Source organism: Pseudoalteromonas prydzensis, from assembly GCF_001661495.1.
Classification (GTDB): Bacteria; Pseudomonadota; Gammaproteobacteria; order Enterobacterales; family Alteromonadaceae; genus Pseudoalteromonas; species Pseudoalteromonas prydzensis.
In genome coordinates this window covers 57,672-115,342 of the sequence record NZ_BDDT01000007.1, presented here as the reverse complement: position 1 = coordinate 115,342, position 57,671 = coordinate 57,672, and the positions used below count along the sequence as shown (strand labels likewise).

The window sequence follows — 57,671 nt, the reverse complement described above, 5'->3', positions numbered from 1 at the left end:
CACTGCAACGCACTTTTTACCACAGTATAATGAAGCTCTGTTGGTAATTGCGCACGCAATAAATAGGCGACTTTTACTTGTTCATCAAAACCTTGCCACTGCTGCTGAAAATAGTAAAACTGGCTTTTTAGCCATGCAAACAAAGCTTGCTCTGCGGTATTTTTAGTATGATCAGTAAAAAGCTGTGCGAGTTCAAGTTCAGCCTCTTTAAAATTTTTCTCTTTAATTAAAGTGTTAACGTCATCATAGCCACTGATAAAGCCTCGGCTCGCTTTATCATTAGCATAACCAGTAAAATATTTACCCGCTTGGTAAGTAAATAAATAACCACTCTCAACAGCTTGTTCACCCTTGATTGCTGGGCTAAAAACTAAGTTATTTAAATAGCGCTGCGCTTCAGCTTGAGTATCTACAACAGCCGAGTGACTGATCACTTCAATATCATTAACTGAACCGTCTTTAGCAACCACGTAAGAGAGTAAAGCCCAACCTTCTAGCCGTGACCCACTATAACTTTTTGGAAAGCTTTCATTTTTATTCTCAATAACTTGCGCTGGTGTATACGTTTTTTCAACAACACCTTTTTCAAAAGCGCTATTCGCAGAGACTGTACTAACTGAGGCAAGAAAAGCGAAACTAATAAACGTTTTAATATAAGTGTACATAACAACTAATTATTCTATTTATAATTCCTTTAAAGGGAACTCTAGCACTTTAAAATAACGATTAAAAGCACAAGCTAACAATGCCGTTAACATGTGCTTTTATAAAGTAGCTTTAATTGTAGCGACTTAAAATTGACAAAATTTCGCGAGTATCATGCACCATATGGATAATAGTATCGTCTACTTCAATGGTAATACGACCATCACGGTCTATCGGTTTGATAACTCGACCATGACGATAGATATCGTCGTCTAATCGATCACCTTTGTGGTATTTTTTTTGCCAACCAGGAGGCAATTGACCACCATTATCAACTTTCTTTTGCAACCCTGGTGGTAAGCTTCCTTTGCCTTTATTTTTGTCTTTGTCATGGTTATCATTTTTTGCAACAGCAGCGCCGCTGCAAAGTACTAAACCAAGCAAAGCCATCGATATCAGTGCTTTCATAATTTTACTCCCTATTTAATTCATTTAAAGAATAGCAATAGTGACTGAACATGTTATGAAAAAAAGAAAATAATCCAGCACTTAATTACGATTTTGTAAAAATTTAGTGACGAGTAATAATCGACAGGATCTCTCGGGTGTCATGCACTAAATGGATTAGCTGATCATCAACTTCCAATAAAATTAGACCCTTACGGTCATGGCGCTCAATCACTCGGCCACGGCGATAAATATCTCTATCAAGGCGATCGCCACGATGATATTTTTTATACCAACCCGGCGGCAAACCATGCCCATACCCTATTTTTTTGTATAAGCCCGGCGGCAACTGTTTATAGTATGCAGACTTACGGTGTTTTTTATAATATTTTTTATGATGCTTTTTACTGTGTTTTTTATGCTCATGATGGTGTTCATGGTAATGTTCATAACGGTCATGTTCGCGCTCGTGCTTAGCGCTTGCTGCAAACGGTAATAGGCCCAAACCAAGTACAGCCAAAGACAAGGGGATTAATTTATTCATAACGACTTCCTAGCATAATCTGTGTGAATAGCTAAAGCCTAACAAGTCTGCCTGAATGAAAGATGAAAGAAATTGTAAACTTTGTAAAGATAGTGAGCACTTACAGTTTCGTGTTTTAACAAACAATTAGTTAGCTATAGCCAATAGAAAAAATAACATGCTGTAAAACAAAAAATAATAAAAACTGGCTGACAACCCACAGCATATTCGTATATTATTAACTCACTTTCCTAATTGGAGTTTGCGCATTAATGAATAACTAACACCTGTTGAAATTCGTTTTTATTTTTTGAATTTACAGGGTTAGTGGGCGCAAAATTCGTCATATCTCTCGTTATCGATTTATCGATTCCTAGTTAATTTAATAGCTTTGCGCGCCATGCCCTGCTGACTCCAGAGGCATTATGCATACATTACACATTCACAATTTAAGCTATCAACACCCTGATGGTTATGTACAATTTAACCAGCTAAACTTTTCAATCCCCGAAAAACTCACCGCGATTATCGGTGCTAATGGCAGCGGAAAATCAATATTGGTGAGTATATTGGCAAACCAACAGCAAGCCAGTTCCGGACATGTTGAGTTTAGCGGCACTCGGTTAGTCGTATCGCAACAGCAATTAAGTGATCACTATTTACAAGACTCCTCAAACACTATTGCCCAATTATTGGGGATAGATAAAAAGCTGGCAGCGCTTGCACGTATTACTCACGGGAGCATTGCTGAGGCAGATTTTGCGCTAATCGGCGACGATTGGTTATGTGAGCAAAACTATCAACAACAGTTGTTGAGCCTAGCTATTGAAGCACCACTAACTACCCCAATAAGCCACTTGAGCCCTGGGCAACAGCGGTGTTTAACACTTTATTGTGCCCTGCAAGCACAGCCTGATTTACTGATTTTAGATGAACCAAGTAATCATTTAGACCAAGCAGCAAAGCTGTGGTTAATTACACAATTGCATGCGTTTAAAGGGCAAGTCGTTATTGTGAGTCATGATCGTCAATTACTTGATCACTGCGACGCTATCATTGAGTTAAACAGTCTCGGTAGCCATTACGAAACCGGTAACTACCAGCATTTTTGCAAACAAAAAGCACTGCAACAAACAGCGTTAACTAAACAAATTGCTCATCTCGCAAAAGAGCAAAAAAAACACCAACAACAAACCCAACTAAACCATGAAAAAGCGCAGCAAAGAGCGGCGCAAGGCAATAAACATCGCAGCAGCGCCAGCCAACCTAAAGTGATGTTAGATTTTAAGAAAAACAGTGCCCAAGCAAGTAAAGGTGCTAGCGAGCGTTTAGCATCAGCTAAGCTAAACACCTTAGCCGAAAAACGGCAAACACTGCAACAGCAACTACCAGACAGTATTGAACGAAAGTTAAAGTTCAAGCAACCCACCAGCAATAAACGCTTACTGTTTATTGATAAACTTTGCCTGCCTTATGGTTGTAGTAAAAACCCTGTAACCTTACAAATTAACAGTGGCGATAAATTACATATAGCAGGGTCTAATGGCTCAGGAAAATCAACGCTACTGAGAATGATCAGCGAATCGACAAAATCATCCACGGCAACGGCAATTCAACTAAACAGCAAGGTACTTTATATTGACCAACACTGCTCATTTTTAACCGCCACTGACAGCTTAGTTAAAGCACTAGAGGTACATTGCGAACTTGAGCTACAAACAATCCGCCACCTACTGGCAAATATTGGCTTCAAAGGCGATGATGTATACAGGCCAATAAACCAACTTAGCGGCGGCGAGAAAATGCAATTAGCCATGTTAATTGCAGCGCAAAATGCTGCGGATTCTTTATTGCTACTCGATGAACCCGATAACCATTTGGACCTTGATAACAAACAACATCTTGCACAAAATCTGGCTGATTTTACTGGCAGCTTTATATTAGTAAGTCACGATGAGGTGTTTGTTCAGCAAGCTAGTTTAACAACCAAAATTACCTTAAAGTAACAGCGGAAGAACTTTTTCACTGTTTTAGGTTCAAACTCATCGGATCACTTAATTATAAAAAGGAATAATATGAAAACTCTACAATTGGTTTTGGTGATTGTCATTACCGCATTAGCTGGCTGTAGCACTATGCTCAGCCAAAATGCGAATCAAAAAACGCGCTCAAGTAGTCTCGTGGATTTCCTATACCCTGATGAACAAAGTCGTCAAGCCCATCAACCAAGCACGCCAACACTCAACTTACCTGCCACTGTCGGTATTGCATTTATTCCAAACCAATATGACCTTGGCATTCGCAGTAATGAAGAAATAGCCTTGCTTGAAAAAGTAAAAAAACAGTTTATGCAATACGACTATATTGACCGTATCGAGATAATCCCAAGTAGTTATTTAAAAGGAGGTCAAGGATTTACCACCCTTGAGCAAGTATCAAGATTATACGATGTTGATATCATGGCACTGGTATCTTATGACCAAGTGTCGCAAACGCTCGAAAATAATGCGGCATTTTTGTACTTAACAATTGTTGGTTTATACGTTATTCCTGGCAACGAAAATACAGTTCAGACTTTTGTTGATACCGCTGTTTTTGATGTAAAAAGTAAAAAAATGCTGTTTCGAGCTCCGGGGATTAACAAAGTAGAGCAACGCAGTACAGCTATCGGTATTGATGATACCTTAAACGAACAGTCACAAGGCAGCTTTAACTTAGCTGTTGATGACATGATCACAAACTTAGATGCTGAGCTTGGTTCATTTAAAACCCGCGTAAAAGAAGACAAAATAGCCAATGTTAATCATAAAGACGGCAGCAGTGGTGGCAGTTTATCTTTCTTATTAATGTTACTCACTGGTATGTTAATTTTAAAACAACACAAGCAAATAACTAAACAGCTCGGCATTGAACTAACAAGCGTTTATCGCTAAAGCTTTAGAATTCATAAAAAAGGTTATATCCTGCCCTTTTGAAATATCTTAGATAAAGGGCTTTCATGCTTTCTCGATTACTCTGTCTGGCGCTGCTCACACCGACAGCCTTTAACTCTTTCGCCGCGCAAAATGACATTGAACGTATTACTACTACCGCCTCTCGCGTTGACGTCAGCGCCGATCCGCTACCTTTAGTGATCAGCAGTATCACTAAAGCACAGTTAGATTTAATCGCCCCGACTCATATAGAGCAAGTATTAAAGCAAGTCGCAGGTGCCAATGTACAACATGGTAACGGTCAAGAATATTTACCCGCACTGCGCTCTCCGGTTCTTTCTGGGGCGGGTGCCTGTGGTGGATTACTCACCGCTGAAGACGGTATTCCCCTGCGCGCAGCAGGCTTTTGTAATATAAACGAGTTATTTGAAGCGCACACTGAAATGGCCGAGCGGGTTGAAGTATTAAAAGGCCCAGGCTCTGCCCTTTACGGCTCCAACGCCGTACATGGGGTTATTAATGTGATCACCCCAGATACCACTTATGATGAACATTTGCTCGGCGTTGATTTAGGCTCGTACGGTTACAGCCGTTTAAAACTGAGAAGCGGTAAAGATTTAGGCAATCAAGGGGTTGGCATCAATGCCAGTATTACTCGCGATAGCGGTTACCGTGATGATGAAAGCGTCGATCAAGAAAAATTCAACCTACGTCATCGTTATACCGGCGACGAACTCTCAATTACAACAGGGCTAAGCTATACTAATCTTGATCAAAAAACCGCAGGCTTTATTGAAGGCTTTGAAAGCTATAAAGACGATGAAATAGCCCAGCAAAACTTTGATCCGGATGCGTTTAGAACAGCCCGTTCGTTTCGGCTTTGGTCAAAGGCACAATGGCAAACCGCACAAGATACGCTCACCATTACCCCCTATGTGCGCAATCAAAGTATGACCTTTTTTAAGCACTTTTTACCGGGCACACCACTTGAAGAAAACAGCCAAAATGGCTTTGGTATTCAATCACTTTGGCAACACGATTACTCAGCTTCATTAACGCTGAATTTAGGATTCGATAGCGAGTACACTCGTGCTGACTTTCTCCAATATCAAGACGAGCCAACCCAAGGTTCGGCGTTTTTAGTCGCCACAGTGCCGCAAGGTAAGCATTACGATTACGATGTAAACAGCACCCTACTCGCCCCTTTTATCAGCCTTGATTGGCAGTGGCAGCAACTCGCCATTAGCTTAGGCGCGCGCTTTGAGCAGCTCAATTACGATTACAGCAATAATATGCTCGCTGGGCGCACAAAAGAAGATGGCAGCGAATGCGCAATGGGCGGTTGTCGTTACTCTCGCCCACCAAGTGGCGAAAATAAATTTACCAATACATCCCCTAAACTTGGCCTGAGTTATCAATTAAGTGCTGATAATTATTTATATGCAAACCTATCGCGCGGTTACCGTGCGCCGCAAGCGGCTGAGCTTTATCAGTTACAACGCGAGCAACAGGTTGCCGAGCTAGAGTCTGAAACAGCAGATAACCTTGAAATAGGCCTAAAAGGGCAATATCAACAATTGCACTACGTGTTCTCAGCGTATGCGATGAACAAACAAAACGTAATTTTTCGCGACAGCGACTTTTTTACCATTAATGACGGGCAAACTCAGCATCACGGTATTGAGCTGGAGCTTGATTATCAACTTACTCAGTCAATAAAGCTTGCCCTTGCTGCAAGCCATGCGGTGCACACCTACGACTATGACCAAGTGTTATCTGGGGTAAATATTAACGGCAACGACATAGACACAGCACCGCGCAATATCGCCAACTTCCAAGCTAACTGGAAAATCAGCAATAACACCCTAGTTGCTATTGAATGGCACCATGTCAGTGACTATTTTACCGACCCTGAAAACCTACACAGTTACGCAGGTCATGATTTAATTAATTTACGTGGGGCTTGGCAGCTCACTGAACAGTTAAAACTAACCGCCCGAATTAACAACCTAACCGACACCGCTTATGCCGAGCGAGCCGATTATACTAGCTTTACCGGCGACCGTTATTTTCCAGGGAGACCACGTAATATTATGTTCTCAGCAAGTTACGCTTGGTAGCTACCTAGCTTGAGTTCGCCATATAGCGAACCTAAGTGGATTATCTTTTATTGTAATAGCTGTTTATATTGCTCATTTAAGTGCACCTTGAGTTCTGGGTGCGCTGCTAATAATTCAGTCAGCTGTGCTTTAGCAGCCGTGGTATTACCATCTGCAATAAATGTATCTATACGCTTAAATTTATTTGCTACCTCTGCGGTGGTAATTTCAAGCTCTAATAACAAGGCACTTTTCGCTGTCATGCTTGGTGCGGCAAATTGCCTGCTTGCCATTTTTTCACTTTGTTGGCGCTGCTGGGTTTGTTTTAATTGCATCATTTGAGCTTGTTCTTGCGCTTGCTCTTGTGTTGCGTTTTGCATCATTTCAAGCGAGGCTGCGGGTGATTTAGCTGGTTGTTCATCAGCTAAAATTTGCAGCTCATTTATTGTCTCTGACGGCTTAAGATACTGTGCGCTATTTTGCACATATAAAACAGCGACTAACACCAGTGATGCCGCAGTCGATAATTGCCCATACCAAGTTTGATAAAAGCGCTTAGGTTTATGAATTGGGGTGACTTTATTATCTGCAACCTCATCTGCTGCGTGTTTTAGTATTTGCTCATCAAGTTGTGAGCTTGGCTGCTCCGTAGCACCGCGTTTATAAAGTGAAGCAATATCATGACTGGTTAACTTATCGCTCATTGCTAGTCTCCATTTTATATCTGATACATTGCTTTAACTTGGCTTGCGCGTAACGAATGCGGCTTTTTATATTTTCAGTAGTCTCTGCCACTAATTCGGCAATTTCTTTAAGGGTAAAACCAGCTTCGTGTTTAAGTAAAAATGCTTCTTTTTGCTCTCGGGGCAATTGCGCTAAACACACTTTTAGCTGCGCGGCTTGCTGGTCTTGCTCAAGTTTTTCAGCAGCTGATTGACTGTTATGATCGGCAAAATCGGCAGTTTCAAGATCTTGATTATCCTCGTCTAACCACTTACTTTGCGTACCAGTTCGGCGGTAATGATCAATTAATTCATTATGGGCAATACGATACAACCAAGTAGTAAATTTGGCGCTCGCTTGATACTGCGAACGCGCCTTTATTAGCTTGTTCCATACTTCTTGATAAAGCTCTTCAGCCACTTGCGGATTTGCGCACTGGCGTAAAAAATAACGATATAAGCTATTTTTATGGCGGGTGTACAACTGCGAAAAAGCCTGTACATCCCCTTGCCCATAACTCAACATTAATTGCTCATCAGCGAGTTCCGTCATAACGTCCTTTACTTAAATCACAGTGCCGCAGCATTATTTACCAGTTGCACAAACTCACTACGATAGCCAAATGTGTCACTGCCTTTGTTAGCGGTTGCCAATTTAGCGCAATCTTCATACTGCCAATCTCCGGTATATTTTGCACCTTTTAATAACTGGGCAAACCCAGCAACTGCCGCGGCAAATTTAAAATCGGAACTTGCCTGCGATAACGGCTGTATTTTATCACTACTGATAGCTTGCGTAAGCAATTCGCTTTGCTCGCCGTCAGGCTGTTTGAAACGCACTTTTACAAAAGCGAGTTCATTGCTGGCAACCGGTTTCTCATTAGTTTTAGACTGATAACGCAGCTCATCAATTTGTTTATGCTCGGAGTTGGCTAAGGTTATTTCATATAACGCCGTTACTGTATGCCCTGCCCCTAACTCTGCGGCATCGACCTTATCGTTATTAAAATCTTCATTAGCGAGTACGCGATTTTGATAACCAATTAAACGATATTCAGCCACCTGCTGTGGATTGAATTCCACTTGAATTTTTACGTCTTTGGCAATAATTTGCATGGTACTGCTGAGTTCATCAACCAGTACTTTGCGTGCTTCGTTAATGTTATCAATATACGCATGTTGGCCGTTGCCAATATTAGCTAATTGCTCCATTAAGCCATCGTTATAATTACCTTGGCCAAAACCAAGCGTGGTTAGTGCAACGCCCGTTTTGCGCTTTGCTGCCACCAGCTCTTTGAGCTTATCAACCGATTGCATGCCTACATTAAAGTCGCCATCGGTGGCCAAAATCACCCGATTAATACCGTCTTTTTTAAAGTTCTGCTGTGCTATTTGATACGCAAGCTCAATGCCTTGCTCGCCATTTGTTGAACCGCCTGCGGCCAGCTTATCTAACGCTGCGCTGATAGCTTGTTGATCATTGCCTTTAGTTGCTGGCAATACCACGCCTGCGGCTCCGGCATACACCACAATGGCAACAGAATCATTTTCATCCAATTGCTTAGTTAGCATGGTTAAACTGGTTTTTAATAAGGGTAATTTGTTGGGTGCATTCATAGAGCCAGATACATCCAGTAAAAACACTAAATTCGCCGCTTTTAAATCAGCTTTTTCAATTTCAAAACCCTTAATGCCAATTTTAAGTAATTGCCGATGCTCATTCCAAGGCGCCGTTGCAACCTCAGTATGCACCTTAAACGGTGTGCTGATAGTTTCAGGCGCACTGTAGTCATAATCAAAATAGTTAATAAAAGCTTCTTCGCGTACCGCATCACTTGGCGGCAGCTGCCCCATATTTAACATTCTACGAGTATTACTGTAACTGCCCGTGTCTACATCAATTGAGAAAGTAGATACCGGCTCAGTGACTGTTTGTTTAACTGGATTCTGCTGGGATTTTAAATAGTTTTCACGATCTTGCTCTGACACCAATACCACGTCATCAACTGGATCTGGCGGCAATATCGGGCGCTGCATAGCAACACTTGCATGCATCATCCCTTGCGGCATGGCTTCATAACTTACAGCATGTTGTCTCTGCCTTGTTTGCACTTGTAGCTCTAATTGCTGTTCATCGTTTTGTTTGCTCTTCGCCGCATTGTTTGTTTGGTTTTGTTGTTCATCAACCTCACTTTGTGAACTTTGCTCACAACCGGTTAAGCCAACTATAACCGCAAGGCTCAACACCGTTAAACGTAAATTAATTGCTTGGATGTTACTCATCTTGTTATTCATAAAATCACCTTAGCTTTTATTAAATATGAATTACTAAACCTATAAACGGATGACTTTAAAAAGTGGGGTTAATTATTTTTGAAATGAGCATCTATTCATCCCATTTAATATCAACGCAGTGTCTCCTTAGACTATAATTGCGCTCCCTCTTTCTTATTGATGATTTTAGTTTTGAACTCGACTGCCATTAAAAGAACTGCTTTTTCTTCTGCTATTTTAATTTTAGGCATTATCTTTATTGCCGCTAACTTACGCGCACCGGTTACAGGGCTTGCTCCTGTGCTTGAGCAAATTATCTTAAGCTTTGCTTTAACCCCTTCTCAAGCCGGTATGCTCACTACTTTACCATTAATTGCCTTTGCACTGGCAAGCCCAATGGCGGCAAGCCTAGCTAAAAAACAAGGCTTGGAAATATCGTTATTTATCGCACTAATCCTAATTGGCCTAGGGCTAGCGTCACGATTAATAAACTCTGCCGCTATGTTGTATTTAGGCACCGCTATCATAGGTATTGGCATCGCAATAGGTAACGTGCTGTTGCCGAGTTTAATTAAACGCGACTTCCCACATAAAGTGGCGGTAATGACCTCTACTTACGTACTAGCGATGGGTATTTTTGGTGGCAGTTATGCCGCGCTTATTATTCCGCTGGCTGAATATAAAAGTATGGGTTGGCAATTAGCCCTTGCTTGTTATGGCTTACTTACCCTAGTGAGTATTGTTATTTGGCTACCGCAGTTAAAATTGCATACTAAGCCCACCAAAGATCTGCTGGCGAGTGTTAACAGCAACAAAGTATGGCACGAAGCACTTGCGTGGCAGATTACCTTACTGCTGGGGTTAAATTCATTTTTTACCTATATTATGATTAGTTGATTGCCGAGTATTTTAATTGAAGGTGGCCATACAGCTCAGCATGCGGGTGCGCTACAAGGTGCCTTTCAAGTAGCGTCTGCAGTGCCTGGCATTATCTTAATACCATTGTTGGCAAAGCTTAAAGATCAACGAATTTTAACCAGCTTGTTAGCACTAATAGCCGCAACAGGCTCACTTGGGCTGCTTTATTTACCTGAGTTTGCCTCACTGTGGGCGGTCACCTTAGGGTTTTGCTCAGGCGCTTGCTTTATTTTAGGTTTGTCGTTTATTAGCTTACGTACTCATGATACCCAACAAGCCACCTCGCTGTCAGGTATGGCGCAATGCTTGGGTTACTTACTTGCCGCCTCTGGGCCGATTATCGCAGGAGCATTACATAGTTACTCTGGTAATTGGACAACCACCTTGTGGTTATGCGCCTTTGCGAGTGCATTGTGCGCCGTATTTGGCTATTTAGGGGGCCGCAATATCACCATGACAAATAACGCCAATAGCTAACCTACACACCTAAATAAATGCATTGCTTAAACGCAGTGCATTTATATCTTTGAGCGGTGGACGGCCAAAAAATCGCGTGTACTCGCGGCTAAATTGTGAAGCGCTTTCATAGCCCACTTGCAAAGCAGCCGTATTCGCATCAAGGCGCTGATTCAGCATTAACTGCCTCGCCTCTTGTAAGCGTAAATTTTTAATATATTGCAACGGGCTGAGCTTAGTCACTTCTCGAAAATGTTGACGAAACGTTGATTCACTCATGTGCGCCTCAGCAGCTAAATCCACTATCGAAAAATCATCTTTATAATTTTGTTTAAGCCAATATAAAATTTTAGCTATTTTTTGACTTGCTGATCCAGCAGTAACTACTTGCCTTAAAAGGTAACTATGCGGGCTTTGTAATAACCGAAAAACAATTTCTTCTTGAATTAAAGGTGCAACTAAAGGGATCAACTGGGGTTCTGTTAGTAACTTAATAAGCCTGTTGATAGCATCTAAAATACCGTCATCGGCATCCACCACCGACATAGCGCTTTGACGAGTGCCGTTGTATTGCTCATTAAAATCCATATTGGCAACCGCTTGGCCTAATACTTTACTGTCTAAACTTAAGTGCAACCCTAAAAAAGGTCGCTGCACAGAGGCGGATGTAATATGGCTAACAACTGGCACATCCACAGAGGCCACTAATGTTTGCCCATCAGCATAATCATAAATATCTTCGCCTAAGGTAACGCGCTTGCCACCTTGCACAGTAACCCCTAAGCCAAGCCCGTACACACACGGCATAGGCTCAGATACATTGCTGCGCCTAACTAAAGTCAGTGCCGCTATTTGGGTATTAAAAATACCATCCTGTGTTGCAACTGCTAACACAGATTCAGTCAGGGTTTGTTTGTTACTCATTACGTCTTAAATTAATGTCATCATTTTATAGCCCAAGCTTAGCACTAAGCATAACAATAAATATTAATAACAATCATGATCTGTTGTTTTAGGCAAAAAACACATTGGTTTTAACAAACACATTTAGCAATTATCAGTAATAATAAATATTCGCTCAGACATATCAATGTGCTGACACATGATCACCATAAACACTGGTAAATAATCTAAATAACTCAACCCTACTCATATCGTTAAAAAACAAAGACACCGAGCTGAGGTAACTCCTCCTTAACTAGGTTATTGATGCTCTTTTTAATGAAGGGTAACAGTTAATGCTGTCATTGAATTACGCGACTTAATTTTTAAAGAGACATTATGCTTAAAGTAAATAACCACACAAAGTATTCACTTGTTGCAGCTATTGCAGCCCTTGCGGCAATGGGAGAGTTATACCGGCTAAAAAGTTTACTGAACGAAGGGCTAGATCAAGGGCTAACGATTGATGAACTTAATAGCGCATTCTCTTATATGGTCAGGTTTATTGGCCTACCTAGAGCATTAAATAGCCTCAATGTGCTTAAACAAATATGCTTACAAAGGCAGCCAAATAGCACCGCTTTAGTAGAACAAGAAATTGAGCAAACCTCTACAGCTAGTGTGAATGCAGCTAATAACAGGCTTTCTCAGCAGTGTCTTTTAGCAATAAAGCTGGGGACATTGGCGGTGGATGATAATTTTGAACCATTACTGCAGACTCATTTGGCCGCATGCCTTGATTCGCAATTTGAGGTGACTCACATAAATACCGTTATTAATTCATTAGCCATAAAAGCAGATATCAATGTGGCAATGCGCGCTAACGTATCTTTTGCAAAACTGTTAGCGCATGCATAGCTATTAGCCGTTTGGCACAGTATCAAAGCCAGTTATGGTGTTCAGCTCTTTTAACCAAGCTGGACTGGAGCGACACCAAATTTGCGTTTTAGGAATAAGTTGTTCACGCTGCTCAATAGCACCTATTCGTAAGCCATAAATTTTATCACCCTCACCAACTGAGGTCGCATACAGTGAAGTACCACAATTGCCGCAAAAACCTTGCGCACGTTTATTACCGCTGTCAGCAACTTTTATATACTCTTTCGGTTGTGAGGCCGTAAAGGTAATCGCATTCGCTTTAGAGAGTACAACTGTACGAAACGGCCCACTCGAAATTACTTGGCAATCAGTACAATGGCAGTTTAATACTTTCGTTTCATCAACCTCTGCATGGTAAGTAACTTCCCCACAATGACAACGTCCGGTAATTTGCATAATAACCCCTAAATTAAATTTTAGCCGTATAGTGGTTAGCAACTTTACGCCAAATAACGCGGTATATTCAACACTCTTTTTTATGCCATTAACGATTTTTATACTGGGTTTTACAGTGGCTGCGCATAATAGCGGGATCACGTAATTTTAAATGTATAGCAAGAATACGATCAATCTATAATTTCAACTCGCCAGGGTGGATCCAGCCGATTACTCCCCGCCCAATAAAGTTTGATTTTATTGTCTGATGGATCTTTTAACAGCGCTTCGCGCCACAAGTAACGCTGCTCGGTGATGTCTGATTCAAACGTAAAGCCCTTAGCTTTTAAGCAAGCAACCCACTTGTCTAGTTCTTCGCTTTCAAAGTATATAACCGCGCCATTACTAAATGCATCATCGGTTAGTAATAAAGAAAATGTGGCTTTATTAGCGCACTCAAAGCGTGAGTAATGATCCGTTTTTACAATTTGTGTAAAGCCCATAGCCAAGTAAAATTGATTTGCTTTTTCGATGTTAGTGACAGGTAATGTGATTTGATTAAGGTTCATAGTCGTTACCTAAATATTGAGTTAGATAACGACGTTAAAACCTTAACTTAGCTTGAGGTCAATTAGTAATTTGTACCTTGATATTAAGAAGCTTGATAGCGATTTGCTTGTTTAATACTCGCAAAATCATTAAAGCGCACACCGTGTTTTTTCATCACGGCAAGGATCTTTTTACTGATCATTTGCCGTAAATAAAATGGCTGATTTGGCACAAAGTGGTGAATAGTGTGAGTTCGACCAAAATCAAAGCAAAACAAATGAAACGGCATAAATAAACGGCTAGTTAATACGTGAGTTTGCTCCAGCATATTGTTAACGCCGCCGTAGTAATGCATTGATGAAGTAACAAAATTTAATGAACTTGACCGCACAATATTAGGCACAATCAACACCACCATTAAAAACTCAAACAGCGCCATAATGTCCAGCAGCAACGCCGGCGAATTAGCCGCAAGTGGGGTAAATAAATTAACTAAATGAAACACAATTACGCTGTATAAAATCGCAAAGTACGCGGTGGTAACCGGAAACCCGGCGTTAAATACCTTAAAAAAGCTAAACCCTTTGATTTCTTTACTAAAACGTTTAGCGTTAATCAACAAGCCCAATAAGCCATCAACAATTACCAGCGCCCGTAACCATGGTTTTTTAATGCCATTACCCACTAAGCGCTCTTCTAAGTCTTGCTCAGTGCCCGACACTTTATGATGGTGCAAGTGCATTTTACGGCGGTACCACGGACTAATCGTGTTGGGTCGCATCAACCACACGGTGAGCATCATAAAATTATGCAGAAAAGGTTGATTACTAAAGTATTGTTTATGAATAAGATCGTGTTCAAGCTCGTGGGAAATTGACGCTGCAATGGCCGCTAAAATAATACATAGCCACGCGGGGATAATAGCAAAGTAATAAAGCGCACCAACACCAATTAACGCACTGAGTGATAATAATAAAATAGCCATCCCGAGTGTATTTTGATGAGCTAATAACGGGTGCTTTTGACGAAGCTTAGCTTCTTCAGCTTTAATCGCCTTAACAATGGCTTGAATATTTTCCTTAGCACTTAACGTGGTCATAAATAGCAACTGATAATCAAAGTTGCGCAGATGATACCCGAATAAATAAAAAGCTGCCATAGCGAGAGCAACGAGTAGCGGGCAGCGGGCAGCGGGCAGCGGGCAGCGGGCAGCGGGCAGCAAAAATATAAAAGTGCCGTTTATTTTAGTCAAGCAGGCTTTTATGTAGCTACAGTTGGTTAAGTTAGCCGTAGCTAAATCGACTTGTTAGAGTTTTTTTGCCAATTTATTATAAATTGCATTGTATGACGTCTCTAGTCTTTTTAAATGCTTACTGACATTTTTCCATTCCCAAACTAAAAAAGACCCAAACTCTGGATAAGTATCCTGCCACTCTTTTGCTTCCTTTTTGTCTCTTGCATGAAGCGAAAACAACACGAAGTAATCTCCTTCAATAAAAATATTGAAATTGATTGTGCCCCAGCCATCTGCTGTATATCTATAGGTAGCACCATCACACTTATCTGGAACCAAATCATGTTTCTCAATGTAAACCTCCCCACCAGTGTCAGAGTAGTGGAGAGTCAAGTTGATATCTTTACACCTAAAGTCATTCTCAGATAGTTTGAAATTAGCATATTCATTCAAGTCCTTCCGATTAGAAAAAATTTGCATTTCTTTATCGAAATCTGAATAAGCTTCGTAAATAAGAACATCATCTTCAAAGATAAGATTAAGAACCTTTGGTAGTTCTGAAATTGGAATTCCGTTTACAATAGACATACAGAAAACTCTAACGAGCCTGTAGAATAACTCGTTTTTAATTTATTTTTATTGATGCATTAACCATAGCCGAGTTCCTATTTTGATTCAATCGACAACTGACTTTCACGTAAAATATAAAAAGAGGATTTGCTGTTGCTTTAATTGGCGTTTTGGCAGGTATTACTAGTGTTTAAGTGGCTTATTTGAGCAGATGTAATCCCCTGTCACCGAACACAATGGCAGGATTATCTGTGTGTTATTTATTGTGGTAAAGCATCGTTACTAAACCGCGATAGACGTCAGCAAGAAGCCACAGGAATCCCCATACTTATAAAGTAAGAACAACCATCATCAGATCACTGACATTTAAATGGATACGAATACTCTTTAGATGCTGGAAAACACATACGTCCTACGATGAGTCAACTTACCTAACGGCATTGAAAAGTAAGGGATCAAGGCTGTTAAAATTTGCGGTGGAAAGAGAGCTTTAGTGCTTGCTGTCCACCTCAGAGCGTGTTGTTACAAGCCCCAAACTCTTGATGCTGCAATATGGATTTCATTGAGCAGCAAAACTAAAGAAATACAGCCTAATACCACCCATTTTTTTGACTTGTCATTTACCTTTAAGTGCCGATAAATTGCGAACGCAATAGAGGTTACCATAATAACAGCTAATAATAATGATGATTGATTTGCCGAATCCCATTTTAAATTCCCCTCACTAATATGGTGAGAAAAAAACGAAATTGCCCACAAAAGAAATAACACAGCAAAAGCGATTAAATAGTTTTTGATATTAAATGTATTTATTGAAGTTCCACAAACTGGACAAATATAGTTCCGATCCCTAGCATTTGGAGTTTTATCCTTTGCAACAATCGTCGAATAACATTTTTTACATACTAAAAAAGACATAAACTCAATTCTATTGGGGGCTTATAACGAGGCTGTAGAATAACTCCAACAGCCAAATTCAATTAAAAAACGAGCTCCTGTAATTAACTCTAAGCGTGTTTAAAGTATTAGGTAATGTATTTTGGAACCCATAAAACAAGCTGTTTTTATTAAAAAAGAGTAATTCTACAGACTCAACGTCCGCCATAAGCGGCTAAATAATAGTTGGCTAAAATAGCGAGGCCCGAGCACAGCCAACTTTTATGTGTCCGATACTTCATGGCCTTGTTATATATACTATTGCATCAACAGATCAGATAAAAATTTTATACTATTTATTTCAACTTTACCGTCAGATGACTGCAAACCTAATTGAACATAAGCTAGTCCGGTATCAAAGGTTATAGGTACCTGATAAACAGCATATGTAACACTTGAACTACCAACTGGAGATAATGTTTTCCAATTTTGCAACTCTGCTTTACCGACTGATTGAAATACACCTAATTTAGCAATCTTTTTCATGTACAACTCCCATTGCTCTGAAGTTGCACTAGTGTAACCCTGATCCGACATTAGCTCTTTAAAAGGAGTTACTTCCCACGTTGTTAACTTGGGGATTGCCTGTACAATAAAAGGCTCAAAGACAGCCTCTTTATCAACAGTATTTATGGATGTCAAAACTCCAATACCAATGAAAAATATAACAACACTTAAAATTCCGAAACCTAGATATTTGAAGAATTTCTTCACCATAACTCCTTGTACATATAACGAGCCTGTAGAATAACTCGTTTTTAATTTATTTTTATTGATGCATTAACCATAACCGAGTTCCTATTTTGATTCAATCGACAACTGACTTACGCGTAAAATATAAAAAGAGGATTCGCTGTTATTTTAGTTGGCATTTTTGCAGGTATTTGAGTGGCTTTTTTGAGGAGCTAAAAGTACCTTTACTAGTGTATCGTATTTTCACATACCAATTTTAGCCTTCGAGTTCATCCTCATTTACTTCTCATTTCCTTCTCTTTGTGCAAAAAATTTAGTGAATTATTCACAAAGAGGTTAAGAGACGCTGCGCTTAAGAGTAATACAGATTCTAGACCCAAAAGTATTTGCGCGGCGAAGGACATTACTACCGAATAGCCAACGCTTATCAGCTAACAGTGAATTTAGATCACTGGATCCGCCGTAGAATAAGAATGTGTTACTGGCGGCAATGTCGTTATTAATAAGAAATAGCACGCACTAAAATACGCGGTTTATGAAACTGGGTGTTAGCGAACGACTCGCCATAGCATGCGGTATCACTAGTACCAAAAGTAGGCGCTTGGAAGCGAAGGCCCTTGTAGAAGCTCAAAAACAAAAGGAATTAACATTGCGCTAGGCAATAACTACTTAGTTTCACAAGGTTTAGTGTCATTGAGAGATATTTGGATCAACATTCATTACGGGAGATGAACCGCCCATTGCGGACCCGCATGATGGGTGGTGTGGGGGCTGGAGGTTAGAGACCTCCGGCTACCCGATTAACTCTACGCTAGGTTAGGTGTCTAACATATCCCATTCGTCGCCAAGAACCCAACGTAAGGCTGATAATTTGCCATTGATCATACCCCATTCAAAGTCTGACCACGGACCGGTGTCTTCATACTTACTTTCAACTTTTTGCGCAGATTTAATTGCACCCTCTAGGATATTTTCATGTATGACAGCACTTCCGTACCGTTCGGTACCCTCCGGCACAACTTCAATTTCACCATGTTCGATCTGCCACATCCTATTCTGGTGTCTGTTGTACCAAACTTTATCCACCAACTCGTCCATTACATCAAGAATTTCTCGTAAGCCACGAGTTTCTTCAGTGTAATCGTACTCAAACTCGATATCAGCCAACACATCCTCATCAATGATGTTCAAAGCTGATGCAAGATTATTGAAATAATAGACATTTTCACGATTAAAAATATCGTCGAAGTCTTCATGTGGTTTTCGATGATCTTTGGCAGAAAAGTCATTGTGATTGTGAGTGATAAAGAAGCAGCTATTAGTAGCATCAACATCAAGCGAAAACTCATAAAATTGCTCGATAATAACAGCGTCTGCAACCGAGTTTTTACTGATATGAAATGGAGCTTTTTTATCTAAGCCACGTTGAACCGCTGCAACTTTTGAACGCTCACTAATATTAATTAGCTCCGCAGACTGGATAAGTTTTTCGACTCTGTTGATTGTGCTGTAATTGGCATCTGTTAATAAAGGCAATCGTGCATTTATGTCATTTAGCACTTCGAGCGTTTGCTCTTGGTTTGCGCTAGCAAACTCACTTACGACAGCTTTTACTTGTTTAAACTCTTGAGACAATCGTCTTGCCGTCTTGTTTGCAACATCTTCTTTATTTCTCTCGTATTCTTCTGCAACCAAGTCTGTAACAACCAGTTTCACCACATCGGTTTCGACTAGCTCTTCCAAAGCTGAAACCAAAGCAAGATCTTGCTTTTTCGTTGAAATATCAAGAAATACGCAAGTATCAAGAAATATATAATTCATATAACCTCAAATGATGAACTTTTTAGTAGAGTTAACGCCCGCAACAGCGGAAATTTAGGAGCGCTAGCGAGTAAATTTTCCGACTGCTTGCGCTTGTTAACACTTTAAAGCGTATGGTTAGCAATACTGCTCAACTTATGCTCTTTTATCATCCAGCGAGCCATTTCGCCAAAATCATTTTCAAGTTCAGAAAATATATGGGCCGTTCTTGGGCTAATCAAAGGATTCATATCAGAAACAGGAAGATTATACTTAATCGGTTCTTTTCTAAATTCGTAACCCCAGTTTGCGATAGCTGCAAGATTCAACGAGATCGTCGTATTCTTGATTTTATTCCAGATATCTCTTTGAATTGCTACAGGCATCCTTTCGCCAAGCGTAACGGACTTTATCGCTTCTAAGGGGATATCCATGACATAAACAGGGAAACCATTATATTCACCAACCGGTTTACAATCGGAAAGATTTCTAACAATTCTATATTCTTTCTCGTATTCCCAGTCCTTGGGTTTTACACAAAGCTCGGCAATAGGAATTGGTAATTCACTACTCAAATAAGAACTGATGTCTTTTTTAGGCCTATGCTCTCGATACTCTATATTAAATAGGCCCGTGAAAAATTCATGCTCTTCATCAAACTCAATAACGGCCCCTGAGTATTCACCAGCATAGTGAGACCACATTAGCAGCGATAACTCATTTTTAGACAAGCATAGAATGCCAATGGATTTATTCAGTGAGCTTAAAATATTTCTAGAATTGATGTCATTGCAATGGTCTGATTCAAAGTCAACGGCTAAATCACCAACACTCGGTTGCCTTCTAGGTGCGAGGACGTCAAAGCTGATAGATATGTCTTTAGTTTCAAAATCTTCCGGAACATGTAGCTCCGGCACCATTTCAAACGGATCATTGAAAGCCCCCGGCTGAGTAAGCCTTACACTCCCGTCTAAAACCCTCAAGGTATTTTCAGGTGTCAAATACTTGTATAGAGGCACAGCTTCTCCTTGAGTGTTAACAATTTTATAGTGCGCGAAGGACGGATCTTTCTGCTCCGACCACACTCATATGTATACATTACATAGTTTTAACAAATTAGCTAAGGTATTACTATCACTAAGTTTTCTATTATCTTTAAGTAGATCTAAATGGAACAATATACGCGCATCGCTCATATCCTTGAATATGTGCGCAAACAATAGTTTGAGCACATAATTAGCTTTACTTTTTAGGCAAGCGCATTCGTTTGAGCGTATTGTCAGATAAAAAATAGTGGTGGAATAAAGCGGCGGCTGCATGTAATCCAATCAAGTAATAGCCAACTTCCCCTGCGATTTCATGCAGCTCTTTGATGGTTTTTGCAAAGTCTAAATCTTTACTAGCCAATGGCGGCAGCTCTAGACCAAAAAACGGAATTGGTTTGCCCGCCATGCTCAAAATTAACCATCCCGCAATAGGCATAGCAAACATAAATCCATACAAAATAACATGCACTAGTTTGGCGAGGTTATTTTGCCACTTAGCTGGCTCTGGTTTTATATCTGGGGCTGAGCCACCCATTATACGAGCAATTAGCCTAATGCTTACTAAAGCTAAAACCGATAAACCAAGCATAAAATGCCACATTTTAAAGGCATCTCGGGTTGTAGTCCCTTTGTCGAATAATTCGCGCAGTTCAATGCTTGCGTACACAGCGACAATCAATATGAACATAAGCCAATGCAAAGCAATGGAGAGTGTATTGTAATGAGTTGTTGTATTTTTTAAATTCATAGTGCCCCTCGAAAAAATTAAACCTTATATTAATCGTATAAAGTTACTGACCATTTAGCTGTTTTAGAGCTTAAAAAAGTAGCCTACCCCACTACAAAGTAACCTATCATTACTAAGCATTTAGTGATCTAAAACATAAAATTTATATTTTAAAAAACATGAGTAAATATACTTGGTTAAGCGTAAACAATTAAACTTAAAATAGACTTAAGTGATTGCCCCAGCAATTAGCCACCGCGATTCACCTTTTGAAAAGTATTTTCAAGTTAAACTTATAATTAGAAAGGCATTAAATGGGCGAGATTCTTTCACTGTGATAGTTTAATTAAACAATACCAGTTCGAATCATGGCCAGCTTTTCAATACCGTGATCGGGCGTCCATCTTTTAAACTCAACAAAGTCATGCTTTTTATATAACTTAATAGCGGGCTCGTTAACTACTGCGGTTTCAACTATCGCTGTTGATGCTGTTTCAATAAAGTTAATTAACGCATAGCGGATTAACTTATCGGCGATGCCTTTTCTAAAATGCTCTGGGTCAACCGTTAAGCTATTAATTTCTAATCGATCATTGATGATTAGCAGTTCAATAACCCCCGCAAGCTGCGTATCGTCATAAAGTCCATAAAAAAGTGTTTGTGAATTTTGTATATCAGCCACAGTGCGCGATAAAGGCGGAAAATTAAGCGCACCGATTAACTCGGCCTCTATTTGATAAGAGCGTTGAAAGGTGGTGTAAATTTGCTTTGTCACTGCCTCATTTGCATTATCTAACTTTGCAATCATTGTTTGAAATTCCTTGTTTGTAATACGCTGTAATATGTATTTTTTGGCATTCGCCCTACACTTTCCTCGATTAATGAATGCCAGCACAATGGTGTGCAGCACTTTATAAAAGGAAGAAGAAAATGTCTGATGAAAGCTTATACCTAGTTAAATTAAAGTTTCAATCTGGTGTTGTTGGTGGTGGCTCAATGGAAATTCAGTTTGCCGTAGATCCAAAAACAGATGCACTAAATGGCCGTGCTAATGGTCACATTCAAGAAGGCACACAACATTCACCACAATTTACATCTAGCGCTTCGGGGCACATGCATGCTACTGGTTATAATGATATTACTAAAGTTGGTGCGCTTACAGGCCAAGCCGTGGTGTCTTTTCCGCCTCCTGCAATTGGTAGTTACCTGTCACCTTTTACCGCAAGCTTTGCTGTAGATAACCAATGGAATGGTAAAGGCAGCTTTTCAGTGGGTGATAATACCTACCAATGTAAAGTGAGCTTAATTGACTAAGTAGAACATAGTTAGCTTTATATTAAGCGGCGAGCAAGCGTCGCTTAATTCTCTCAAAAATACGCTATTGTTTGTTACCCAAACTTCACCAAACTCGAAGCTATCGCGATTCAAGTAATTGCTTAACTTCTTATCACATAATTAAACGGTCAGAGTCTTCAATCAGCTACCCTGTACTGAAAGACGACCTATCTGCAAGAAATATAAAGTCCACCTAACCTCCCTTATAATCTGCGTATTAAATTTAATCAGATTGACAATTTCCTACCATTACTTTCCCTTTATTTGGTCCAATCAAATTAACCATCTGATATAATCGCATAAAATATTAAGGAAAATTAGTGATGAAACTAAAAACAACAGCTGTCTGCCTTTTAACCTTACTACTTTCTGCCTGTGGTGGGGGAAGTAGCTCTGAAGAACAACAAAAAGCAGCAAATAACAAACCTACTATAGCGGGTGAGTTCAGTTTTGAACTCGCTGCGGGATCTAGTTTAGAACATGCACTTACTGTAAGCGATAAAGACAACGACACAGTAACTGTCTCTGTAATAAACAAACCTGATTGGCTAAGCTATGAACTAAGTGAAAATACACTAACGCTCAGTGCTTCGCCTACTCTTTTTGACATAGCTGAACATCAAATCGACCTATCAATTAGTGATGGTAAAGAGTCGAACCAGTTTAACCTAAGTATTGACGTTCACTATGATGCCGTTAACTTTCCTGGCGAAGCAATTACACTTGCAGATAAAGAATTAATCGGCACGTGGACTACCGCTGACTCTAGCTCACTATTTCATTTTTCAGCTGACCAAACAGGTTTTGCAAAAATTGAGAGTGACAACTTTCTGTTTAACTGGAATAACCCAGATGATGTTGAACTGCATACTCAAGAGTTTGAATGCATTGCAAATTGCATGCGTTCAAAGTTTATACCTCTCGAGATTTTAGCTAAGAAAGCTAATTCTATCCTAGCTAAAAAGTACACAAGTGAAACCGAATTCACTTGGCTTACCCTGATTAAGGGCGAGAAAAAAGCGCTTAGTTTTGATACTTATAGCGATCAACGCCAAGAGCAAACACTTAGACTAAGCCAACTAGGTAATGAAGAAGGCGTCAGATATACTTTCTTTGCCAATGTAGCGATTGAAGCAGAAGGTTACACTCAGTTGGCTGGATTTCACGAGAATGCAATTCTAACTGACGGTATATATCAATTTATTGAGCCTGAAGAGAAAGGTAATAGTATATTTGGGCAAGACTATACAAAAACGTTTCAAAATACTGATGGCTCATATCAACAAATCAGTTTTTCTGTTCAATTAAAACAAGCCGAACTCATTGCAAGCTTAGATGATTTTGCTGTTTTTGAAGTCACCTATCATTTTATCCCTCAAACATCTCAAGATACGGCTAATTGGCCTGAGCTTGAAAAAGAGCTTGTTGATCGCAAAACCTATAAAGTATTTAGAGGTGTTACAGCGGCGCCAGTTCCTGAATTTTCAGCGGGTGATGTGTTATTCGGCTTATCTCCATTGTATTCAAGTGTGCAATTAGCTGATGGAAGTTCCTTTAAAATAATCAATGCACCTATCACGGTTGATTCAGAAACTTCAGGACATTACTCAGTGAAAAACGCACTTACTGGTGAAGAGTCTACTTATGATATTACGTTCAGCAACTTGGGCGATACTTTAGAATTCACCATAGGTATTGAAACCAGAAATGTACGCTATGTAAAACTCTACAATAATCGCATTGCTACTGTAGACGATTTTTACTCCAGCAAAAAACAATCAAGCTACTCTTACGCTAATCTAGCCCAAGCAGATACTACCTATAATGCGACTCAAGAAGATTATTTGAAAACCTTCTATGTTAACGATTTAAACGTGTTAAATAACAACAAGCATGCCGTTATAGAGCCTCACAATAACGGTACAGCCATTGTTTATAGCGGTGGTATTTTTGGCCCTAATGGCCGTTGGCAGTTTGAACAAGACAATAGCATGAGCTTTGTACTACCTTGCTCTCAAAATCAAACGATAAGTAGTTGTATCAATAATTCTGAAAAAATTGATGTGATCAACTACAAGCTTTTCAAAAAAGAAAAAGCCGGCTATTGGTTTTTAAGATCTCATACCAGTCAAGGCAAGCAAGCTGATGGCGAAATAAGCCAATCAGTAACGCAAAGTATTCAATTCTTAAAACTATGCGATAGCGTCTGTATGTACAGTAGTAATTAACTAAAAATCGAACGATTAATGCAGATTATACTGTATTAATCGTTTGCCACATCATATGGCTATAAACTAACCACTAACGACTTTATTTCAGGCATAAAAAAACCCCGACCAATGTGGTCAGGGCTATTAAAAGTGGTACCAGCGGCCGGACTTGAACCGGCACGCCTTGCGGCAGGGGATTTTGAATCCCCCATGTATACCAATTTCATCACGCTGGCATCATTTTTCTTTAACCTTCTAACATGAGAAGATAAAGAAAAACCACTTTAGAGCTAAGACTTATCAAACCGTCCTCGTCTCTATGCCAAGCATTATACAAAGAATGGCTAAGGCGGCAAGCGTTTTATTTGTTTTAGCTGTCAACCGCACACTTATTAAACAATTGTTAAATTTAAACTTGATCTGGCTTGGGTTTAAAGCGCTCCACAATATATGCCATATCGATTTCGCTATCTAAGCAGCCATACTGATGAAAGTTTGCTGTTGCTAATCGTGCTTTAACAAACGCTTCTGCTATCTTTTTCTTGCCGTATACTAGCAAAGTTGCAGCTTGCCAAAGCAGTGCTAAAGTTTCCATTGCTCGCCTTGCATTAACTTCTAAGTTTTGCTTATCGGCTAGCAATTCGTACAGGCTATCAAGCTTGTTTGCATACGTAGAGTTTAGCTCTCGTGCTTGTTCAAGTTCAGCTAATAGTACTTTTAATGTCTCTGGTTCTTTGTTTAATACCCGCAATAAATCAAGGCATTGTACATTGCCTGAGCCTTCCCAAATCGAGTTTACCGGGGCTTCTTTATAAAGACGGCTCAACACATTATCTTCTACGTAACCAACACCACCTATGCACTCCATCGCCTCATAAGTGTGCTGAATTGCACGTTTACAAATCCAATACTTACCAATCGCAGTTGCACTTCGTATTAATGCAGCCTGATGTTCGTCGTGTATGTTATCTAATGCTGATGCTATACGCATTGAAATTGCCAGTGCAGCCTCAGCCTCTAAAGCGAGATCAGCGAGTACATTGAGCATTAAAGGCTGTTGATGTAAGTTTTTACCAAACACACTGCGACCTGAGGTATGCCAAATAGCCTCTTTCGCGGCTTGCATCATTAACGATGACGACCCTAACATACAGTCATAGCGGGTCAGCGCCACCATTTGGATTATTGTATTAATGCCTCGTCCTGGCTCTGCGAGTAACCAACCTTCGGCACCGCGAAATTCAATCTCTGAGCTTGCATTCGATTTATTCCCCAGCTTATTTTTAAGCCGCTGAATATACATTGCATTCTTACTGCCATCTAACCGCCAGCGAGGCACTAAAAAACAAGACAACTCGCGCTCTGCGGTGTTCGCTAATACCAAAAATGCATCGCTCATTGGCGCTGAACAAAACCACTTATGACCCACTAAAGAATATAACTCTCCCGCGCCTGTATCTTGGATGGCTGTAGCTGTCGTTGTATTAGCGCGTACGTCTGAGCCCCCCTGCTTTTCAGTCATTGCCATGCCAATGGTTACACCTTGCTTTTCAAACCAAGGTTTATTACTGCCGTCGTAGTGATTTGCGAGTATTTTTGGCAGCCAAAGTTTTGCCACATTTGCTTGGCTTGATATCGCTGGCACACTTGCAAAAGTCATGGTTAGTGGACAACCTGAGCCCGGATCGCCATGGTTATGTAACACAGCCATTGCGGCACGAACAACGTGGCTACCTTTACGTTTATCTTGCCATGGCAAGGCGCAGTGGCCCTGCGTAATTGCATGCTCCATTAACGCATGATAGCTAGGATGATAATCAACCTGATCAATTCGCTCACCAAAACGGCTATGAGTATGTAACTCAGGTAAATGTTTATTTGCCGAAAACCCAGCTGCAAGTAAATCACCACCTATTCGCTCACCAAATTTGCTTAATAATGCTTCGCCCCACTGGCCTGAAAAACGATTTAGCCAATACTGTAAAATACCATCGGCGCTGTATGCATTATAGTTTTCAAGGGGTTGAGGTTGGTTAAATACCTGATGAGTTTCTGAGTTATTTACTGCCATAACGATGCTCGCTAATTATTATTTTTTCTTACTATAGCAGGTCAGACCTGTTTGTCGAATACAGGGAAGATTTCTTGTTTAGCAAGGACTTTGCTAAACTAGCGCGCATATTAACTTTGTGAGTTTGTTTATGTCTGGTGAATTTCCCCGTGCGGGCTTTTGGCGTCGCTTTGCTTCATTAATTTACGATTCTTTAGTCGTGATTTCATTATCAATGCTGACTGCGATTTTGTATTTTGCGGTGATCCAAGTTTTAATTACACTGGGTGTTATTGTACAAACCGAAGGCCTAGATCCTGCAGGTTTTATAGATGAAACCCCATTGTTATCTGGTATTCGCAGCGCTTTGTTTGTTGGTGTAAATATTGTATTTTTTGCTTATTTTTGGACTAAAAGCGGGCAAACCATTGGTATGCGTGCATGGCGTTTAAAAGTGCAAACGCGTGATGGCGAGCTGATCAGCTGGTCTCAGGCAGTTGTTCGCAGCGTTACTGCATTACTTGGTTTGGGTAATTTAGTGGTGTTAGTTGATTTTAAAAACAAGCGAGCACTGCAAGATTACCTCTCTAAAACCGAGGTTGTTGCGCTAACTAAAGAAGAAAACAAACGAATTTACCGCTCGTTAGATTAAAACTCAGTATATAAGGAGCTAGCAAGCTAGCTCCACATTATCAGTTGCGTTTATTAAGTAAGTAAGTAGCAAAACCAATAAAAAGTATACTCGGTAGAGTTGCACCAACAATGGCTGGAATTTGGTATACCATCACCACTGGGCCAAATATTTCATTGGTTAAGTGAAATACGATCCCCGTAACAACTCCCATCACTATTCTGGCACCCATAGTTACGGTGCGCAGTGGGCCAAATATAAACGACAACGCCACCAGCAACATCACTGCAATCGACACTGGCTGCATTATTTTGCGCCACAGCGCTAACTCATAGGTACTGGTGTCTTGCTCATTTTGCTTTAAATAACCTAAGTATGACCACAACCCTGAAAATGATAGGGACTCTGGTTTAACCGATACTACACCGAGTTTTTCTGCGGTCAGTTGTGAATCATAAAACTCTTCATCTTGCTGTTGAGTACTAATTTGCTCTTCACTTAATTGCACTTTGTTAACATCGCGCAGTAGCCAACCATCTTTGCGACTGAGTGCTTCTCGCGCTTTGGTGATTTGCGTCAGTTGTAATGACTTATCAAAGTGATACATATTCAGGCCGTGCAAAACGCCATTTTGGTCAACATCTTCGATACTGATAAAGTTATTACCGTCTTTGGCCCATACGCCTTGCTGTGCGTTAAACACATCTCCACCATGAATTGCTTGGTTACGCATTTCTTTGGCTTTCAGCTGGGCAGCTGGTGCCCCCCACTCGCCTAGTGCCATCATGCACAGCGCCATGAATATAGCGGTTTTCATCACCGAGATAATTATTTGTAAACGTGACATACCCGCGGCTTGCATCACTACCAGCTCACTGTTTGAGGCAAGTGCCCCCAAGCCAGTTAAACCGCCGATAAGTGCCGCCATTGGAAAAAACACCACCAAGTCACCGGGCATACTATACAAGGTATAAAGTAATGCTGTTGCGATGTCGTAACTACCACGGCCAACTGATTTAAGCTGTTCAATAAATTTAATTAAGGTGCTGATCCCCACCAATACCATCAGCGCAAAACCTGTGGTTTGTAAAATACTACGGCCTAAGTACCAATCAAGCATTTTCATCATGCGCCTAACTCCCGCTTGGTAATAACGGCTTTAAGCCAAGCACCGAGTGGCCGTCCTTTGATAATCAAAAAACCTCCTATAAATAGCGCGGTAACGTGGATCCACCATAAGCCAATTGACGGCGGGATCTTGCCATCTTCAACAGCAAATTTTGCAGCATTAAGTAAAATGAAATAGCCTAAATATAAGCTGATTGCAGGAACTAATTTGGCAAATTTACCTTGGCGTGGATTAACCACACTCAAAGGTACGGCCAATAAAGTTAGCAAAGGAATAGACAGTGGGATTGCAATGCGCCATTGCCACTGCGCTACAGCTTCAGACCCCTTCATAGCGAGTAAGTCGATAGTGGGGACGGCTTCAAGTTTACGGCGTTGGTGTTCAATCTCTTGTTCACGTATTTGTACGCTGTAGCCGTCAAACTCGGTTAAATTGAGTGCAGGTGTTTCACCGTCGGTTTCGTAACGTTTACCGTCACTAAGTACTAATTGCTGCTCACCATTTTCCTGCTCAACCACCACACCACGCTCGGCATACACCAACCGAGCTAAATTATCTTTTTCACTGTCTGGTAGTTGTGCAACAAATACTTTATGCAGCTCTTTACCGCCATTTTCAATGTTATGAATAAATACCACGGCTTTTTCATTGCCTGTTTGCTGGAATCGCCCCGCCCGTAATGCCGATAACCCAGCATCCGCTTTGGCTTGTTCTTTTAATTGATATTCTTGTTCACTCGCCCATGGTGCAACATATAACGTGAGTATGGCGGCTAATAATGCTAGTACCACACTTGAAATTAAAGTAACACGCACGACATACCACTCACTCACCCCGCAGGCTTTTAACACGGTCATTTCACTGTCGGCATAAATTCGACTATAGGCGAGAATGATCCCTAAAAAGATACTAAGCGGTAATATAAGTGACGCCAGTTGTGGTAACTTGAGTGCAATCATCGATAGCACTAGCTTAGCAGGAATGCCGCCTTCAGAGGCATCGCTTAAAATAACAACAAACTTTTGTGACAAAAAAATTGTCATCAAAGTTAAAAATACGGCGACCTGAGACTTTAAAACTTCAGTGGTCAAATAACGGAAAATTAGCAATGATCGCCCCTGTTAAACATCGTGTTTCACTTCAAGAGTAAGAAAATTTGAGTAAACTTAAGGTTTTATTATATGTCATCAACATTAAATATCCTACCTAGCAACTCGATATTATTGTTGCTTTAGTGGTATTGATGGCTACAAAAGTATAAAGTTCAAATACACATAATGAGTCAGCGTTTATAAGCTAATATTAATGTAAGTAACTGGATTTTTATTATATTGCCCTTATTTAAGGGTTAAATGACTCAAAATTAGGAGTGACAATGGAATTTAGCGTAAAAAGTGGTAGTCCTGAAAAGCAACGTAGCGCATGTATAGTAGTTGGCGTTTATGAGCCACGTCGTTTATCCCCCATTGGTGAACAACTCGATAAAATCAGCGATGGTTATATCTCTAATTTATTACGCCGTGGTGATCTTGAAGGTAAACCAGGGCAAGTATTGTTATTGCATCATGTACCAAACGTACTAAGTGAGCGCATACTACTGGTTGGTTGTGGTAAAGAGCGTGAGCTTGATGATAAACAGTACAAACAAATTATTTCAAAAACCATTAATACCCTTAACGAAACTGGGTCAATGGAAGCGGTATGCTTTTTAACCGAGCAACATGTAAAAAGCCGCGATACCTACTGGAAAGTCCGCCAAGCGGTCGAAACAACTCAAGACTGTTTATATACATTTAATCAATTAAAAAGCAAAAAAAGCGACCCACGTCGTCCACTGCGTAAAATTGTATTTAATGTACCCACTCGTCGCGAACTGACGATTGGCGAAAGCGCTATTGAGCACGGCTTAGCGATTGCTGCTGGTAGCAAGTTATGTAAAGACGTAGCAAACATGCCGCCAAATATCTGTAACCCAGCGTATTTAGGTGAGCAAGCACAAGAGCTTGCCAGCAATTTCGATAACATCACTGTTGATATTATTGGTGAAGATAAAATGGCCGAACTGGGTATGAATTCATACTTAGCGGTGGGCCGTGGTAGTGATAACGAATCGGTTATGTCGGTTATCAACTATCAAGGTGGCGCGAAAGATCAAGCCCCTATTGTACTGGTTGGTAAAGGCTTAACATTTGACTCGGGCGGTATTTCACTCAAACCTGGCGAAGCCATGGACGAAATGAAATACGATATGGGCGGTGCAGCAGGGGTTATTGGTGCAATGCGTGCCTTAGCACAAATGCAATTACCGATTAACGTGATTGGCGTGCTGGCTGGCTGTGAAAACATGCCAAGCTCAAATGCTTACCGCCCAGGTGATATTTTAACAACTATGTCGGGGCAAACGGTTGAAGTACTCAATACTGACGCCGAAGGCCGTTTAGTGTTATGTGATGCATTGACCTATGTTGAACGTTTTGAACCTGAAACCGTGATTGACGTAGCCACATTGACCGGCGCTTGTATTGTGGCACTGGGCGCTCATGCAACCGGTTTGTTATCAAACCATAACCCGCTTGCTCATGATTTATTAAAAGCATCAGAGCAAAGTGGCGACCGCGCATGGCAATTGCCACTTTGGGATGATTACCAAGATCAACTGGAAAGTCCATTTGCTGATTTTACTAACTTAGGCGGCCGTGCTGCGGGCACTATCACCGCTGCGTGTTTCTTATCTAAGTTCACTAAAAAGTATAACTGGGCGCACCTAGATATCGCAGGTACGGCATGGCGTAGCGGTAAAAATAAAGGTGCAACGGGTCGTCCTGTGCCTATGCTTACGCAATATTTACTAAACCGTGCTGGGGTAAGTGAAACCAGCCAGGATTAAACCTTACGTTTAACAATCTATGCAACTCATTATAAGGCGCCCTCTGGCGCCTTATTTATTCTTCATTTATCGGTGTATTAATTGAAGCAAAACGCGTTATATGGCAAAATCCCTGCTTTGATTTAAGTATTATTTTCAATACTGTGGGAAGCCCCGATACAATGAGCATGAACGCCCAATTTTTCGTTCTAAAGCAACAAGATGAATCAACTGCTAAGGCAGATGATCACTTTAGCTTAGCTGCCGATATCGCAGGCCAACAATATCGCCTTGGTCATCGCATCTTTATTTACGTTGATGATATTGAAATTGCCCATGCCATTGATGAAACTATTTGGTCATTCGACCCCGACAGTTTTGTGCCTCATAACCTGCAAGGTGAAGGCCCAAAAGGCGGAGCGCCTGTAGAGATTGGCACTACCCCACCGGTTGGTAATCGTAAAGTTTTAATAAATTTGGCTACACACCTACCGGATTTTATTCGTCGGTTCAACCAAGTTTTTGATTTTGTGCCCGTTGAAACAGTCGCTAAACAAGCTGCTCGTGAGCGTTTTAAAAAACTACGCCAACTCGGTGCTAATATCACCACCCAAGATATTAATAGCTAGCCACCCTTAGGAAACTAGCTAACTAACTCATTTAAGTACTTATTTAAGGTTCTGTGTAATGGATAAAACCTACAATCCGCAAGATATTGAACAGTCGCTCTATCAAGACTGGGAAGAAAAAGGCTACTTTAAACCATCAGGTAAAGGCGATGCATATTCAATTATGATCCCACCACCCAATGTCACTGGTAGCTTACACATGGGCCATGCATTCCAAGATACTATTATGGATACCTTAACGCGCTTTAAACGCATGCAAGGTAATAACACTTTATGGCAAGTGGGTACTGACCACGCGGGTATCGCCACACAAATGTTGGTTGAGCGTAAACTTGCTGCTGAAGAAGGCAAAACGCGTCATGATTTAGGTCGTGAAGCCTTCATTGATAAAATCTGGGAATGGAAAAACCAATCTGGCGGTACTATTACCAAACAGCTTCGTCGCCTCGGCGCTTCTGTAGATTGGGACCGTGAACGTTTCACTATGGATGACGGCTTATCAGAAGCGGTTAAAGAAGTATTTGTACGCCTGCACAAAGAAGACTTAATCTATCGTGGTAAGCGTTTAGTAAACTGGGATCCAAAATTACACACCGCTATCTCTGATCTTGAAGTTGAAAACAAAGATAAGCAAGGCCACATGTGGAACTTACGTTACCCATTGGCTGACGGTGTGAAAACCCAAGACGGTAAAGATTACATTGTCGTGGCAACCACCCGTCCAGAGACTATGCTTGGCGATTCAGGGGTTGCTGTCAACCCAGATGATGAGCGTTATCAAGACTTGATCGGTAAAGACATTTTATTACCGATTGTTAATCGTCGCATTAAAATCGTTGCTGATGAACATGCCGATAAAGACAAAGGCACAGGTTGTGTAAAAATCACTCCTGCCCATGACTTTAACGATAACGAAGTCGGTAAGCGTCATCAAATGCCGATGATCAACATCTTCGATAAAGATGCGGCCATTCTAAGCCAAGGCGAAACCTACACCTTTGACGGTAAAGAGCTTGAGTTTGATGCACCAATTCCAGAGCGTTTGCATGGCCTTGACCGTTTCGCTGCACGTAAAGCAATTGTGGCTGAATTTGAACAGTTAGGCTTACTTGAAAAGATTGAAGATCACGCTTTAACCGTACCTTACGGCGACCGCTCAGGTGTGGTTATTGAACCACTACTTACCGATCAATGGTATGTACGTGTTGCACCACTGGCAGAGCCCGCAAAAGACGCCGTTAAAAATGGCGACATCCAATTTGTACCAAAACAGTACGAGAACATGTATTTCTCGTGGATGAACGATGTGCAAGATTGGTGTATTTCACGCCAACTTTGGTGGGGTCACCGTATTCCAGCTTGGTACGACAGCGAAGGTAATGTGTTTGTTGGCCGTGATGAAGCCGAAGTACGCAGCGAAAACAACATCGCCGCTGATGTAGTGCTCACTCAAGACGAAGACGTACTTGATACCTGGTTCTCATCTGCACTGTGGACCTTCTCTACGCAAGGTTGGCCTGAGAATACTGATGATTTAAAAACCTTCCACCCGTCTGACGTGTTGGTAACCGGTTTTGATATTATCTTCTTCTGGGTGGCGCGTATGATCATGATGACTATGCACTTCATCAAAGATGACAACGGCAAGCCACAAGTGCCATTTAAAACTGTTTACGTTACGGGTCTTATTCGCGATGAAAATGGCGATAAAATGTCAAAATCAAAAGGTAACGTACTTGATCCAATCGACATGATTGACGGTATCGACCTTGAGAGCTTAGTAACCAAACGCACTAGTAATCTGATGCAAGAGAAAGTTGCTAAAAAAATCGAAAAAGATACTCGTAAAACCTTCGATAACGGTATTGAAGCACACGGTACTGATGCGCTGCGCTTTACGTTAGCTGCTATGGCATCAACTGGTCGTGATATCAACTGGGATATGAATCGCCTTGAAGGTTACCGCAACTTCTGTAATAAGTTATGGAACGCCAGCCGTTACGTACTTATGAATACCGAAGAACAAGATTGTGGTTTTGCAAGCGATGCAGCAAAAGAATACTCACTTGCTGATCGTTGGATCTTAGGCCAATTCGAGTCAACAGTTAAAACCTATACTGAGCACTTAGACAACTACCGTTTTGACTTAGCAGCCAATACGCTTTATGAATTCACTTGGAACCAATTTTGTGATTGGTACTTAGAACTTACTAAGCCAGTATTATTCAAAGGCAATGAAGCACAACAACGTGGTACGCGTCATACGCTTATTACTGTGCTTGAGAGCCTGCTGCGCTTAATGCACCCAATGATGCCATACATCACAGAAACTATTTGGCAACGTGTTGCGCCATTGGCTGGCCTTGAAACTGCAAACACTAGCATCATGGTTCAAGCCTTCCCTGTTTACACTGCAGCAAACGTTGATGCTAAAGCAATGGACGATTTAGAGTGGGTTAAACAATTCATTCTCGCCATTCGTAATATCCGTGGTGAAATGGATATCAGCCCAAGCAAGCCGCTATCAGTGCTATTGGCAAACGCATCTGCGGATGATGTACGTCGTATAAACGAAAATAAATCATTCTTAGCATCACTTGCTAAAATTGAGGAATTTACGCTGCTTGAAAATAAAGATGAGGCACCAGCTTGTGCAACATCGTATGTTGGCAACCTTGAAATCATGATCCCAATGGCTGGTCTAATCGATGTTGACGCCGAACTTGCTCGTATTGCTAAGCAACTTGAAAAAGCCGAAAAAGGCCTAGCTCAAGTGCAAAATAAGCTAGCTAACGAAAAGTTTGTGAACAATGCACCTGAAGCGGTACTGGCAAAAGAAAATGAGAAGCTTGCAGAGTTCTCAGACGCTAAAGCAAAACTGCTAGAGCAAAAAGCGAAGATCGAAAGTTTATAATATTTATACAAAGCATTTAAAAAGCCGCGTTACTTTATAGTAGCGCGGCTTTTTTGTGTTCTAGGTTCTAGGTTCTAGGTTCTAGGTTCTAGGTTCTAGGTTCTAGGTTCTAGGTTCTAGGTTCTAGGTTCTAGTCAAATATTAGAACGTGTAGTTATACTGTGCACCAAATAAGTACGCATGGCCTTTTGATTCAAAGCCCCATTGCTGGCCTAAGCCATCAGATTCAGTAAAGTTTTGTGTTTTACCACGTAAAATACTCATACCAATATCTAAGTTAGCTTGCTCGCTCATCGTGTAGTTAACACCAAACGAGTACCAGAAACGGTCGGTATCAGGAATAGAAATCGACATATGGTTTTTATCAGCTGGTGATTCGTCGTAAGCAATACCAGCACGAAGTAACACAGCATCATTAAACTGGTAGTCACCACCGATTGAGTAACGCATTGCATTTGAGAAATTTTCATCTTTAGAGAATACTGGAGCATCGCTACCCGCAACATGCGCTTCTAGCTTTTCAAAGCTGTCCCAACCAGTCCACATTACACTGTAGTGTAGGCCTGTTTTCTCATCTAATTGGTGTGTACCTGAGAACTCTGCAATCGCAGGTAAGGTAATTTCAACGCTTCCAGGTACGCTTGCCCCTGCTAAACCGCCAACCTGTACAGGTAACTGATTAGAATATTCGCCATCAAAGGTGATGTCAGTTTCGCTACGATAATTAAAACCAAAGCGGCTATTTTCATCCAGCTGGTAGCTAGCACCGATGTTCCAACCAAACCCGTAGTCATCGCCTTCTAAATGTACAGCTTGAGTTTGTGCTGGTAAGCCAAGTGGATTGGCACCAAAGTTACGAATAATTTTCGCATCAGCGTAAATATAGTTAAGACCAAGACCAACACTAAATTGCTCATTGATTTTATATGAACCACTCACGTTCATATTTACTGTCACGATCTCAGTTTCACCAGCAAGCTGACCTGCTGGGTAATCCGCATCAAATTCTGTCGCTAAGCCAAAGTTTGAAAACGCACCAAAGCCCACTGCAAATTTGTCATCGATAGGCATTACAAAATAACCAGCTGGAACAAACGCTGCTGGCGCAATGCTACTGTCGTTAAGTTGTCCTGGGTTTACTGAGGCATTACTTGCTTCAGTGCCACGAAGGCTCACATCTGGAACAACTGCAATACCAGCAACACTTAATTGCTGCTCTTTAAATACCGACATTAATGCAGGGTTACGTGCAACCACTGACGCATCATCGGCCACTGCCGCTTCACCTGCGTATGCACGGCCAAGGCCTGAAGCATTTTGCTCAGCTAATTGAAAAGCCGCTGCAAACGTATCTGCAGACATAACAGCAAGTGATGCTGCGATTAAAGTTTTTGTAAATTTCATTATGTTACCTTAACCAAACTAAGCGCTTGGGTTCCCATGTGTTGTATCTAATTATTAGGAGTAAGTTACTTCAAAACCTTAGCACATTACCTTATTTTTTAATAAAAAACTGTAACAATTCGTTAAAAAACCCCACTTAAACAAGTTTTTAACAGCAATATAACAACATTTTAAAACACATCGGACAAGATACACCAAAAACCCAATTGCAATTAATTATCATTTGTGTTGACTTGATTCTAAAGGGTAATTAGACTGAGCAACAAGATTCAGTTAAGGGAGTGAAGCTGTGGAAATAGCATTAATTATTGCTGCATTAGCTTTTTGTGGCGTCAGTGTGTATTGCTTTTGCAAGGCTAATTTTTGCGCCTGCACCAGAGCTGGCAACTGCGATAACCCTGTAAATCATTATTGGTTAGGCGCTATTATTTGTGCTTCGGCGGCATTATTGTGTTGTTGCGCTGCATTACATACAGAAAATGGTACTTTATTGTGGATGATCTTAATGACCAGTTGCTTTAGCGGGGCATTACTTTCAGCGAAACACTCTGCAAAAAATCGCTGCACTAAATCAATAACCAAACAGCCTAAACCAGCAGATGCTCTTTTAACAAACGAGCCAAATTAAGCTGGTAATCTAACGGTTTTATACTGGCGACGATTTTTAAATCATGCTCAGCCGAGGTTAAATCAACGTCTTTAGCAGTAACGTGGTGTTTATGCTTGGCATTATAAAAAACTTTTACTTTCGGTTGAATCGGGTTTTGATGATTGCCCTCTGTCACTAACGCCAACCGTTCATTGGTTAGTTTCACAATGGTGCCCACAGGGTGCACACCTAAGCATTTGATGAAACGCTGTACCAACTCACTATCAAACATCTGTTTATTCGCCAATAAATAACGCAATGCATTAATTGGCTCATCACCTAATTGATGTGGCCTGTCCGCAGTCATCGCGTCATACACATCAACAATGGCCATAATACGCGCAGGACGACTGAGTTTTTCTCCCTGCAAACCACGCGGATAACCACTGCCATCAAGACGCTCATGGTGATTGACTATCATATCAAGCATCAATGGGGTAATACCCTTCTCGCCTTTTACTAACCCTAAGCTTTGCGCAACATGCTTTTTAATCGCTTGCATCTCAAGCTTATTCACCTTTTCAGGCTTGGAAAAAATTCCTTGTGGTAACTTAGCTTGACCTAAATCATGCAGTAATGCTCCCATGGCAAGCTCATGCACAATATTTTCTTTATAACCTAAATACTTAGCAAACACAGTAACAAAAATGGCGCAGTTGGTCATATGTCGCCAATTGTACATATGTTTATCTTTAAGACGGGTCAAAATAGTCATTGCGTTATGGTTACGAAATACCGAAGACACGATATCTTTGGCAATATCATCAAGCAATGCGATATTCATTTTTAAACCTGAAGTAACATCACCATATAAGCTTTGTAAATTACGATTATGTTGATCATAGCTGACAGTCGCTTTAGCAAACTCTTGTTCAACTGAGATAATTTTTTTTATTTTTGCTTTTTTGGGCTTAATGTCAGCTTTAGTAACAAGCTCAGCATCAGGTTTAAGCTGGTATTTGGTAGGAACACTTACATCACTTTGGGTAAAATCTATCAGCAGCTCTTGCACCCCTTCGGACATTAAGCGTTTGATAATCGATTTATCGCGAACTAAGCCACGAGTTTTGATTTTTATACTATCAACACCCTCAAATTGCTTGCTAACACTATCAACAAACATGCCTGGTACGAGTTCAGAAATTGGCAGGGTAATAAGCATATAAAGTGATTAATTCATTTCAAACAATAATAGTTACTGATTATCAACGATCCACTACAAATGTCTATAACAAAAGTAACGAATACGAAATAAGGATTAAAGTCGGCGAGTTGGCGAGTAGATCTAGGTCCTAGCGGCTAGGACCTAGTAGCTAGTAGCTAACACATTACTCTTGGAAGTAAGTGCCCCAACCGTCGTATTCTACGTCGGTATCTATAGCGAGTTGCGCAAGTTTATCAACGTCTTCCATGATTACGTCAACATCAAGCTCAGCTTCAACAACTATGTCAAAACCCCAAATTTTACTACCATCTTCAAGCTCAAGTTCAGCTGGCTCTTCAACATCATAGCCAAGTTTAAACGCAGCTAATGCAGCTTGTTCAAGCTTTACGAAGTCTTCGCAAACAAAGTGGTGTTCAACTTCATAAAGGATCTCTGGATCAGAGCCATCTTCTAATAACGAAGTTACGATGTCTTCACTAATTTCACGCCAATTTTCCATTACTTTTCTCTCACTTGAGCATCTAATTCAGTTATTCTAGCAGCCATTATGCTATGAATACGCGTTGCGTGTTCACGCGCCCCGATTGTTTTATCAAGCGGCTGTGGTGCTAACATGTCGATGTAGATTATACCATTGTCCCAACGATTTAGTTTAATGGTTTTATGTGTGGTGCTCATACAAACTGGCACTACAGGCACACCTGCATTTAATGCAGTGTGAAAAGCGCCGGTTTTAAATGGCAGTAAGCCACGGCCATAACTACGCGTTCCTTCAGGAAACATCCAGACCGATAGGCCTTTTTGCCTTATTTTATCGGCTGATTTAGAAATAGTTCCTGCCGCTTTCGAACGATTACCACGGTCAATTAAAATATTGCCCGATAACCAATATAACTGACCAAAAAACGGGATCCACTTGAGGCTTTTTTTACCTAAACTAACGCAATTTTTAGGTACTACGGCCGGTAAAGTAAAAATATCATAGTTATTTTGGTGGTTTGCAACATACACCGCTGGGCCACATTCTAATGCGTCCGGGTGGCGTGTAATGACAAGTTTTACCCCGAGCATGTTAGCCATTGAGCCAAACCAACTGGATACAATATGTACATTATTTATATGAAAAGGTTTTACTAAACAAAGAAGTAAACCAAATATACAGCTTAGTAAAATAAATAGTGCCATGATCAAAATACGAATAATAGCTAACAAAAAACACACTCCAAAAATAATAACGCCAGCATTATAGCGTTATTTTAGTTGCTAAACGAGCGTTTAGCGCACACTTGTAAGCTTAAACTAATTTCTTACTTAAAAACAAACGGCCTGCAAAAGCAGGCCGTTTAATTTTAGTGACAATTAGTTAAATGTTACTCTGTTTCTGTTGGCTCAATCTCATCATCAATGACGGTTAGCTCAACCACCGCTTCATCAACGCGTTGTAAACCACGAGGCAGTTTATTACCACGACGGCCTCGTTCACCATGATAGTGCTCTAAATCGCTTGGTTTAAGGGTGAGCTTACGCTTGCCCGCATGCAAGGTCACACTCGTCCCCTCTGGCACCACCGCCAGCACTTTTACAAACTCTTCACGTGCTTGTACTTTAGCGCTTGGGATCGAGATAATCTTATTGCCCTTACCTTTACCAAGTTTAGGTAGATCACGTAATGGGAATAACAACATGCGCCCTTCGTTCGAAATAGCCATACAGTAATCGTTAGCTACGTCATTCACCCTGATCGGTGCCAATAAATGGCCACCTTTTGGTACACTGACTAATGCTTTGCCGTTTTTATTTTTGCTGACTAAATCAACAAAATCAGTAATAAAGCCGTAACCCGCATCCGATGCCATCAGCAACACTTGCTTATCTTCGCCCATTACGACATGCTCAAAATTAGCACCTGCGGTGAGGTTAAAGCGCCCTGTCATTGGCTCACCTTGGCTTCGTGCCGACGGTAAACCATGCGCATCGGTGGCAAACGCACGCCCTGCTGAATCTAAGAACACCGCTGGTTGATTACTCTTACCACGGGCAGAGGCTTTATAGGCATCACCTGCTCGATAACTAAGCCCTTCAACATCTAAGTCATGGCCTTTACCAACCCGCGCCCAGCCTTTTTCTGATAGCACCACGGTTACAGATTCTGATGGGATCAAATCTTTTTCGCTTAATGCTTTTGCTTCAAGACGCTCTACAATCGGAGAGCGACGATCATCGCCATATAACTCAGCGGCTTCTTGAATTTCTTTTTTCAATAACGTCGACATACGACGATCAGAGCCTAACGTTTGCTGTAATTTATCACGCTCTTTGGCAAGCTCATCTTGCTCACCACGAATTTTAAACTCTTCTAACTTAGCTAAGTGACGTAGTTTTAATTCAAGGATTGCTTCGGCTTGGATATCGGTGATCCCAAAGCGCTCCATCAGCACAGGCTTTGGCTTGTCTTCACTACGAATAATTTCAATAACTTCGTCGATATTTAAAAAGGCTGCGAGTAAACCTTCTAAAATATGTAAACGAGCCAACACTTTATCTAAACGATATTGCAATCGGCGGCGTACTGTTTCACGGCGGAACACCAGCCACTCAGTTAAAATAGTGCGTAAATTTTTTACCTGCGGACGGCCATCAAGGCCAAGCATATTTATATTAACGCGATAATTTTTTTCCAAGTCTGTAGTGGCAAATAAGTGCGCCATTAACGGCTCCACTTTAATGCGATTAGAACGAGGAATGATCACGATGCGGGTTGGATTTTCGTGATCTGATTCATCACGTAGATCAGCAACCATAGGCAGCTTTTTCGCATTCATTTGCGCCGCAATTTGCTCTAAAACTTTACCACCTGAACACTGATGTGGCAGCGCAGTGATAACGATATCGCCATGCTCTTCAGTATAGATAGCACGCATTTTTATCGAACCTCGGCCGGTTTCATAAATTTTACGAATATCAGCTTTTGAGGTAATGATTTCCGCTTCTGTTGGGTAATCAGGCGCTTGTACATGCTCAAGCAATTGATCTAAATCAGCTTTAGGGCTATCTAGTAATAAGCAACAGGCACTGGCGACTTCGCGTACGTTATGAGGTGGAATGTCCGTTGCCATACCAACAGCGATACCTGTAATACCATTGAGTAAAATATGTGGTAAGCGTGAAGGCAGTACTTGTGGCTCGTCCATGGTGCCATCAAAGTTTGGCGTCCAATCAACGGTGCCTTGGCCAAGTTCTTTTAACAGTACTTCTGAGAACTTAGATAAACGCGCTTCGGTATAACGCATGGCTGCAAATGACTTTGGATCATCCGCCGCACCCCAGTTCCCTTGCCCATCGACTAATGGGTAGCGATAGGAAAATGGTTGCGCCATTAATACCATCGCTTCGTAACAGGCGCTATCACCATGTGGGTGATATTTACCTAATACATCACCGACAGTACGGGCCGATTTTTTATATTTAGCTGCCGCAGATAAACCCAGTTCACTCATCGCGTAAATAATACGACGTTGTACGGGTTTTAGGCCATCACCAATATGCGGCAATGCTCTATCCATGATCACATACATGGAATAGTTTAAATAGGCGTCTTCGGTAAAACGTCCCATTGTTTGTTGTTCAATTCCTTGCATTAGCAAGGTATCTGTATCACTCATCAAAGCCTACCTAATTTTTTTTATAGCTTACACGGTAGATCACATTGGCATAATCATCGGAGATCAATAAGCTGCCATCGGCAAGTTCTGCAAAAGCAACCGGACGACCCAATGTTTCTTCGTTTTTCATAAAGCCCGTAATAAACGGCGTGTATTTTATCACACGTCCTTGCTCAATGGTGGCAACTGCCACTTTATATCCAGATTTTTTACTGCGGTTCCACGAACCGTGCTCAGCCACAAAAAGTTGCTGTTTATAATTAGCCGGAAATTGCTTACCGTTATAAAAATGAATGCCAAGAGGCGCCACATGTGCGCCTAATGCTAAAGCTGGTGCACTGTAATCAGCAATATTCTTACCTTTACCAAATTCAGGGTCTAAAATCGCACCTGCATGTACGTACGGGAAACCAAAATGCTCGCCTTCCACCGTTAAACGGTTTAACTCATCAGGAGGTAAATCATCGCCCATCATATCTCGGCCATTGTCGCTAAACCACATTACCTGCGTACTTGGGTGGAAATCAAAGCCCACAGAGTTACGCACGCCTTGAGCTAACGTGGTCATTTGTTTGGTATTTACATCCAATGAAAAAATACGACCGAAGCGTTCATCTTCGCTGCAGATATTACAGGGTACACCGACAGGAATAATCAACTCACCGGTTGGTGAAAAACGTAAAAACTTCCAACCGTGGTGACGCTCACTAGGCAACGCATCGTATACCACTTCATATTTTGGTGCTTTTAATTGCGTATCAATGTTTTTAAACCGAATAATACGGTGCACTTCACCGACATATAAATCCCCTTCTTTAATCGCTAAACCCGATGGCATGGTTAAGCCACTGGCAACAAGTATTTGTTTATCTGCAATGCCATCACTATTGTGATCAATTAACGCATATACATTACCTGCTTTACGCGAGCCAACATACACAATGCCTTTTTTAGATACAGCTAGTTGTCGTGCATTTTCTACGTCACTGGCGAATATGTTTATTGAAAAACCATCTGGAACACTCAGTTCTTGAATGATTTCTTTTGCTGCTAAGGGAGTACTTAGCAACCCTACCGCTAGTAGTGATATTAGTAATTTATTCATCGGTTTCTACCCTATTTCGGCCACGCTCTTTTGCTGCATAGAGCGCTTTATCTGCGTTTTTTAATAAATCTTTAAATGAGTGTAATTGCGCTCTTTTTTGCGCTACACCAAAACTTGCGGTGATTTTAATAACGTTTTCACCATCGTTTATTGGTGTTTTTTCTATATCACTTTTAATGCGATAAGCAATTTCCGTCGCTTCTACAAGGGGTGTATTATTTAGCACCACTAAAAACTCTTCGCCACCAATACGGCCAAGAATGTCATGTTCTCGAATTGCTCGCTGCGCTGTCTCTGTGATGCTTTTTAATACCAGATCCCCAGCAGGGTGGCCAAACTCATCATTGATACTTTTAAAGTGATCTAAGTCAAAAATTATCAAACAAAAGTTGTGATTATCGCTTTTTAGCTCTAACCACTGTGACTCGGCAAAATCCATAATTTTACGTCTATTTGCCACGCCAGTTAAAAAATCTGTATTCGCCAGCACACTAAACTTGCGTTTTAATCGATACTGTCGCCACGAAAACAATAACAACAATAAAAACAACAACAGCACGCTGAACATAATGGTATTTTGTAATGCTTGCTGCTGTTTAATTTCTTGTAAGGAAAACTCGTTTAGCTCTTTATCTTTTTTAAGTAACTGCTTTTCTAATTTAACTTGTTTAATATCAAATTCTACTTTATGGCGTGAACGAGCTATCTCTCGAACCTTATTATAGTGCTGTTCATTTAACGCGATAAAATCTTGTTGATACTTATAAGCTAACCGGTAATCATTTTGCTGTACAGCCAGCTCTGTCTGTAAATTGGCCAGTTTTAATAGCGACGTAATACTATTTTCTATCGGTATTTGCTCAGACAGCAACTGCGCTTTTGCTAACGTTTTTGCAGCTTGATCCGTTAAATTTTGCGCAAGCTCAATTGCCGCTTGAATATATAAGTGATTTGCAATGTTCGCGACATCTTCAAGCTTATCGAAATACTGGCTACTAAGTGAAAGATAATGATTTGCTTGCGCTATATCTTGCTCTAACAAATACGCTTCAGCCAAGATTATATAACCGTAGTACACTAAGTTTTCATTTGCTACTTGGCCGGCCATTGCGAGCATTTTTTGGCTGCTAGCAATGGCTTCTTGGCCACGTTTCATTTTTAAATATATTTTAGCTGAGTGGAAGTACGACACTAAGCTATCAAACATTAAGTCATTTTTTAAAAAATAGGCCAATGCCTTTAGTTGCAATTCCAGCGCTTTGTCGTAATCAAATAAATACTCATACGATTTAGCCATGGTTGATTCAATATAGGCTAAATCGAGTAAGTCACCGCTGCGTTTAATAATCTCATAGCTTTTATAAAAATAGTCTAATGCTTTAATATCATCATGATTATAAACATAAAAGCTTGCTAACGCGCCGTAAACTTTACTTTTTAGCTTTTCATTTTCTAGTTGTTCGACTTGCTGCTCAGCAGTATTTAAAATCGCTAACGATTTATCAGCCTGACCCGAATAGCTATAAATAGTGGATTTAATTAAATAGTAACGGATCAGTGATTCATTATTTAATACGGTCAGCTCATTGGCGAGCAGCCTCTCCAGCGCGATAGCTTTACTCAATTCCCCCAGTAATAAGTAATTATCGGCCAAATGAAGTTGCAATTCGCTGCGCTGTATGGCCGATAAGTGAGTACTGTGTTGTTTTATTAAATGCTCTAAAAATTCAGCGGCATGGCCTGGGTCTTGAATACTTTTTTTATGAGCAAGCTCTAACTGTGTAGTTAACCATTTTGCATCCAGTACCGGCTGCTGTGCTGCGTTTAAAGTAGCGCAATATAAATACAAGCAGGCAAAAAAGCTGAGCAATGAAACACGCGAGTGTAAATAATTAAAACACCTTCCTTGTTGTATTTGCATATTTACACCCTGGTTTTATTACACTTGAGCACGATTTCCATGATCTTCTAACCATTGACGACGATCTGATGAACGCTTTTTCGCAAGCAACATATCCATCATTTCCATGGTTTCAACTTCATCTTCCAATGTTAGCTGTACTAAGCGACGCGTATTTGGGTCCATAGTCGTTTCACGCAATTGCAATGGGTTCATTTCACCCAAGCCTTTAAAGCGCTGTACATTCACTTTGCCACGTTTTTTCTCTGCTTCGATGCGCGCTAAAATGCCCGATTTTTCATCTTCATCCAGCGCATAATAAACGTCTTTACCAATGTCGATTCTAAATAATGGAGGCATAGCAACATACACATGCCCGCTTTTCACTAAAGTTGGAAAATGACGCACAAACAAGGCGCATAGTAAGGTTGCAATATGTAGCCCATCGGAGTCAGCATCCGCTAAGATACAAATTTTATTATAGCGTAAAGAAGAAATATCATCTGAATCAGGATCAATTCCCAGTGCCACTGAAATATCGTGCACTTCTTGTGATGCTAAAATTTGCCCTGATTCAACTTCCCAGGTATTCAAAATTTTACCACGTAGCGGCATTATGGCCTGAAACTCACGATCGCGAGCTTGTTTGGCTGAGCCACCCGCTGAGTCACCTTCCACTAAAAACAGTTCGGTGCGGTCATTATCAGCAGCACTACAATCGGTTAGTTTTCCAGGCAAGGCTGGACCTGCTGTAACTCGCTTACGCACCACTTTTTTAGCTGCACGTAAACGCTTTTGGGCATTTGATATACATAATTCAGAGAGTAACTCAGCAGTGTCGGTATGTTCGTTCAGCCATAAGCTAAATGAATCTTTCACAACCCCAGATACAAATGCTGAACACGAACGCGACGAGAGTTTTTCTTTGGTTTGACCGGCAAATTGTGGATCTTGCATTTTCACCGATAAAACATAGCTACAGCGTTCCCAAATATCATCTGGGGTGAGCTTAACGCCACGCGGCAATAAGTTACGAAACTCACAAAACTCACGCATTGCTTCAAGTAACCCTTGGCGCAGACCATTAACATGGGTACCACCTTGCGCTGTCGGTATTAAGTTCACATAACTTTCAGCGATAGATTCGCCGCCCTCTGGTAACCATACAACAGCCCAGTCAGCGCCTTCGGTTGAACTTGAAAATTCACCAGTAAAAGGGTCTTGTGGTAAAACTTCGTAGCCTTTAACGGCTTCGTTTAAGTAATCTTTTAAACCCGTTTCGTAATACCATTCTTGGGTTTCTTTGGTTTGCTTGTTGGTAAACTTAATACGTAAACCTGGGCATAATACAGCCTTGGCTTTAAGCAAATGATGCAGTTTCAGTAATGAAAAGTTAGCTGAATCAAAATAGCTGGCATCCGGCCAAAAACGTACGGTAGTACCGGTATTTCGCTTACCGACTGTGCCAATAACGTTTAAGTCTTCAACTTTATCGCCATTTTCAAATGCCATCATGTATTGCTGTGCATCACGGCGCACAACAACTTCAACCCGGGTGGATAATGCATTTACAACAGAGATACCAACTCCGTGCAAACCACCAGAAAACTGGTAATTTTTATTAGAGAATTTACCACCGGCATGCAGTTTAGTGAAAATTAGCTCAACCCCTGGAATACCTTCTTCAGGGTGAATATCGATGGGCATACCACGACCATCATCACTGACTTCAAGTGAGTTATCTTCATGTAAAATAACATCAATTTTTGTGGCATGACCAGCCATGGCTTCATCGACACTGTTATCAATAACCTCTTGTCCTAAATGATTAGGGCGAGTGGTGTCGGTGTACATGCCTGGACGGCGTTTAACAGGTTCTAACCCATTTAATACTTCAATGGCTTCGGCGTTATAATTTTGCTGACTCATAGTTTTTATCTTTTATGCGCTTAGCTATGTTTTACGTGATTTTAAGAAAATCTACAATACTAGCAATGGCGTCGTCAAAGCCAACAAAGCTATGATCACCACCAAATTCAATCCGTTGCTTGCATTGTGAATAATATTTAACGGCCTGCTGATAATCCAATACTTCATCGCCTGTTTGCTGTAGTAAATACAGTAATGATGGGCGCTTTAAGTAGGGTATCGACAGTGACTTTAACGCGTTAATATGACTATTATTGAGCTCGTAATGGCTATCCTGATAGGGATTATAGTTCGCCCCTAACAATGAACTCAATAACAAATAAGGCTTAACAGCAGGATTGATCAGCGCTGCTGGTAACTGATATTTTTGCGATAAATAAGTGGCGTAAAAACCACCTAAAGAACTGCCAAGTAATACCGTATTTGGCGTTAATAATTGTTCAATTTGAATTATCGCATGCAGCGGTTCATGACTTAATCGCGGCACACAATAATCAACGTCATAGTGTGCCATATACTCACCAAAGCGCACAGCTTTAAATGATTTTTCACTGCTATTAAAGCCATGAATATAAATTACTCGTTGAGCCATATTAGCTCCGAATCAACAGCCACTTCATCGCTTGACTTAGTTATCGTTAATAACCGATAGCCTGCGCCTAAATTTTGCTGCTGCCATTGCGCCGTGTTTTTAGTAAATTGCACTGAACTTGCAGGCGTTGCCACCACATCAATATTTCTGAATTGAAATTGGTAGTCATTATGAACATGACCGTGAAACAGATGCCTAACCTGCCCACTATTTTGTAATATGTTAAGCAATTGCGGGCCATTTTCAAGCATGTGTTTATCTAAATAGCCATTGATTGGCAATGGATTATGATGGCAAAAAACCACACTCGGTAGCGATGTGCTTACTAATAATGTAGTGATTTCATTTAAATGCGCTTCACTGACCCACCCTGCAGGCGTGGGTCCTTTGGAATTAATAAGTAACACTTCAAAGTCATTGGCAATTAACCGTTTAGCATTACTTATTTGCCCGCTTGAAATGTGTTGCAAGGCAGCTAGTTCATCGTGATTACCTGGCACCCAAAATACCTGACAGGTGAGCGCTGAATCAGCTATCAACTGAGCAAATAGTCGATATGATGCCATACTGTGATCTTGAGTTAGATCACCACCAAAGATCACGGCATCTAATGACTGCTCTGCCATGTGCGCCAACACACAAGAAAAGTGCTCTGCCGTATTAACCCCAAAATACTCCCCTTGTGGGTCGGCAAATAAATGGCAATCGGTTATATGCGCTAAACGTAGTTGACCGCTATTGAAAATAGCATATTGATCAAACCAAGCCATTATTCACATCCCAATTAAGGACCGCTCGGCCACTGTCAACACACGCCACTAACCAATCGTACAAGAATGCATTGAGTTGATATTTTTCGTCTTTTTGATGCATTTGCGGATTCGGGTAGCCATACGATGGTTTAATTCTTTGATGATAGTCATGGTGAATTATTTCAGCCACTTTTGCATCATGATACAAACGCACGGTTAAAAATAACGGATTAAAACCTTTTAACATCCCCGTTAATTGCGTGATAGAAATATCCATAGTGTACTTTGCACAACCATCCACTTTAATTGCAAACTGATTATTACCTAATTGCACTTGTCGAGTGCTACCTTGTTTGCGCTCATTAGGCAGCAACTTTAACGCGCGTAAGTAGTTATGCTCACATAACGTCAAGTATTTTGGAAGACTTTGAATATATCGTTGTTTCACTGCAAGTGCTGTCACGTTACCGCCATAAAATTAGAAGTTAAGGGTAGTCTATTTATTCATTATACGTTCGCGATTAAGCGCTAACCACTGTAATGAAATAACCGTAGCAGCATTATCTATTTCACCGCTTGCTAAACGTGCCATCGCCTCATTAAAACTGATGATATGTGTTTTTATATCTTCGCCTTCGGTTTCAAGCCCATAAACACCACTTTGCAGCTGGCTTAAATCCGTAACAGCAAGGTAAAGGTGCAGCCGTTCGGTAGTACCGCCAGGACTTGAAAGATACGATAACATAAATTCCAGCTCTTGCAGCTCTAGTCCAGCTTCCTCTAGTGCCTCGCGTTTGACGACGGCTTCATAATCAGTACAGCCATCCGTCATACCGGCTATACACTCTAACAACCATGGCGACTGTTTGCTCTTTATCGCACCGATGCGAATTTGTTCTATCAGTAACAGGTTATCTGAGTGAGGATCATACGGTAAAACTGCCACAGCGTCACCGCGCTCTAGTATCTCACGGCTTATCGTTGCGGATTGCCCACCGGCAAATAATGCATGCTCAAACTGATATAAATTTATTTTAAAGAAGCCGCTGTAAAGATTTTTTACTGGTGCAATGGTTACATCATTTTTGGTAAATTTAGCTATGACTTTGTCGGTCATTCATCTTCCTCATTTAGTTTTTTAACTCAAAAAGTTTGTGCTTTATTATATTCTGTTACACTTGTTTACGCTGTTTTACGCAATTTTTTTTTTGTTATTAAGTAAAACAGGTTACCATGCTTTTAGAACGAAAATTGTCTAAGGACTGAACGAATAATGAAAAAGAACATCCTTGCTGCGCTGATCGGCTTATCTTGCGCATTAACTGCTACAGCATCAAATGCTGAAGACTTATTACAAGTTTATGAAATTGCAACAGCTAACGATCCGACTGTGTTAAAAGCAAAAGCGCAAGCCGACGCACAAGCTTATAACAGCGACCGCGCGATGAGTACATTGTTACCACAAATCAATTTCTCTATGGGTTATGACAAAACCGACAGCTCATCATATACAGGTACTGATGCTGCGGGTTACGTTCATACTGACACAGATTCGGATTCATTTAATCGTGGACTGACACTAACTCAAACTCTTTTTGATTTAGGCGCATGGAATTCATTAGGCATCGCAGACAAACAAGCATTGCAAGCCACTGCTCAGTACGACTTTGCAAAACAAGATCTTATTGTTCGTGTTGCTGAAGGCTACTTCAATGTATTAAGCGCGATTGATAATTTAGAATTTGTACAATCTGAAAAACGTGCAATCGAGCGTCAACTTGAACAAACAAAGCAACGTTACGCTGTAGGCTTAACTGCAATTACCGACGTACATGAAGCACAGGCGCAGTACGATAACTCTGTAGCTCGTGAAATCGTGGCTAAAAATGGCGTTGAAACAGCCCGTGAACAGCTTCGTGAAATCACCGGTAAATACCACGCTAAGCTTGATATGTTAAATACTGAGACCTTCTCTACAGTAAAACCTTCTAAGCAATCTACTGATTACATTAAGCTTGCAGAAGAAAACAACTTAAATCTGCAAGTATCTAAAGTCACTGTTGATATCGCTAAAGATCAAATCGATTTAGCGCAAGCAGGTCATTATCCTAAGCTGACTTTAGACGCCAGTTATGGTGATACATTATCTGATACAAATAGAAACACAGCACGTCCACGTGGCGATACTACCAAGATTGGTATTAACTTTAGTGTGCCTATTTATTCTGGTGGTGCAACCACAGCAGCGACCGATCAAGCACGTGCGTTTTATGTAGCTGCAAGTGAAGACCTAGAAGCAAGCTTACGCGCTGTAACACGCAATACGATCACCTCTTATAATCAAGTGGTATCTGATATCGCTACTTTTAAAGCCCTTGAGCAAGCTGTGGTTTCTGCTGAAAGTGCATTAAAAGCCACTGAAGCAGGTTTTGAAGTGGGTACTCGTACTATTGTTGACGTCTTGATCAGCACACAAAACCTCTTTAATGCAAAACGTAACCTTGCAGATGTTCGCTATCGTTACGTCGTATCAACGCTTCGCTTAAAGCAAGCGGCGGGTACTTTAACTAGTGATGATTTACAAGCCATCAATCAAGGTTTAAAAGCAATCCAATAAAGATAAGCTTAACATTACTCATTTAAAAGCCAGCAACTTGCTGGCTTTTTTGTATTTTTTTATTCATCCAGTTAAACTAAGTTCTTTTCAAATATGAGATATTTCTGTGGTCAACTCTTCTGCATTTAAATGGTCTTTTCTAGGTCCGCGTTATTGGCTTACTTGGCTTGGTGTATTTATCTTATATACAGTGTCTTGGTTGCCGTCTAAGTTGCAATTATGGCTAGGTAAGCAGCTTGGTCGCTTAGTGCACCGCACTATGAAAAAACGTCGTCGCATTGCTGAGGTTAATATAAAACTATGCTTTCCTGATATGCCAGTTGAAAAGCAACGTGCACTAGTTAAACAGAATATGGAAAACACAGGTATTGCGACCCTTGAAACGGGTATGGCATGGTGGTGGCCAAATTGGCGAATAAAGCGCGTGTATGGTTCAGTGAAAGGGCTGGAACATTTTGCGCGGATCCAACAATCTGGGAAAGGCGTGCTATTGCTAGTTCCTCATATTCTACACCTAGAAATAGCCAGCCGTGTTATGGGCCTTAATCATCAAGGCATTGGCTTCTACCGCCCGCATAATAACCCGCTAATGGAGTTTTTTATGACCCGCGGTCGGTTGCGCTCGAATGAATATTTAATTGGCAAACGCGATGTAAAAGGCCTATTGAAGGCACTTAAAGCTAAAAAAGTCTGTTACTACTTGCCTGATCAAGACTATGGTCGAAAACGCTGTGAATTTGCGCCATTTTTTGCAGTCCCAGATGCGGCAACAACCACTGGCACCTTATTATTTTCAGCCAGCAAAAATTGCGAAACGGTCAGCTTAACCAGCCGTCGTGATGAACAAGGAAAATACCATTTAGAAGTACTGCCTGCACTGGAGAATTTCCCCAGCGGTGATAATAAAGCTGATGTCACCCGAGTTAACCAACGAATAGAGCAAGCAGTTAACGTTGCTCCCGAGCAATACATGTGGCTGCACAGACGCTTTAAAACACGTCCAGATATCGATGCCCCCTCTTATTACAAGTGACAACGCCGCTGTAATATGCTTTTATTAACAAATATAAATACAAGAGTATGAGTCATGTGGTTTTGGGTTAAGCATTTATCACTAGCTGTCATTTTAATTGCTGCAGCACTTTATTTTTTATTAGGCCATGGCCCTGTCATGGATATGAAAGATACAAAAAATGCCGCAGCGCAAGGCTTATCACGCTTTTATTCTTCATTACGTAACCAAGTTAATAAAGATAATGAACGCGATAAATACGTACTGAAGCTCCCTGCTCCTGATTTAAATATTGATGCAGCATTAACCGAGCGCGCTAAAGTGGTTGAACCTTCGTCACCAAATTGGACTGGGAAATTTATCCCGAGACGTTTTGAAAACGGCTCAACATTAAAAAAAGTGTTATCTGACTATGCACGCAATGAAGACATCGTATTGTATTGGTATTTAAGTAAAGATTATGTGGTAAAAGATCACTTTAGAGTGGATAGTGATTTCAACTCCACCCTTTACCAAGTCGGTCGCGCCATCAATGATGACTTTGAAAACGAGGTTTATACCTTCTTTTGCTTTAAGCAACGGGCAGCGGTGATCACTGAGCTGCCCTCTGAATATGTGCGCGAGAATTGCAAGCGACTAAGAAGTTAAGCAGTTAATTCAAAGACCTGCTGCCATGCATTGCTGACAAACCCGATATGTGTGGCAAACTCTTGTTTTGCAACACAACGTCCCTGCTGATCTAAGCTTAATACGTGGTAGCGAGAGCGATAGTCAATATAGGCTGCGATCAAGCCTTGCTTGGTTTCTTTACTAATACAACCAAGTCGAGCTGCATCGGTTAAAATTCTGACATTATCTGAATACGTTGTCAGCTCATCAAAGCGGTGCGCATTATTGAGCACTAAGTATTGCGTTAAAAACTCAATATCGGCAATGCCACCAGCATCTTGTTTTAAATCAAACTCAGTGTCATTGCCCTTCGCTAAGTGGGTGCGCATTTTTTCACGCATGGTGATCACATCTTCTTTGAGTTTTTGTGGATCACGCTGCTGGCACAAAATACCTAAGCGAATTTGCGCAAATCGCCGTTGCAATTCAGCTTGTCCAAAAATCATTCGTGAGCGAACCAAAGCCTGATGTTCCCACGTCCACGCTTGAGTTTGCTGGTAATGATTAAAGCTTTCTAAATTGATTGCCATTAACCCTGAAGCGCCTTCTGGGCGTAACCGAGTATCCAGTTCATATAAAATACCCGACGCAGTACGTGTATTAAATAAATGCATTAACCGCTGCGCCAGTTTTAGATAAAACTGACGTGAATCAATCGCTTTGCTGCCATTAGTTTGCTCTGAACCATCACTGTTATGCACAAAAACTAAATCGAGATCAGAATCATACCCCACCTCAAAGCCACCGGTTTTACCATATGCGATTACTGCAAAGCCCTTATGCTCATCATCAGTATTCGGTGGAGTCCCAAAGCGCTGCGCCATTTGTTGCCACGCAAGGTTAACAGCTTGCTCTACAATTGCTTCGGCCAATGCGGTTAGATGATCGCTTACTTTCATCACATCTAATACACCCGTCGCATCAGCGGCAGCGATACGTAACTGATGAGTTTGTTTAAATTGACGCAGTGCTTCCATTTGTTGCTCTAAATCCTCACTATCAATACGTAAAAAATAGTGTCGAATTTCATCTTTATACGCACTGAGCGGCGTAGGCTTATACAGCACCGCAGGGTCGATCAGCTCATCAAGTAAGATCGGGTAGCGGGAGATATGTTCGCCAATCCATTTACTATGACAGCACAATGAAACAAGCTGCTTTAATGCGCCAGGGTTTTCATACAATAATTCTAAATACGCCGTGCGTGAAATAACCTTGCTTAGTACTTGGCAAAGCATACTAAATACCTCGCCCGTTGCGTTGCTATCTGCAAGTTGCTTCAACATTAACGGCATCAATTTATCGAGGATATCGCGGCCACGGTGGCCAATTTTAGTTTTTGTTAATCGCGACCTAAAGTCTTCGAGCGGTATTTGCCAAGCATCATTTGGCTGCTCTAAGGCACTAATATCAGTATGCTCCCAGGCACTGATATACGCACTTTCACACGGATCGACAGGCTCACTTTCAAAACCAATAACTTGTTCAAACTCGCTATGTATGCCAGCCATTATGGTATTAATTGTGGTTAAAGTAGCGTTAAAGTCAGCTTGTGATAGTAAATAGTTTAATCGCTGTTGGTTGAGTTCATCATCTGGCAATGTTTGCGTTTGTTGATCGGTAAAAATCTGGAGATACTGCTCTACTCGTCTTAAAAATAAATAATTATGGCGGAGTAACTGCGCTTCATCTTCAGCAATAACTTGAATGTTCTCCAGCTCCGCCAGTGCTTTTAGCAACGACTGCGTTTGCAGATTGGCTTCTCGCCCGCCTCTTACCATTTGTAGTGCTTGCACCACAAATTCGACTTCACGAATTCCCCCTGCCCCTAATTTTATATTGTTAGTCAGGCGTTTACGGCGCACTTCTTGGGCAATCATTTGCTTCATTTTACGCAGCGATTCAATCACTGAAAAATCAATATAACGACGATACACAAACGGCTTTAAGAGCTGATAAAACTCATCACTATACTGAGTTTGCGGGCCAATTAACCGCCCTTTGAGCATAGCGTAACGCTCCCATTCCCGGCCTTGATCTTGATAATAATCTTCTATTGCGGTGAAGCTCATTACCAAAGGGCCGCTTTCGCCAAATGGCCGCAGTCGCATATCCACTCTAAATACTTGGCCATCAACAGTGACTTGATTAAGTGCCGCAATCAGCTTTTGCGCCACTTTAGTGTAAAACACTTGCGCTTCTAAAGAGCGACGTCCGCCTTGGGTTTTCACGCTACGTGGATAAGAAAAAATTAAATCGATATCTGACGAATAGTTTAATTCTTGGCCGCCTAATTTACCCATACCTAGGATCATCATCGCAAGCGGTTGTTGCAGCTCATCCAATGGTTGACCATTAACGATTGCAACCTGAGCAAACGCCCAATTATTGGCACTATTAATTAACTGATCAGCAAGCGCTGAAATATAGCCAATACTATCTGCAATGTCATTGCTGTAACATAAATCTAAACACGCTACTTTTAGCCAATAGCGCTCACGATAACGGCGTAAAATTTGATGACACTGTGCTTCGTCAACCTCGGACAAATTTAAATCTTGAAATGGATTTGGGCAATCACGTAAGTTCATTTGCGTATCGCAAAGTAACATCTCAATTAGCTGTGGTTGGGATTGCAAACAACGCCATGCAAAGTCACTCAAGCCAATTAAATTAATAACTAACTCACTTAGGGTGCGCTCAGGATAGAGCTGTGCGAAGCGCTCGCGACCAAGGGTGTTTAGTGCTGCTGGGAGTTGTTCGCCTACTGTCATCAAATACTCTCTTTTATATCCGTCGTAACCGTACTAGAATGATTAACATAATAATAACCACTCTAGGTTCTCAATGTCATATTTATCTTTATCTAACACTAGTTTACTCGCGATTGCTATCTGTTTTACGGTTATTTGCCTAGCTGTTATTTGTTTGCGTGTCGTAAGTCAGATCAAGGCTAAACAGGCTTTAAAAGAAGAGTTAGCCCAGCACGATAACTTTGCAATGGGGATTAGTTTTGCGTCAGAGATCAGCGTGGTGATCGCCACTATGGCGTTCTTATTTGACGAAATCAATATTAGCGCAGCCCAATCAAATCCGCTTAAGATGGTTGTATTGATAGTGCTTTTATTCACTTTTATCAAAGTAGGGCATCTAATACACCGAAAATGGATTTTGCATCGTTTTAACGAAGAGGCCGCCATCTTAAAGAAAAATGTCTGTGCGGCTTTAGTTGACTCCGGTATGTTGATCGCTAACTGTATTATTACATTAGGGCTTTATAGCTGGTCCCACACTCAAGGGTTTAGCAATTTACTCATCGCGTTTGTTAGCTTCTTTTTGCTGCAAGGAATTTTTGCTCTAGAGAGCAAGCTACGCGAATATCGCTTTGCTCGCGCGAATCAAGGGGCCTCATTACAGAATAACTTTAATTTAGAAAACACCTCAATCGGCATCCGTTATGCGGGGAAGTCTATCGGCCTTGCATTAGCTATCTATGCAGGCCTTGCCAGTGCCACTTTTCATAATGGTAAAATGGTCGAGAATTTATTCACATTAGCTTTACATTGCGGCACTATGTGGTTATTACTGTATTTATTAACGACTATAATCAAGTTCATTTCGCTGCCAAACATCGATACTGCACTTGAAATTGATCATCAAGATAATATTGGCGTAGCCTGCATTGAATTTGCTGTTTTCAGCGCGATAGGCTATTTACTAATAAGTATGTTTTCAATTTAAGCTTGGAAATATCCGAACACGTGGGGCCTTATGCCGTTTGAAGTAAATAATTTTCTACTGATCGACAACGACAGTGAATTCAGTCGGCAATTTACTGAGCACTACTTTGCTCAGCCACACGGAACCCGCCCCAGTACTCTAGTGGTTGCAGGGGCAAATACTCGTCAGTTAGTTAAGTTAATGTTTGATGAGCTAATTAAAGATTATTGCTACTGCGACTTTAGCAATGAAATTAGCGTGTCTGAACTGGCAAGCTACTTACATGAACATCATGATATTGCTGGCGTGTTGTTCAATGAAACGGATTATTTATTAGCTGATGATAAACAACGCTTTATATTCAACTCTTTACATTCTGTACGGTTTTTAATAAAAGAATTAGAAGGCGGTTACCAGTTTGAGCCTGTCGCCGATATAGCACAAAACAACCACCTGTCATGCCAAACTGAAATAGCTGAAACCCCACAAGATTTAGCTGCATTGTGTGAAAAGCTTAATAACTAATCTTACAACTCACACAATTAGTATTTGCACCAACGAGATGACTTACATACCATAACGCCATTAGCTATTTTTGTTGAAGGTCAGCATGCGAGTTCCTCATATATATCAAGCAAGTTCCATTGTAATAGCCACTCCACTGCAATTAGAGGATGATGCCGCAGGCCATATTGGTCGCGTATTACGGATGAAAGTTGGTGAGCATATTTCATTGTTCAATGGTGAAGGTGGCGAATACCTTTGCGAGCTCATTGAAGTCGGCAAAAAGTCAGTGGTGGCAATGCCGCTTAAATTTGATGACAAAGATGTTGAATCACCACTTAGCATCCACTTAGGGCAAGGGATTTCTCGTGGCGATAAAATGGACTTTACCATTCAAAAGTCGGTTGAATTAGGGATCACTGAAATCACGCCTATTTTTAGCCAGCGTTGTGGCGTTAAATTAAGTCCTGAGCGACTTGCAAAAAAACACCTACAATGGCAAAAAATAGCCATTGCTGCCGCCGAGCAATCAGGCCGCAATAGCATAACTACTATTCATCCACCGATTGATCTTAGTCAATGGCTTGCACAAGATAGTGATGAAATAAAACTGACTCTGCACCCTCGCGCCGAGCACAGCATCAAAACAATCCAAGTACCCAGTGCTGGAGTGCGCTTTTTAGTGGGCCCTGAAGGCGGCTTTACCGATGAAGAAATTGCGCAAACCAAACAGCAAGCATTTGTTGATATTCGCATTGGGCCACGTGTACTACGAACGGAAACTGCCGCTTTAACGGTCTTAAGTGCATTACAGCTGCAATTTGGTGATTTAGCTAATTGAAAATAACTAAACCACCCTCATATCAATAGCAATATATTCAGTAAGGCAACGAACATGGCAATTAAGTTAGGTATAATTTCAGATCCGATCAGCGGATTCAACATCAAAAAAGACACCGGGTTTGCAATGATGATGCAAGCCCAAAGCCGTGGCTATGAAATTTACTACATGGAAATGAATGATCTTTCATTACGTAAAGGTAAAGCCTACGCCACAGCCGCTAAAGCAACCGTGTTCGACGATACAAACCATTGGTATGAGCTTGAAGAAAAAGCCAGCATCGCACTTGCTGATTTAGATGTGATTTTAATGCGTAAAGATCCGCCATTTGATACTGAATACATTTATGCAACTTACATTTTAGAACGCGCCGAGCTTGAAGGCACACTTATTATTAATAAGCCACAGAGCCTACGTGATGCGAACGAAAAGTTATTCACCGCCTGGTTTAGTGAGCACACACCTGACACTTTAGTAACCCGCTGTAAGCACCAGATCCGCGCATTTTTGGCCGAGCATAAAGACATTATCCTAAAGCCTTTAGATGGCATGGGTGGTGCGTCTATTTTCCGCGTAAAAGAGGATGATGCCAATATTGGGGTTATTTGCGAAACCCTC

Annotated in this window: 51 protein-coding genes, 1 tRNA gene and 4 pseudogenes (2 of these 56 cut by a window edge); 21 read left to right on the top strand and 35 right to left on the bottom strand. The window is 41.0% G+C overall.

The window, feature by feature from the left end; translation table 11 throughout:
* The 3 genes from A7968_RS14225 to A7968_RS14215 form a co-directional block, all read right to left on the bottom strand.
* Window positions 1-665, bottom strand: partial view of an energy transducer TonB gene (locus A7968_RS14225; RefSeq protein WP_064667237.1) — the 5' portion only. The gene continues 409 nt to the left of window position 1, outside the view; only the first 665 of its 1,074 coding nucleotides appear in the window; its start codon is at window positions 663-665; its stop codon lies beyond the left edge, outside the window.
* 112 nt (window positions 666-777) lie between these two features.
* Complete coding sequence (locus A7968_RS14220) at window positions 778-1,113, bottom strand: hypothetical protein (protein WP_064667236.1); 336 nt, start codon at window positions 1,111-1,113, stop codon at window positions 778-780.
* Between the two features lie 103 nt (window positions 1,114-1,216).
* Window positions 1,217-1,636, bottom strand: a complete 420-nt coding sequence (locus tag A7968_RS14215) for a hypothetical protein (RefSeq protein WP_064667235.1) — start codon at window positions 1,634-1,636, stop codon at window positions 1,217-1,219.
* A gap of 404 nt (window positions 1,637-2,040) precedes the next feature.
* On the opposite strand from A7968_RS14215, the gene A7968_RS14210 reads away from it, so the two are divergent.
* The 3 genes from A7968_RS14210 to A7968_RS14200 all read left to right on the top strand — a co-directional run bounded on the left by A7968_RS14210 (window position 2,041) and on the right by A7968_RS14200 (window position 6,668).
* On the top strand, window positions 2,041-3,621 hold the full coding sequence (locus A7968_RS14210; protein WP_064667234.1) for an ATP-binding cassette domain-containing protein: 1,581 nt from the start codon (window positions 2,041-2,043) through the stop codon (window positions 3,619-3,621).
* A gap of 69 nt (window positions 3,622-3,690) precedes the next feature.
* Window positions 3,691-4,548 (top strand): rhombotarget lipoprotein, encoded by an 858-nt coding sequence (gene rhlP / locus A7968_RS14205; RefSeq protein ID WP_064667233.1) that lies wholly within the window; start codon window positions 3,691-3,693, stop codon window positions 4,546-4,548.
* A gap of 65 nt (window positions 4,549-4,613) precedes the next feature.
* On the top strand, window positions 4,614-6,668 hold the full coding sequence (locus A7968_RS14200) for a TonB-dependent receptor (RefSeq protein ID WP_064667232.1): 2,055 nt from the start codon (window positions 4,614-4,616) through the stop codon (window positions 6,666-6,668).
* Window positions 6,669-6,715: 47 nt separating this feature from the next.
* Here A7968_RS14200 and A7968_RS14195 read toward each other — a convergent pair whose 3' ends face one another.
* From A7968_RS14195 to A7968_RS14185, 3 genes are read right to left on the bottom strand one after another with little or no spacing between them, the layout of a single operon-like run.
* Window positions 6,716-7,351 (bottom strand): hypothetical protein, encoded by a 636-nt coding sequence (locus A7968_RS14195; protein WP_064667231.1) that lies wholly within the window; start codon window positions 7,349-7,351, stop codon window positions 6,716-6,718.
* Complete coding sequence (locus A7968_RS14190) at window positions 7,341-7,922, bottom strand: sigma-70 family RNA polymerase sigma factor (protein WP_064667230.1); 582 nt, start codon at window positions 7,920-7,922, stop codon at window positions 7,341-7,343. The genes A7968_RS14195 and A7968_RS14190 overlap by 11 nt, the downstream gene beginning before the upstream one ends.
* 17 nt (window positions 7,923-7,939) lie before the next feature.
* On the bottom strand, window positions 7,940-9,664 hold the full coding sequence (locus A7968_RS14185) for a vWA domain-containing protein (RefSeq protein ID WP_064667229.1): 1,725 nt from the start codon (window positions 9,662-9,664) through the stop codon (window positions 7,940-7,942).
* Between the two features lie 159 nt (window positions 9,665-9,823).
* On the opposite strand from A7968_RS14185, the pseudogene A7968_RS14180 reads away from it, so the two are divergent.
* Window positions 9,824-11,038, top strand: a pseudogene (locus tag A7968_RS14180) (MFS transporter).
* 9 nt (window positions 11,039-11,047) lie between these two features.
* Here the strand turns inward: A7968_RS14180 and A7968_RS14175 are convergent.
* Window positions 11,048-11,941, bottom strand: a complete 894-nt coding sequence (locus A7968_RS14175) for an AraC family transcriptional regulator (RefSeq protein WP_064667228.1) — start codon at window positions 11,939-11,941, stop codon at window positions 11,048-11,050.
* 357 nt (window positions 11,942-12,298) lie between these two features.
* Between A7968_RS14175 and A7968_RS14170 the strand changes: the two genes are divergently transcribed.
* Complete coding sequence (locus tag A7968_RS14170; protein WP_064667227.1) at window positions 12,299-12,817, top strand: carboxymuconolactone decarboxylase family protein; 519 nt, start codon at window positions 12,299-12,301, stop codon at window positions 12,815-12,817.
* 3 nt (window positions 12,818-12,820) lie between these two features.
* Here A7968_RS14170 and A7968_RS14165 read toward each other — a convergent pair whose 3' ends face one another.
* From A7968_RS14165 to A7968_RS14150, 5 genes and pseudogenes are all read right to left on the bottom strand, one after another.
* Window positions 12,821-13,234, bottom strand: a complete 414-nt coding sequence (locus A7968_RS14165; RefSeq protein WP_064667226.1) for a GFA family protein — start codon at window positions 13,232-13,234, stop codon at window positions 12,821-12,823.
* Between the two features lie 88 nt (window positions 13,235-13,322).
* Window positions 13,323-13,388, bottom strand: a pseudogene (locus tag A7968_RS23635) (TIGR03643 family protein); the annotation flags it as partial.
* Between the two features lie 16 nt (window positions 13,389-13,404).
* A complete protein-coding gene (locus A7968_RS14160) occupies window positions 13,405-13,782 on the bottom strand; it encodes a VOC family protein (RefSeq protein ID WP_064667225.1) in 378 nt (125 codons plus the stop codon).
* Between the two features lie 83 nt (window positions 13,783-13,865).
* The gene (locus tag A7968_RS14155) at window positions 13,866-14,861 is read right to left on the bottom strand and encodes a fatty acid desaturase (RefSeq protein WP_064667306.1); all 996 of its coding nucleotides are present in this window, start codon (window positions 14,859-14,861) and stop codon (window positions 13,866-13,868) included.
* Between the two features lie 207 nt (window positions 14,862-15,068).
* Window positions 15,069-15,584 carry a hypothetical protein gene (locus A7968_RS14150; RefSeq protein ID WP_064667224.1) on the bottom strand — a complete coding sequence of 172 codons (516 nt, stop codon included), beginning with the start codon at window positions 15,582-15,584 and terminating at the stop codon, window positions 15,069-15,071.
* A 287-nt stretch (window positions 15,585-15,871) separates the two neighbouring features.
* Here A7968_RS14150 and A7968_RS23630 point away from each other — a divergent pair.
* Window positions 15,872-16,060: pseudogene (locus tag A7968_RS23630) on the top strand (hypothetical protein); the annotation flags it as partial.
* Between the two features lie 28 nt (window positions 16,061-16,088).
* On the opposite strand, the gene A7968_RS14145 reads toward A7968_RS23630, so the two are convergent.
* Window positions 16,089-16,484, bottom strand: coding sequence for a hypothetical protein (locus tag A7968_RS14145; RefSeq protein WP_064667223.1), 396 nt, complete (start codon window positions 16,482-16,484; stop codon window positions 16,089-16,091).
* A 276-nt stretch (window positions 16,485-16,760) separates the two neighbouring features.
* Complete coding sequence (locus A7968_RS23625; protein ID WP_244270411.1) at window positions 16,761-17,216, bottom strand: hypothetical protein; 456 nt, start codon at window positions 17,214-17,216, stop codon at window positions 16,761-16,763.
* Window positions 17,217-17,575: 359 nt separating this feature from the next.
* On the opposite strand from A7968_RS23625, the pseudogene A7968_RS22985 reads away from it, so the two are divergent.
* Window positions 17,576-17,927 (top strand): annotated as a pseudogene (locus A7968_RS22985) (group II intron maturase-specific domain-containing protein); the annotation flags it as partial.
* A gap of 84 nt (window positions 17,928-18,011) precedes the next feature.
* On the opposite strand, the gene A7968_RS14135 reads toward A7968_RS22985, so the two are convergent.
* The 4 genes from A7968_RS14135 to A7968_RS14120 form a co-directional block, all read right to left on the bottom strand.
* Window positions 18,012-19,016, bottom strand: coding sequence for a PIN domain-containing protein (locus A7968_RS14135; RefSeq protein WP_064667222.1), 1,005 nt, complete (start codon window positions 19,014-19,016; stop codon window positions 18,012-18,014).
* 104 nt (window positions 19,017-19,120) lie between these two features.
* Window positions 19,121-20,014: a DUF2971 domain-containing protein gene (locus tag A7968_RS14130; RefSeq protein ID WP_064667304.1), complete on the bottom strand. Its 894-nt coding sequence runs from the start codon at window positions 20,012-20,014 to the stop codon at window positions 19,121-19,123.
* 223 nt (window positions 20,015-20,237) lie between these two features.
* Window positions 20,238-20,789, bottom strand: a complete 552-nt coding sequence (locus A7968_RS14125; RefSeq protein ID WP_064667221.1) for a cytochrome b — start codon at window positions 20,787-20,789, stop codon at window positions 20,238-20,240.
* A 325-nt stretch (window positions 20,790-21,114) separates the two neighbouring features.
* The gene (locus tag A7968_RS14120) at window positions 21,115-21,576 is read right to left on the bottom strand and encodes a GNAT family N-acetyltransferase (RefSeq protein ID WP_064667220.1); all 462 of its coding nucleotides are present in this window, start codon (window positions 21,574-21,576) and stop codon (window positions 21,115-21,117) included.
* 122 nt (window positions 21,577-21,698) lie between these two features.
* Between A7968_RS14120 and A7968_RS14115 the strand changes: the two genes are divergently transcribed.
* Window positions 21,699-22,082: a DUF1842 domain-containing protein gene (locus A7968_RS14115; protein WP_064667219.1), complete on the top strand. Its 384-nt coding sequence runs from the start codon at window positions 21,699-21,701 to the stop codon at window positions 22,080-22,082.
* A gap of 344 nt (window positions 22,083-22,426) precedes the next feature.
* On the top strand, window positions 22,427-24,331 hold the full coding sequence (locus A7968_RS14110) for a hypothetical protein (protein ID WP_064667218.1): 1,905 nt from the start codon (window positions 22,427-22,429) through the stop codon (window positions 24,329-24,331).
* A 133-nt stretch (window positions 24,332-24,464) separates the two neighbouring features.
* Here A7968_RS14110 and A7968_RS14105 read toward each other — a convergent pair.
* A tRNA-Leu gene (locus tag A7968_RS14105) sits at window positions 24,465-24,549 on the bottom strand.
* A gap of 173 nt (window positions 24,550-24,722) precedes the next feature.
* The gene (locus tag A7968_RS14100) at window positions 24,723-26,384 is read right to left on the bottom strand and encodes an acyl-CoA dehydrogenase family protein (RefSeq protein ID WP_064667217.1); all 1,662 of its coding nucleotides are present in this window, start codon (window positions 26,382-26,384) and stop codon (window positions 24,723-24,725) included.
* A gap of 130 nt (window positions 26,385-26,514) precedes the next feature.
* Between A7968_RS14100 and A7968_RS14095 the strand changes: the two genes are divergently transcribed.
* Window positions 26,515-27,015 carry an RDD family protein gene (locus A7968_RS14095; RefSeq protein ID WP_064667216.1) on the top strand — a complete coding sequence of 167 codons (501 nt, stop codon included), beginning with the start codon at window positions 26,515-26,517 and terminating at the stop codon, window positions 27,013-27,015.
* Window positions 27,016-27,055: 40 nt separating this feature from the next.
* Here A7968_RS14095 and lptG read toward each other — a convergent pair whose 3' ends face one another.
* Window positions 27,056-28,123: an LPS export ABC transporter permease LptG gene (gene lptG, locus A7968_RS14090; protein WP_064667215.1), complete on the bottom strand. Its 1,068-nt coding sequence runs from the start codon at window positions 28,121-28,123 to the stop codon at window positions 27,056-27,058.
* A complete protein-coding gene (lptF, locus tag A7968_RS14085; RefSeq protein ID WP_064667214.1) occupies window positions 28,120-29,232 on the bottom strand; it encodes an LPS export ABC transporter permease LptF in 1,113 nt (370 codons plus the stop codon). Before lptF ends, lptG begins: the two co-directional genes overlap by 4 nt.
* Window positions 29,233-29,498: 266 nt before the next feature.
* Here lptF and pepA point away from each other — a divergent pair, with 266 nt between their 5' ends.
* From pepA to A7968_RS14070, 3 genes are all read left to right on the top strand, one after another.
* Complete coding sequence (pepA, locus tag A7968_RS14080; protein ID WP_064667213.1) at window positions 29,499-31,010, top strand: leucyl aminopeptidase; 1,512 nt, start codon at window positions 29,499-29,501, stop codon at window positions 31,008-31,010.
* A gap of 161 nt (window positions 31,011-31,171) precedes the next feature.
* Entirely contained in the window at window positions 31,172-31,618 is a 447-nt protein-coding gene (locus A7968_RS14075) for a DNA polymerase III subunit chi (RefSeq protein ID WP_064667212.1), read from the top strand.
* A gap of 58 nt (window positions 31,619-31,676) precedes the next feature.
* A complete protein-coding gene (locus tag A7968_RS14070) occupies window positions 31,677-34,532 on the top strand; it encodes a valine--tRNA ligase (RefSeq protein ID WP_064667211.1) in 2,856 nt (951 codons plus the stop codon).
* Between the two features lie 141 nt (window positions 34,533-34,673).
* Here the strand turns inward: A7968_RS14070 and A7968_RS14065 are convergent, their stop codons facing one another.
* A complete protein-coding gene (locus tag A7968_RS14065) occupies window positions 34,674-35,936 on the bottom strand; it encodes an outer membrane protein transport protein (protein ID WP_064667210.1) in 1,263 nt (420 codons plus the stop codon).
* A gap of 289 nt (window positions 35,937-36,225) precedes the next feature.
* On the opposite strand from A7968_RS14065, the gene A7968_RS23620 reads away from it, so the two are divergent.
* Entirely contained in the window at window positions 36,226-36,564 is a 339-nt protein-coding gene (locus tag A7968_RS23620) for a hypothetical protein (protein ID WP_084448209.1), read from the top strand.
* On the opposite strand, the gene A7968_RS14060 is transcribed toward A7968_RS23620, so the two are convergent.
* The 11 genes from A7968_RS14060 to A7968_RS14010 form a co-directional block, all read right to left on the bottom strand.
* A complete protein-coding gene (locus tag A7968_RS14060; protein WP_064667209.1) occupies window positions 36,524-37,747 on the bottom strand; it encodes an HD-GYP domain-containing protein in 1,224 nt (407 codons plus the stop codon). The two genes, A7968_RS23620 and A7968_RS14060, sit on opposite strands and share 41 nt — an antisense overlap.
* A 166-nt stretch (window positions 37,748-37,913) precedes the next feature.
* Window positions 37,914-38,249, bottom strand: a complete 336-nt coding sequence (gene rraB, locus A7968_RS14055; protein WP_064667208.1) for a ribonuclease E inhibitor RraB — start codon at window positions 38,247-38,249, stop codon at window positions 37,914-37,916.
* The gene (locus A7968_RS14050; RefSeq protein ID WP_064667207.1) at window positions 38,249-38,962 is read right to left on the bottom strand and encodes a 1-acylglycerol-3-phosphate O-acyltransferase; all 714 of its coding nucleotides are present in this window, start codon (window positions 38,960-38,962) and stop codon (window positions 38,249-38,251) included. Before A7968_RS14050 ends, rraB begins: the two co-directional genes overlap by 1 nt.
* A 158-nt stretch (window positions 38,963-39,120) precedes the next feature.
* On the bottom strand, window positions 39,121-41,412 hold the full coding sequence (gene parC, locus A7968_RS14045; RefSeq protein WP_064667206.1) for a DNA topoisomerase IV subunit A: 2,292 nt from the start codon (window positions 41,410-41,412) through the stop codon (window positions 39,121-39,123).
* Window positions 41,413-41,422: 10 nt separating this feature from the next.
* Window positions 41,423-42,517 (bottom strand): PQQ-dependent sugar dehydrogenase, encoded by a 1,095-nt coding sequence (locus tag A7968_RS14040; RefSeq protein WP_064667205.1) that lies wholly within the window; start codon window positions 42,515-42,517, stop codon window positions 41,423-41,425.
* Entirely contained in the window at window positions 42,510-44,438 is a 1,929-nt protein-coding gene (locus A7968_RS14035; protein WP_064667204.1) for a diguanylate cyclase, read from the bottom strand. The genes A7968_RS14040 and A7968_RS14035 overlap by 8 nt, the downstream gene beginning before the upstream one ends.
* 18 nt (window positions 44,439-44,456) lie before the next feature.
* The gene (parE, locus tag A7968_RS14030) at window positions 44,457-46,346 is read right to left on the bottom strand and encodes a DNA topoisomerase IV subunit B (RefSeq protein ID WP_064667203.1); all 1,890 of its coding nucleotides are present in this window, start codon (window positions 46,344-46,346) and stop codon (window positions 44,457-44,459) included.
* A 31-nt stretch (window positions 46,347-46,377) separates the two neighbouring features.
* Window positions 46,378-46,938: a YqiA/YcfP family alpha/beta fold hydrolase gene (locus A7968_RS14025; RefSeq protein ID WP_064667202.1), complete on the bottom strand. Its 561-nt coding sequence runs from the start codon at window positions 46,936-46,938 to the stop codon at window positions 46,378-46,380.
* Window positions 46,923-47,708, bottom strand: a complete 786-nt coding sequence (locus A7968_RS14020; protein WP_064667201.1) for a metallophosphoesterase — start codon at window positions 47,706-47,708, stop codon at window positions 46,923-46,925. The genes A7968_RS14025 and A7968_RS14020 overlap by 16 nt, the downstream gene beginning before the upstream one ends.
* Window positions 47,695-48,153 carry a DUF1249 domain-containing protein gene (locus A7968_RS14015; RefSeq protein WP_064667200.1) on the bottom strand — a complete coding sequence of 153 codons (459 nt, stop codon included), beginning with the start codon at window positions 48,151-48,153 and terminating at the stop codon, window positions 47,695-47,697. The genes A7968_RS14020 and A7968_RS14015 overlap by 14 nt, the downstream gene beginning before the upstream one ends.
* Before the next feature lie 33 nt (window positions 48,154-48,186).
* Window positions 48,187-48,807: an NUDIX domain-containing protein gene (locus tag A7968_RS14010; RefSeq protein WP_064667199.1), complete on the bottom strand. Its 621-nt coding sequence runs from the start codon at window positions 48,805-48,807 to the stop codon at window positions 48,187-48,189.
* A gap of 156 nt (window positions 48,808-48,963) precedes the next feature.
* Here A7968_RS14010 and tolC point away from each other — a divergent pair, with 156 nt between their 5' ends.
* The 3 genes from tolC (at window position 48,964) to A7968_RS13995 (ending at window position 51,967) form a co-directional block, all read left to right on the top strand.
* Entirely contained in the window at window positions 48,964-50,307 is a 1,344-nt protein-coding gene (gene tolC / locus A7968_RS14005) for an outer membrane channel protein TolC (protein WP_064667198.1), read from the top strand.
* Between the two features lie 106 nt (window positions 50,308-50,413).
* Complete coding sequence (gene lpxL, locus A7968_RS14000) at window positions 50,414-51,340, top strand: LpxL/LpxP family Kdo(2)-lipid IV(A) lauroyl/palmitoleoyl acyltransferase (protein ID WP_064667197.1); 927 nt, start codon at window positions 50,414-50,416, stop codon at window positions 51,338-51,340.
* Between the two features lie 54 nt (window positions 51,341-51,394).
* Window positions 51,395-51,967, top strand: a complete 573-nt coding sequence (locus tag A7968_RS13995) for a TcpQ domain-containing protein (protein WP_064667196.1) — start codon at window positions 51,395-51,397, stop codon at window positions 51,965-51,967.
* Here A7968_RS13995 and glnE read toward each other — a convergent pair.
* The gene (gene glnE / locus A7968_RS13990) at window positions 51,964-54,762 is read right to left on the bottom strand and encodes a bifunctional [glutamate--ammonia ligase]-adenylyl-L-tyrosine phosphorylase/[glutamate--ammonia-ligase] adenylyltransferase (protein ID WP_064667195.1); all 2,799 of its coding nucleotides are present in this window, start codon (window positions 54,760-54,762) and stop codon (window positions 51,964-51,966) included. The two genes, A7968_RS13995 and glnE, sit on opposite strands and share 4 nt — an antisense overlap.
* A 73-nt stretch (window positions 54,763-54,835) precedes the next feature.
* On the opposite strand from glnE, the gene A7968_RS13985 reads away from it, so the two are divergent.
* From A7968_RS13985 to gshB, 4 genes are all read left to right on the top strand, one after another.
* Window positions 54,836-55,729, top strand: a complete 894-nt coding sequence (locus A7968_RS13985; RefSeq protein ID WP_064667194.1) for a DUF350 domain-containing protein — start codon at window positions 54,836-54,838, stop codon at window positions 55,727-55,729.
* A 30-nt stretch (window positions 55,730-55,759) separates the two neighbouring features.
* Window positions 55,760-56,233: a hypothetical protein gene (locus tag A7968_RS13980; RefSeq protein ID WP_064667193.1), complete on the top strand. Its 474-nt coding sequence runs from the start codon at window positions 55,760-55,762 to the stop codon at window positions 56,231-56,233.
* A gap of 85 nt (window positions 56,234-56,318) precedes the next feature.
* Window positions 56,319-57,053, top strand: coding sequence for a 16S rRNA (uracil(1498)-N(3))-methyltransferase (rsmE, locus tag A7968_RS13975; protein ID WP_064667192.1), 735 nt, complete (start codon window positions 56,319-56,321; stop codon window positions 57,051-57,053).
* A gap of 54 nt (window positions 57,054-57,107) precedes the next feature.
* Window positions 57,108-57,671, top strand: partial view of a glutathione synthase gene (gshB, locus tag A7968_RS13970; RefSeq protein WP_064667191.1) — the 5' portion only. Its footprint extends 390 nt past the window's final position; 564 of the gene's 954 nt are visible here — the first part of the coding sequence; its start codon is at window positions 57,108-57,110; the stop codon falls past the right edge of the window.

Excerpts from the sequence above, each read along its gene's own strand:
- A7968_RS14220 (WP_064667236.1), bottom strand. The coding sequence starts at position 1,113 with ATGAAAGCACTGATATCGATGGCTTTGCTTGGTTTAGTACTTTGCAGC.
- A7968_RS14215 (WP_064667235.1), bottom strand. The coding sequence starts at position 1,636 with ATGAATAAATTAATCCCCTTGTCTTTGGCTGTACTTGGTTTGGGCCTA.
- A7968_RS14210 (WP_064667234.1), top strand. The coding sequence starts at position 2,041 with ATGCATACATTACACATTCACAATTTAAGCTATCAACACCCTGATGGT.
- rhlP (WP_064667233.1), top strand. The coding sequence starts at position 3,691 with ATGAAAACTCTACAATTGGTTTTGGTGATTGTCATTACCGCATTAGCT.
- A7968_RS14200 (WP_064667232.1), top strand. The coding sequence starts at position 4,614 with ATGCTTTCTCGATTACTCTGTCTGGCGCTGCTCACACCGACAGCCTTT.
- A7968_RS14195 (WP_064667231.1), bottom strand. The coding sequence starts at position 7,351 with ATGAGCGATAAGTTAACCAGTCATGATATTGCTTCACTTTATAAACGC.
- A7968_RS14190 (WP_064667230.1), bottom strand. The coding sequence starts at position 7,922 with ATGACGGAACTCGCTGATGAGCAATTAATGTTGAGTTATGGGCAAGGG.
- A7968_RS14185 (WP_064667229.1), bottom strand. The coding sequence starts at position 9,664 with ATGAATAACAAGATGAGTAACATCCAAGCAATTAATTTACGTTTAACG.
- A7968_RS14175 (WP_064667228.1), bottom strand. The coding sequence starts at position 11,941 with ATGAGTAACAAACAAACCCTGACTGAATCTGTGTTAGCAGTTGCAACA.
- A7968_RS14170 (WP_064667227.1), top strand. The coding sequence starts at position 12,299 with ATGCTTAAAGTAAATAACCACACAAAGTATTCACTTGTTGCAGCTATT.
- A7968_RS14165 (WP_064667226.1), bottom strand. The coding sequence starts at position 13,234 with ATGCAAATTACCGGACGTTGTCATTGTGGGGAAGTTACTTACCATGCA.
- A7968_RS14160 (WP_064667225.1), bottom strand. The coding sequence starts at position 13,782 with ATGAACCTTAATCAAATCACATTACCTGTCACTAACATCGAAAAAGCA.
- A7968_RS14155 (WP_064667306.1), bottom strand. The coding sequence starts at position 14,861 with ATGACCACGTTAAGTGCTAAGGAAAATATTCAAGCCATTGTTAAGGCG.
- A7968_RS14150 (WP_064667224.1), bottom strand. The coding sequence starts at position 15,584 with ATGTCTATTGTAAACGGAATTCCAATTTCAGAACTACCAAAGGTTCTT.
- A7968_RS14145 (WP_064667223.1), bottom strand. The coding sequence starts at position 16,484 with ATGTCTTTTTTAGTATGTAAAAAATGTTATTCGACGATTGTTGCAAAG.
- A7968_RS14135 (WP_064667222.1), bottom strand. The coding sequence starts at position 19,016 with ATGAATTATATATTTCTTGATACTTGCGTATTTCTTGATATTTCAACG.
- A7968_RS14125 (WP_064667221.1), bottom strand. The coding sequence starts at position 20,789 with ATGAATTTAAAAAATACAACAACTCATTACAATACACTCTCCATTGCT.
- A7968_RS14120 (WP_064667220.1), bottom strand. The coding sequence starts at position 21,576 with ATGATTGCAAAGTTAGATAATGCAAATGAGGCAGTGACAAAGCAAATT.
- A7968_RS14115 (WP_064667219.1), top strand. The coding sequence starts at position 21,699 with ATGTCTGATGAAAGCTTATACCTAGTTAAATTAAAGTTTCAATCTGGT.
- A7968_RS14110 (WP_064667218.1), top strand. The coding sequence starts at position 22,427 with ATGAAACTAAAAACAACAGCTGTCTGCCTTTTAACCTTACTACTTTCT.
- A7968_RS14100 (WP_064667217.1), bottom strand. The coding sequence starts at position 26,384 with ATGGCAGTAAATAACTCAGAAACTCATCAGGTATTTAACCAACCTCAA.
- A7968_RS14095 (WP_064667216.1), top strand. The coding sequence starts at position 26,515 with ATGTCTGGTGAATTTCCCCGTGCGGGCTTTTGGCGTCGCTTTGCTTCA.
- lptG (WP_064667215.1), bottom strand. The coding sequence starts at position 28,123 with ATGATGAAAATGCTTGATTGGTACTTAGGCCGTAGTATTTTACAAACC.
- pepA (WP_064667213.1), top strand. The coding sequence starts at position 29,499 with ATGGAATTTAGCGTAAAAAGTGGTAGTCCTGAAAAGCAACGTAGCGCA.
- A7968_RS14075 (WP_064667212.1), top strand. The coding sequence starts at position 31,172 with ATGAGCATGAACGCCCAATTTTTCGTTCTAAAGCAACAAGATGAATCA.
- A7968_RS14070 (WP_064667211.1), top strand. The coding sequence starts at position 31,677 with ATGGATAAAACCTACAATCCGCAAGATATTGAACAGTCGCTCTATCAA.
- A7968_RS14065 (WP_064667210.1), bottom strand. The coding sequence starts at position 35,936 with ATGAAATTTACAAAAACTTTAATCGCAGCATCACTTGCTGTTATGTCT.
- A7968_RS14060 (WP_064667209.1), bottom strand. The coding sequence starts at position 37,747 with ATGCTTATTACCCTGCCAATTTCTGAACTCGTACCAGGCATGTTTGTT.
- rraB (WP_064667208.1), bottom strand. The coding sequence starts at position 38,249 with ATGGAAAATTGGCGTGAAATTAGTGAAGACATCGTAACTTCGTTATTA.
- parC (WP_064667206.1), bottom strand. The coding sequence starts at position 41,412 with ATGAGTGATACAGATACCTTGCTAATGCAAGGAATTGAACAACAAACA.
- A7968_RS14040 (WP_064667205.1), bottom strand. The coding sequence starts at position 42,517 with ATGAATAAATTACTAATATCACTACTAGCGGTAGGGTTGCTAAGTACT.
- A7968_RS14035 (WP_064667204.1), bottom strand. The coding sequence starts at position 44,438 with ATGCAAATACAACAAGGAAGGTGTTTTAATTATTTACACTCGCGTGTT.
- parE (WP_064667203.1), bottom strand. The coding sequence starts at position 46,346 with ATGAGTCAGCAAAATTATAACGCCGAAGCCATTGAAGTATTAAATGGG.
- A7968_RS14025 (WP_064667202.1), bottom strand. The coding sequence starts at position 46,938 with ATGGCTCAACGAGTAATTTATATTCATGGCTTTAATAGCAGTGAAAAA.
- A7968_RS14020 (WP_064667201.1), bottom strand. The coding sequence starts at position 47,708 with ATGGCTTGGTTTGATCAATATGCTATTTTCAATAGCGGTCAACTACGT.
- A7968_RS14010 (WP_064667199.1), bottom strand. The coding sequence starts at position 48,807 with ATGACCGACAAAGTCATAGCTAAATTTACCAAAAATGATGTAACCATT.
- tolC (WP_064667198.1), top strand. The coding sequence starts at position 48,964 with ATGAAAAAGAACATCCTTGCTGCGCTGATCGGCTTATCTTGCGCATTA.
- A7968_RS13995 (WP_064667196.1), top strand. The coding sequence starts at position 51,395 with ATGTGGTTTTGGGTTAAGCATTTATCACTAGCTGTCATTTTAATTGCT.
- glnE (WP_064667195.1), bottom strand. The coding sequence starts at position 54,762 with ATGACAGTAGGCGAACAACTCCCAGCAGCACTAAACACCCTTGGTCGC.
- A7968_RS13985 (WP_064667194.1), top strand. The coding sequence starts at position 54,836 with ATGTCATATTTATCTTTATCTAACACTAGTTTACTCGCGATTGCTATC.
- A7968_RS13980 (WP_064667193.1), top strand. The coding sequence starts at position 55,760 with ATGCCGTTTGAAGTAAATAATTTTCTACTGATCGACAACGACAGTGAA.
- rsmE (WP_064667192.1), top strand. The coding sequence starts at position 56,319 with ATGCGAGTTCCTCATATATATCAAGCAAGTTCCATTGTAATAGCCACT.